This window comes from Microbacterium azadirachtae (genome assembly GCF_000956545.1).
GTDB classification, from domain to species: Bacteria; Actinomycetota; Actinomycetes; order Actinomycetales; family Microbacteriaceae; genus Microbacterium; species Microbacterium azadirachtae.
Genome location: NZ_JYIT01000078.1, coordinates 1 through 55,708 on the forward strand (window position 1 = coordinate 1; position 55,708 = coordinate 55,708).

The window sequence follows — 55,708 nt, forward strand, 5'->3', positions numbered from 1 at the left end:
CGCTCATGCAGGGCATGGCCCGCAACCCCCTGGCCGACCCCGGTCTGCTCGGCGTGAACGCCGGAGCATCGCTGTTCGTCGGGGCGGGGGCGAGGGTCATCAGGCCTTGGCTGCGGCCTCGCCGAGCATCTTGGCGTAGGTCGGCAGGGCCCACGGGATGGAGAGCACGGTCGGTGCCGACACCGCCATCAGCAGGGCTTCATCGTTCATGAGCGCGACGGCGCCCTTCTTCACGGCCGGGATGCGGCTCAGCAGCGGGTCGTTCTGCAGGGTGGACAGGTCACCGCCCTGCACGTAGATCACGGCGACGTCGGCGTCGAGCTTGTCGGCCTGCTCGGCCGAGATGGTGCCGACGAAGCCCTTCTCGTTCTTCGCCAGCTCGGTGATCGAGGCCGGCGTCGCGAATCCGAGGTCGTTCAGGTACTGCACGCGGGTGTCGCTGGGCACGTAGTACTGCACCTTGCCGAGATCCTTCGCGTCGACCCACATCACCATGCCGGTTTTGCCCTTCGCGGCAGGGTACTTCGCCATCTCGTCCGACATCGCCTTCTCGGTGTCGGCGATGAGCGTCTTGGCCTCGGTCGCCTTGCCGAGTGCGGCGCCGATCATCGTCGTCGACTCGCGCCACGAGGTGCCCCACGGTGCGCCCGGGTAGGCGACGGTGGGGGCGATCTTGGTGAGCGTGTCGTACTCCTGCTTCGTGAGGCCGGAGTTCGTGCCGAGGATCAGATCCGGTGACGTGTCCGCGATCTTCTCGTAGGGGATCCCGTCGGTCTCGTCGTGCAGCGGCGGCAGCTTCGCCTTGTCGGCGGTGATCGCATCCTTCGTCCACTCCAGGTAGCCGTCGCCGTCGGGGTCGCCGAAGGTCGCCTTCGGGATCGTGACGGGGACCGTGCCCAGTGCGATCGCGGCGTCGAAGCTGCCCCAGCCGATCGTGGCGACGTTCTTGGGGGCCGACTCGATGACGGTCTTGCCGTAGACGTGCGTGACGGTCGCCGGGAACGTGCCGCCGGATGCGCCGCTGTCTGCTGCGGGGGCGTTTCCGGTGGAGCACGCGCTCAGGGCGAGGGCGCCGGCGGTGAGAAGGGCGACGACGGCTGCGCTGCGGCGCAGGCGGAGGGCAGGCATGGATCTCCTCAGATCGGAACGACGGGTATGTAGGTAAGCCTAACCTACGCTCCGGAATCTTCCCGAAGAGGCGATGGTCGCCGTTGCGGTGCGAGGGGGTGAGCAGGCACGCCGAAGCGGAGGGCCGCCCGGACGGACGACCCTCCGCTTTGAGGGATCAGCGACGCTCGATCGCCTTCGTCACGGCGCCTGCGGCGAGCAGGATCAGGCCGGCGAAGAGCAGGAACGGGTCGTAGAACCCGGTCTGCGCGAGAGAGCCGTTCCTCGTGGTCGCGGCGTGCAGGATGCGCGCCCCGTTGGCCAGCCCATGGGCCACCGAGGACACGACCTGGACCCCGCCGTCGGCGACGCCGGGAACGGTTCCTCCGACGCCCGTGCCGGGCGTGCCCGGGGTACCCGGAGTTCCCGGGGTTCCCGGGGTTCCGGGCACCGTGGGCAGGCCGGGGAGGGACCCGATGATCCCGCCGATCACGGGCAGGGATCCGGTGACCCCGCCGATCACGCCGGGCAGGGAGCCCGTGACCCCTCCGACGACGCCGCTGAGCACCGTCGGGACGGATCCGGTGACGCCGCCGACGATGCCGCCGAGGTCACCGATGGGCAGAGACGGCAGGCCGCCGAGGGGGCCGCCGTTGCCCGGGGTGCCCCCGGTGCCGGGGAGGCCCGGAACCGAAGGCAGACCGGGGACGGAGGGCAGCCTGGGGAGGCTGCCGGTGATCCCGCTGAGGATGCTGCCGAGGTTCGGCAGGCCCGTGCCCGGGTGCGGCTCACCGGGGAGGATCCCCGTGAGTGCACCCGTCAGGCCGCCGAGGTTCGGCGCTCCCGGAAGCCCCGGGACGCCTGGGGTTCCGCCGTTGCCGGGCAGGGCGGGAACGGTGGGCAGTCCCGGGAGGGATCCGGTCAGACCGCCCAGGACCGTGCCGAGGTTCGGCAGGCCGGGGAGGCCCGGGGTTCCGCCGTTGCCCGGCAGGCCAGGGACGGTGGGGAGGCCGGGCAGGGATCCGGTCAGACCGCCCAGGACCGTGCCGAGGTTCGGCAGGCCCGGGAGGCCCGGGGTTCCGCCGTTGCCCGGCAGGCCAGGGACGGTGGGGAGGCCGGGCAGGGATCCGGTCAGACCGCCCAGGACCGTGCCGAGGTTCGGCAGGCCCGGGAGGCCCGGGGTTCCGCCGTTGCCCGGCAGGCCAGGGACGGTGGGCAAGCCCGGGAGGGATCCGGTCAGACTGCCGAGGACTCCGCCGAGGTTCGGCAGGCCCGGGAGGCCCGGGGTTCCGCCGTTGCCGGGCAGGGCGGGAACGGAGGGCAGTCCCGGGAGGGATCCGGTCAGGCTTCCGAGGACTCCGCCGAGGTTCGGCAGGCCCGGAAGCCCCGGGAGGCCCGGGGTGCCGCCCGTGCCCGGCAGGCCGGGGACGGTGGGCAGGCCCGGAAGGGATCCGGGCAGGCTGCCGAGGACTCCGCCGAGGTTCGGCAGGCCGGGAAGGCCCGGGGTGCCGCCCGTGCCCGGGAGGCCGGGGACGGTGGGCAGGCCCGGAAGGGATCCGGTCAGACCGCTGAGGACTCCGCCGAGGTTCGGCAGGCCGGGAAGCCCCGGGAGGCCCGGGGTTCCGCCGTTGCCGGGCAGGCCCGGGACGGTGGGGAGCCCGCCGGTCAGGTTGCCGAGGACCGGCAGCGTGACCGAGGCGTGCGGTGCAGTGGTTCCCGTGGTGGGGACGGCTGCATCGACGTAGACGTTCGTGGCGTCGGTGCCGATGCGGTCGGTGGTGGAGACGCCCTTGGGGCCGGCGGTCAGGTCCCAGACGTCCTTGACTCCGAGGACGTTCAGGTTCTTGCCGACGTTGAGCCCGTCGGGGGTGGTGCCGGCGTGGACCGAACCGACACCCGGGATGGGAACCGTGATGACACCCGTGCCCGGGGTGCCACCCGTGCCCGGGAGACCCGGAACGGTGGGCAAGCCCGGGAGGGATCCGGTCAGACCGCCGAGGACTCCGCCGAGGTTCGGCAGGCCCGGAAGCCCCGGGAGGCCCGGGGTTCCGCCGTTGCCCGGCAGGCCGGGAACGGTGGGGAGGCCCGGAAGGGATCCGGTCACGCCGCCGAGGACTCCGCCGAGGTTCGGCAGGCCCGGAAGCCCCGGGAGGCCCGGGGTTCCGCCGTTGCCGGGCAGGCCGGGGACGGTGGGGAGGCCGCCGGTCAGGTTGCCGAGGTTCGGCAGCGTGACGGAGGCGTGTCCCGGCGTGGTGCCCGTGGTGGGCAGGGCCGCGTCGACGTAGACGTTGGTGCTGTCCGTGCCGATGCGGTCGGTGGTGGAGACGCCCTTGGGACCGGCGGTCAGGTCCCAGACGTCCTTGACTCCGAGGACGTTCAGGTTCTTGCCGACGTTGAGCCCGTCAGGCGTGGTGCCGGCGTGGACCGACCCGACACCCGGGAGGGGAACCGTGACCACACCCGGCGTCCCGCTGTTGCCCGGCAGGCCGGGAACGGAAGGCAGGCCCGGGAGGGATCCGGTCAGGCCGCCGAGGACTCCGCCGAGGTTCGGCAGGCCCGGAAGCCCCGGGAGGCCCGGGGTTCCGCCGTTGCCGGGCAGGCCGGGGACGGTGGGGAGGCCGCCGGTCAGGTTGCCGAGGTTCGGCAGCGTGACGGAGGCGTGTCCCGGCGTGGTGCCCGTGGTGGGCAGGGCCGCGTCGACGTAGACGTTGGTGCTGTCCGTGCCGATGCGGTCGGTGGTGGAGACGCCCTTGGGGCCGGCGGTCAGGTCCCAGACGTCCTTGACTCCGAGGACGTTCAGGTTCTTGCCGACGTTCAGACCATCAGGCGTGGTGCCGGCGTGGACCGAACCGACACCGGGGAGGGGGACCGTGATCACGCCCGGCGTCCCGCCGGTACCCGGAAGACCCGGAACCGAGGGCAGGCCCGGAACCGAGGGCAGCGCCGGAAGGGATCCGGTCACGCCGCTCACGACTCCGCCGAGGTCGGGCAGGCCCGGGATGGTCGGCAGCCCCGGAATGGTTCCTCCTCCATTACCTCCGGGAGTGCCGCCGGTGCCGGGAAGCCCGGGCAGGGATCCGCCGCCGGGAAGTCCCGGGACGGTGGGGAGGCCGCCGGTCAGGTTGCCGAGGACCGGCAGCGTGACGGAGGCGTGTCCCGGCGTGGTGCCCGTGGTGGGCAGGGCCGCGTCGACGTAGACGTTCGTGGCGTCGGTGCCGATGCGGTCGGTCGTGCTCACTCCGTGCGGGCCCGCGGTGAGGTCCCAGACGTCCTTGACTCCGAGGACGTTCAGGTTCTTGCCGACGTTGAGCCCGTTCGGCGTGGTGCCGGCGTGGACCGAACCGACCCCCGGGATGGGGACCGTGATCACGCCCGGAGCCCCGCCGCTCCCGGGAAGGCCCGGAACGCCGGGCAGCGAACCACCCGGAAGCCCCGGGAGATCCGGAAGCCCGGGCAGGCCGGGGAGACCCGGAAGCCCGGGGAGACCCGGCGTTCCGCCGTTGCCCGGGAGACCCGGAACGGAGGGCACGCCCGGAACGGAGGGCAGGTGCGCGGTGAGACCGTCGAGGGTCTCGCCGAGACCGGATGACGCGGCGTGGGCGACGCCGTCGACGGTTCCGTCGACACCGTTCCCCGCTGCCGTGACGACCGAGCCGACGGTGTCCGCAGCGCCGCTCGCGGCCGCATGCGTGACGTCGTCGACCGTGTTCGTCACTCCGGTCGTGGCTGCGTCGGTGACGTCGCTGACGGTGTCCACGGCCCCGTCGGTCGCCGACGTGGCGGCCTGGACGACGGAGCTCGTGACGTCGGGGACGGCCGGCACCGGGGGCAGGCCGGGATCCGTGCCACCTCCGGACGGATCCGTTCCCGTGACCGTGCCGAGCGTGTCGCCGACGAGGTTCGAGACGTCCTGCGTGACGGCGGGAAGGCCGCCGGTCCCTCCGCCGCCCTGCGACGGATCGCAGGCACCGGCGACGAGGTTCGTGACTGCCGTGAGAGTGCTGTTGACGACGTTGCAGCCGCAGTCGGCGCCATTGGGTGGCGTCTCTGCGGCATTCGCCGCCGTCGCGCCGGCGAGAGTGATCCCGCCCGCGATGAGCGTGCCCCAGAGAGCACGCTTGACGATGCGATTCATGTTCTCTTTCCTTCTGATCTGGGGCGTGCGCGAATGCGCGATGACACGTGCCGTCCTCGAGGACGGCCATGCCCCGATCAGTCGGGAGAGGAGTCGTGGTCCGCGACCGGAGATGCCGGCAGGCGGTCGTCGCCTGCGGATCCGGTGCGGACGGTCAGCAGGCGGTCGCCTGCTGAAAGCGAAGAGACCGTGCCGAGCAGTCGCACGTCGACCGCGCCGCCGCCGGCTGCGGATCCGGTGCCGGGGATGCCCAGCTCGGAGGCCGGAGATCCGCCGGGGTGGTGCGCCGGGCTCAGCGGCGACGTCGATCCGGAAGAGGCGGACTGCTGCGCCGTCTCCGAGACCTCGTCGGGAGCGGCCGCGACACGCGTCGTCGCCTCGGTGGCAGAGACCACCATCCCCGCCGCGGCCACGAGCGCCGGAGCGCCGGGCGGCGTGGATGGACCGGAGCTCGGCCCGCCGCCGGGGAGCGAAGGGATCACGGGGCCGGATGGAACGGTGATCACGACCGGAATGAGCCCGGTCGCGTCGCGCACGGTGCCGCCGACGGTGCCCACGGTGTCGTCGAGCGACACCGCCAGTGCAGGGAGGGCGGAGGTCACCGTGTCGAGCGTCGCCGGCACGCGGTGCAGCACCGCGTCGACAGGCGAGAGCGCCGGGGTCAGCGCCGGGGCGACGGCGCCCACAGTGCCGGTCACGGTGCCGACCGCGGCTTCGGCCGTCTGGTCGACGCTGCGCAGGAGCGGGACCGTCGCCTCGACGACCGGCGCCACCACCGAAGTGCGGGGCGCCGCGACATCCGCGGGCGCCGCGTCGGCGACGGGCGCCGGCTCGGGCGCCACGGCCGGGACCGGCTCAGGAAGCGTCTCCGCGACCGTCTGCGGCACGGCGGTCACGGTGCTCTGCACGGTGACGGGGGCGGCGGCGATGGTGTCCTGCACGGCTCCGACCGTGCTCTGCAGCGTGCCGAGGAGACTCGGAGGCGGGGGCGGCACGGTCTCCGCAGCCTGCGCGGAGCCGGATCCGAAAGCGATCGACAGTGCGACCCAGCCGACGGCGAGGAGTCCGCCCGCGATCGCAGCGGGGACGAATCCCCGTAGCGACCACGTGCGACCCTGCATGGTTTACCCCCCGATATACCGCTGTACCGCACAAGGTATTCCTGCGGGAGGGGATCTGTCCAGAGCCGCGATCGGTTGTTTCACACGGCGTCACCGGATCGAGACCGAGAGCTCCAGACGGATCCCAGGGGGCCGGCACTGACGTAGCGTTGATACGTGAGTTCTCCCCACCTCGATGTGGCCGCCGTCCGCGCCGATTTCCCCCTGCTCGCCGAGTCCGTGAACGGGGCGCCGCTGGCGTACCTCGACTCGGCGGCGACGAGCCAGAAACCGCGCGTCGTGCTGGACGCCGAGCGCGACTTCCTGGAGCGCTCGAACGCGGCGGTGCACCGCGGCGCGCACACCCTCGCCGCCGAGGCGACCGAGCTCTACGAGGACGCGCGAGCCGCGGTCGCCGGCTTCGTCGGGGCGCGGGCCGACGACCTGGTCTGGACGCACGGGGCGACCGAGGGACTCAACCTCGTCGCGTACGCGATCGGCAACGCCACCGCCGGCCGCGGCGCGCCGGCGAGCGCCCGCTTCGCCCTGCAGCCGGGCGACGAGCTCGTCGTGACCGAGGCCGAGCACCACGCGAACATCGTGCCGTGGCAGGAGCTGGCGGCCCGCACCGGCGCCGTCCTGCGCGTGATCCGGATCCGCGACGACGGCACCCTCGACCTCGATCACGCCGCGGAGGTCATCGGATCCCGCACGCGGGTGGTCGCCTTCACGCACGTGTCCAACGTGCTCGGCATCGTCAACCCGGTCGCCGAGATCGTGGCCCTCGCGCAGGCCGTCGGAGCGCTCACCGTGCTCGACGCCTGCCAGTCTGCACCGCACCTGCCGCTCGACCTGCCCGCGCTCGGAGTCGACCTCGCCGTGTTCTCCGGCCACAAGATGCAGGGCCCCTACGGCATCGGCGGCCTGTACGGCCGGCGCGAGGTGCTCGCGGCACTGCCCCCGTTCCTCACCGGCGGGTCGATGATCACGCGCGTCACGTTCGAGCGCACCGAGTTCCTGCCGCCTCCGCAGCGGTTCGAGGCGGGCACGCAGCCCGTGTCGCAGGCGATCGCGCTCGCCGCGGCCGTGCGCTACCTCGACGGTCTCGGGATGGACGCGGTGCACGCGCACGAGAAGGAACTCGAGCGGCGTCTGCGCGAGGGGCTCGGCGCGATCGACGGCGTGCGGCTGCTCGGCGCCGCGGACGGGGCAGAACGCGTCGCGCTGCAGTCGTTCGTCGTCGACGGTGTGCACGCGCACGACGTCGGCCAGTTCCTGGACGCGCGCGGCGTCGCCGTGCGCGTGGGCCATCACTGCGCCGAGCCGGTCCACGCCCGCCTCGGCGTCACGGCCTCCGTGCGCGCGTCGGCGGCGCTCTACAACACGGCCGACGAGGTCGATCGGATGCTCGACGCCGTCTCCGGCGTGTGGGCGTTCTTCGGGGTCTCCGGATCCCCCGAGCAGGAGGTCGTGAGCAGATGAGCGGTCTCGAAGAGCTCTACCAGGAGCTGATCCTGGATCATTCCAAGCGCCCGCACGGCAAGGGCCTGCTCGGCGCCGAGGACGATCCGCACGCGGCCGAGTCGCATCAGCGCAACCCGATCTGCGGGGACGAGATCACGCTCCGGGCGCAGGTCTCCGACGACGGCGACCGCATCTCCGAGGTGAGCTGGGAGGGATCCGGCTGCTCGATCTCGCAGGCGTCGGCGTCGATGCTCACCGAGCTGATGGTGGGCAGGAGCCGCGCCGAGGCCGGCGAGCTCATCGACGGCTTCCGTGAGGCGCTGCGCTCCCGTGGCGCCGTCGAGCTGGACGAGGACGTGTACGGCGACGCAGCCGCCCTGACCGGCGTGAGCCGCTACGTCGCGCGGGTGAAGTGCGCGATGCTCGCGTGGGTCGCCCTGGAGGACGCGCTGCTGCGCGCCTGAGCCGTCCTCGCGCTGCGGAAGCCGGTGCGGGACCGGCGGATTCCGGATCCGGCGAGCGATCGGGTATGTTGACATCGTGGCCCTGACCTGTCGTTGTTGTCTCTGAGCGCGTTCCGCGCACCTTCGACGACCACAGACAGATCCGCGCCCTCTCGCGCGACGACCGTTCAGGACCCCTTCCCGTGCGCTACGCAAGCCACGTCGCCGATCTCGTCGGCGCGACGCCCCTCGTCCGTCTCACCTCCGTCACCGGCGCGACCGCCGATCGTCCCGCGATCCGGGCGACCGTGCTCGCCAAGCTCGAGTACTTCAACCCCGGCGGTTCCGCGAAGGACCGCATCGCACGATCGATCGTCGACGCCGCCGAACGCGACGGCCTGCTGCTCCCCGGCGGCACGATCGTCGAGGCGACGAGCGGCAACACGGGTGTCGGCCTCGCACTGATCGCCCTCCAGCGCGGCTACCGCATGGTGTTCGTCGTGCCCGACAAGTTCGACGGGCCGAAGGTCGCGACGCTGCGCGCCTTCGGCGCCGAAGTGGTCGTCACGCCCACCTCCGTGCCGCCCGAGCACCCCGAGTCGTACTATTCGGTCGCCGCGCGCCTCGCCCGCGAGATCCCCGGCGCCTTCAACCCCAACCAGTTCGCGAACCAGAACGGCCCGCTCGGCCACTACCGCTCGACGGGGCCCGAGATCTGGGACGACACGGACGGACGCGTCACCCACTTCGTCGCCGGCATCGGCACGGGCGGCACGATCAGCGGCACCGGGCGCTATCTCAAGGAGGTCAGCAAGGGACGCGTGCGCGTGATCGGCGCGGATCCGGAGGGGTCCCTCTACTCCGGCGGTCCGGTGCACTCCTACCTCGTCGAGGGCGTGGGGGAGGACTTTCTCCCGGACACGTTCGACGGAGCCGTGGTCGACGGCTACGAACGCGTCTCGGATGCCGAGTCGTTCGCGATGACCCGCCGGCTGGCGCGCGAGGAGGGTCTGCTCGTCGGCGGATCCAGCGGCATGGCCGTGGTGGCGGCCCTGCGGATCGCGGAGGGGCTCGGTGAGCACGACGTCGTGGTCGTGCTGCTGCCCGACCACGGCCGCGGCTACCTCGACAAGCTCTACGACGACGACTGGATGACCGGACACGGGTTCGCCGTGACGGCCGCCGAGACCGCGCACGCCCCCATCGACCCGCCCGGCGGCGCCATGCCCGCCGCCGACGCCCGCCAGACGAACGAACCGAACCACGCAGGAGGATCCGAGATGACCATCGAGACCGACAAGACCGCCACCGCCGCCATCCACGCCGGTCAGGCCGCCGATCCCTACACGGGCGCGGTGATCCCGCCGCTGCACCTGTCGACCACCTTCGTGCAGGACGGCATCGGCGGACTCCGCCAGGGCTACGAATACGGACGCAGCGGCAACCCGACGCGGGACGCCCTGCAGCAGCAGCTCGCGGCGCTCGAGGGCGGCACGCACGCGTACTCCTTCGCATCCGGGCTCGCCGCCGAGGACACCCTGCTGCGGGCGATCCTGCAGCCCGGAGACCACGTGCTGCTCGGCAACGACGTGTACGGCGGGACGTTCCGGCTCATCTCCCGGGTGCTCGGCACCTGGGGCGTCACCGTGCAGGTCGTCGACATGAGCGACACCGAGGCCGTGCGCGCCGCGGTCGCCGCCAAGGCGCCGCGCGTGCTGTGGGTCGAGACGCCCTCGAACCCGCTGCTGCGGATCTCCGACATCGCCGCGCTCGCCGAGATCGGCCACGCCGCCGAATCCGTGGTCGTCGTCGACAACACGTTCGCCACCCCGGCTCTGCAGCGCCCGCTCTCCCTCGGGGCCGATGTGGTCGTGCACTCCACCACGAAGTACCTCGGCGGCCACTCCGACGTCGTCGGCGGCGCGGTGGTGCTGAAGGACGCCGAGCTCGCCGAGAAGGTCGGCTTCCTGCAGTTCGCGGTGGGTGCGGTGTCCGGACCGTTCGACGCCTGGCTGACCACGCGCGGCATCAAGACGCTGCCGGTGCGGATGCGCCAGCACAACGCCAACGCCGAGGCGGTGGCGGAGTTCCTGGTGACCCACCCGCGCGTCGCCCACGTCTACTACCCCGGCCTTCCGGAGCACCCCGGCCACGAGCTCGCCGCCCGCCAGATGTCCGGCTTCGGAGGCATCGTCTCGGTCGCCCTGGAGTCCGGGGAGGCGGCCCGCCGCTTCGCCGAGTCGACCCGCGTGTTCCAGCTCGCCGAGTCGCTCGGCGGCGTGGAGTCGCTCGTGAACTACCCGGACGCGATGACGCACGCCTCCGTGCGCGGCACCGAGGCCGCGGTGCCGGTGGAGGTCGTGCGGCTGTCCGTCGGCCTCGAGGACATCGCCGACCTCCTCGCCGACCTGGAGCAGGCTCTCCGCGCCTGACTCCCCGGCTCCGGCCCCTTCGTCAGACACAGTGCAGGAGATCCGGCTCCGTCTCGGCCCGATCGGGCCGGAGGGGGCCGGATCTCCTGCACTGTGTACGGGCGAGCAGCGTGACCGGGCCGGGGCGACGCTTCCGGGGAGGCCGTAGCCTGGCGATATGACGGACATCGCCTGGTCGGACGGACGCTGGACCCACGCCCCCGCCGCGCTCGCCGAAGACGGCCGGGATCTCGTCGTCACGGCGGTCGAGGGGAGCGATGCCTGGCGCGTCACGGCGTACGGGTTCGTGCACGACAACGAGCACGCGCTCCTCGCGCCGTTCGCCGTGGGCACGGCCGTGGAGGTGGAGTTCACCGCGGCGTTCTCCGCCCAGTTCGACCAGGCCGGCGTGTTCGTGCGCGCGTCCGCCGAGCGCTGGGTCAAGGCGGGGGTGGAGTTCGCGGACGGCCGGCCTCAGGTGGGCGCCGTCGTCACCGACGTCATGTCGGACTGGTCGCTGTCGCCGGTGCCGGAGTGGATCGACCGGCGGGTCCTGGTGCGCGTGAGCCGCGGTGACGACGCCCTCACGGTGCGCGCGGGTCTGGCCGGCGCCCCGCTGCAGCTCGTGCGCGTCCTGCCCTTCCCCGCCGAGCTCGCGGCGGAGGCGGGACCGTTCGTGTGCGCTCCGACGCGGCCGGGGCTGGCAGTGCGGCTGCACGCGTGGCGCGTGGTCGAGGCCGACGGCGCGCTGCACTGACCGACGGCCTCACTCTGCAGGGCGACGCCATCCGCCCGGATCCTGAGGCATCCGATCCGGATCCTGACGGATGCGGGAATACCCCCTGGGGGTATATGGTTGTCGATATCGGATACCCGGACGGGGTATCGGACGGAGGAGACGACATGACCACCACCGAGTACCAGGTGACCGGAATGACCTGCGGCCACTGCGAGATGTCCGTGCGGCGCGAAGTCGGCAAGATCGCCGGCGTCGACGCCGTCCAGGTCAGTGCGGCCGACGGCTCGCTCGTCATCACCGCGAGCGCCCCGCTCGACGACGCCCGCGTCTTCGCGGCGGTCGACGAAGCCGGATACCGGGCGGTCCGGGCCTGATGAACGCTGCGGGACGACTGGGCCTGTACGGCGCAGCGCTCGCGGCGACCTTCGCCGTGGCGTTCGGCGCCGCGGGCCTGGTCGCCCCGCGCGGTGCCGCTCCGCAGGGCATCCAGCAGGAGGAGAAGGGCATGCAGGACCACGACATGCACGCACCGACCGCAGAGTCCTCACCCGGTCACGGCGGTCACACCGCGGCCGAGACGGCATCCGGGGTCGCGCTGGCGGCGGGCGGCTTCACCCTCGCCCCGGTCTCCGCGCCGGGCACGGTGGGGGAGAGCGGCGAGCTGAGCTTCTGCATCCTGGATCCGGCCGGGTCCCCGGTCACGGCTTATGAGCCCCAGCACGAGAAGGATCTGCACCTCATCGTCGTGCGCAGCGACGGTGCATGGTTCCGCCACGTGCATCCCGCTCTCGACCGCGCGAGCGGCACCTGGAGTCTGCCCTGGACGTGGGATGCCGCAGGGTCGTACCGGGTGTTCGCGGACTTCGCCGCCTCGGGCGCGGATCCGGTCACCCTCACCCGCACCGTCGACGTCGCCGGCTCCTTCGCGCCGACGCACCCCGAGACCACCGCCACTGCTCGCGTGGACGGGTTCGAGGCGCGCATCACAGGCGACCTGGTTCCGGGATCCGCGTCCGAGCTGACCGTCACGATCACGCGAGACGGCGCACCGGTCACCGCGCTGCAGCCCTATCTGGGCGCGTTCGGCCATCTGGTGGCGCTGCGTGAAGGCGACCTGGCCTACCTGCACGTGCACCCCGAGGGTGCGGAGCCGTCGCCCGGTGAGGTCTCCGGGCCCGACGTGCGCTTCGGCGCGCAGGTGCCCACGGCCGGCCGCTACCTGCTCTACTTCGACTTCCAGGTCGACGGCGTCGTGCACACGGCGGCCTTCGTACGGGACGCCGTCGCCCACGCCCACTGACCCATACGACGACATCGGAAGGAGACGCACCCATGGACGCGAAAAGCCTGGAGCTCGAGATCGGCGGGATGACCTGCGCCTCCTGCGCGAACCGCATCGAGAAGACCCTGAACCGGATCGACGGCGTGACGGCGACCGTGAACTACGCGACGGAGAAGGCGAAGGTGTCGCTGCCCGAGGGGTTGGATCCTTCGGTCCTCATCGCGCATGTCGAGGACATCGGCTACTCCGCTGTGCTCCCCGCGCCGCCGGCGGCGCCGGGGGCCGCGGACGGAGGCGAGTCCGCGGAGGACGCCGACGACCGGGAGCTCCGCGCGCTGCGCACGCGGCTGATCGTCAGCACGATCCTGACCGTCCCCGTCATCGCCCTGGCGATGATCCCCGCGCTGCAGTTCACGTTCTGGCAGTGGGCGTCCCTCGCGCTCGCCGCTCCCGTGATCGTGTGGGGCGCCTGGCCCTTCCACCGTGCCGCGTGGCTCAACCTGCGCCACGGCGCGGCGACGATGGACACGCTCATCTCGATGGGCACGCTCGCCGCGTTCGGCTGGTCGCTGTACGCGCTGTTCCTCGGCACGGCCGGCGAGCCGGGCATGCGTCATGCGTTCTCGTTCGCGCTGACGGCCGGTGACGGCGCGGGCAGCATCTATCTCGAGGTGGGCGCCGGGGTGACGGTGTTCATCCTCGCGGGGCGGTACTTCGAGAAGCGGTCCAAGCGCCGGGCCGGCGCCGCCCTGCGCGCACTGCTCGAGCTCGGCGCGAAGGATGTCGCGGTGCTCCGGCCCGCGAGCTCCGAGGGCGGATCGACCTCGGAGGAGGTGCGGATCCCGATCGCGCAGCTGACGGTCGGCGACGAGTTCGTCGTGCGCCCCGGCGAGAAGATCGCCACGGACGGGGTCGTCGTCGCGGGTGCCGGCGCGGTCGACGCATCCCTGCTGACCGGCGAGTCGGTGCCCGTCGAGGTGACGGCGGGAGACGTCGTCGCCGGCGCCACGGTCAATGCGGGAGGGCGGCTCGTGGTGCGCGCCACCCGGGTCGGCGCCGACACGCAGCTCGCGCAGATGGCGCGACTCGTCGAGGACGCGCAGACCGGCAAGGCCGAGGTGCAGCGCCTCGCCGACCGCATCTCCGGTGTGTTCGTGCCCATCGTGATCGCGGTCGCCGTCGCGACGCTCGGGGCGTGGCTCGGCGCCGGGTTCGGCGCGACGGCCGCCTTCACGGCCGCGGTCGCGGTGCTCGTGATCGCGTGCCCGTGCGCCCTGGGTCTCGCCACCCCGACCGCGCTGCTGGTCGGGACCGGCCGCGGCGCCCAGCTCGGGATCCTCATCAAGGGGCCCGAGGTGCTGGAGTCCACCCGTCGCGTCGACACGATCGTGCTCGACAAGACGGGCACGGTCACGAGCGGTCGGATGACCCTCGTCGACGTCGTGACCGAGGACGGGACGGATCCGGCGGAGCTGCTGCGCCTGGCTGGAGCGGTCGAGAACGCGTCGGAGCACCCGATCGCCCAGGCGGTCGCCCGCGCGGCGGCTGCGGCGGGGGAGCTCGGCGGCGTCGAGTCCTTCCAGAACATCGAGGGCCGAGGCGTCCAGGGCGTCGTCGAGGGGCATGCCGTGCTCGTGGGCCGCGAGGCCCTGCTCGCCGACTGGTCGCAGCACCTCAGCCCGCAGGTCGCCGCGGCGAAGGCCGACGCGGAGGCCGGCGGCAAGACCGTGGTCGCCGTCGGCTGGGACGGCGTCGCGCGCGGGATCCTCGTCGTCGCCGACACCGTGAAGCCGACGAGCGCCGACGCGGTCGCCGCGCTGAAGCGCCTCGGCCTCACGCCGATCCTGCTCACCGGCGACAACGCGGCGGTCGCGCGGCGCATCGCGGACGAGGTCGGGATCGACGAGGTCGTCGCGGAGGTGCTGCCCGAGGGCAAGGTCGACGTCGTCGCGCGGCTGCAGCGGGAGGGGCGGACCGTGGCGATGGTGGGCGACGGCGTGAACGACGCCCCGGCGCTCGCCACCGCCGACTTGGGGATGGCCATGGGCACCGGCACCGACGTCGCGATCGAGGCGAGCGACATCACGCTGGTGCGCGGCGATCTGCGCACCGCCGCCGACGCCATCCGGCTCTCCCGGCGCACGCTCGGCACGATCAAGGCGAACCTGTTCTGGGCCTTCGCCTACAACGTGGCGGCGATCCCGGTGGCGGCGCTGGGGCTGCTGAACCCGATGCTCGCCGGTGCGGCGATGGCGTTCTCGAGCGTGTTCGTGGTGGGCAACAGCCTGCGTCTGCGACGCTTCCGCTGAGCCCGGATCCCTGACGCCCGCCGATCGCGGCGGGCGTCAGGCCCCGTGCCAGAAGATCGCGATGCCGGCGTTCAGCAGCGCGAGTGCGCCGATCGTCCAGAAGGCGACAGCGGTGGGCCGTCCGGCCTTCTCCCGGGTGATGACGACGCCGAAGGCCCCGCCGATCGCGAGGGCGACCGCGAGCTTCACCCCGAGCTTGAGGTAGTCCAGATGGACGCCCGCCGGGAACGGGATCGCGAGCAGCAGGCCGGATCCGATCATCACGCCGAGGCCGGTGCGGAACAGCGTCGTGGTCGCATAGCGGTGCCGTACGGCCTGCGCCGCCCAGCCGCCGAGCAGCAGCGCGAAGCCGACGAGGTGCACGAGCACGAGCAGCTCGCGCAGCACGGTGAGAAGGTTCATCCTGGTCTCCTGTCCGGATCAGGCCGCGGCGGTCTTGCCGCCGTCGACGGGAAGCACGACGCCGGTCACGAACGACGCGGCGGGGGAGGCGAGCCAGGCGATCGCCTCGGCGACCTCCTCGGGGCGGCCCATGCGCTGCAGCGGCACGACGCGGCCGATCCGCTCGCGCACCTCCTGCGGCTGACCGAGCACGTTCCCCGACGCGATCGGCCCCGGTGCGACGGCGTTGACGCGCACGCCGCGGGCGGCTTCGTCGAGGGCCGTGGTGCGGGTGAGGCCGACGACGCCGTGCTTGGCCGCCGCGTAGGCGGACATGCCCGGCGCCCCGCCGATGCCCGCGGTGGAGGACACGTTCACCACGGCGCCCCCCTCGGAGATCGCGGCGAGCTCCGCGCGGAGGCATCGCGCGAGACCGAGGAGGTCCACGGCGAGCACCTGCATCAGCTCGGTGTCGCCGATCGCCGTCAGGGGTCGCGGCAGGTGCGCGACGCCGAGGTTGTTCACGGCGACCTGGATGCCGTCCCGCGCCTCGAGGTGCAGGAAGCGTGCGAGGGCGTCGTGCTCGGCGGCGTCGAACGCGCCCGTGGCGACATCGGTCCCGCCGTCCCGCAGTCCGGAGGCGAGCGCGTCGAGCGGTTCCCTGCGGCGCGCCACGAGAAGCAGGCGATGGCCTTCCGCGGCGAGCCTGCGTGCGGTCGCCGAGCCGATGGCGCCGTTCGCGCCCACGATGAGGGCGGTGCTCATGACCGCTCCCCGCCGGCGAGACGGGGATCCCGGCGCGGCCGGTCCCGGGGCAGCAGGAACGCGGCCGCGATGAGCCACAGACCGCCTCCGAAGCGGACCAGCGGCAGCAGCACCTGCAGCGGGTCGAGCACGAGCGAGAGGAACGACAGCTCGCCGCACGCCGCGATGACGAGGCCGGCCAGGGCGAACCAGCGCGGCATGAGCCGCAGGATGAAGGCGGGCACGGCGACTCCCGCGATGAGCAGCCCGAGGCCGACCGCGTAGCCGACACCGCCGAGGGCGAAGGCGAGCACGCCGAGCGTCGAGGCGACGCCGCCGGGGGCGGGCGCGGACGCCAGCGCCCAGGTGACCAGGGCCGAGACCGCCAGCAGGATCGAGGCGGTGATTCCGCCGTAGAGGCCGATCACCGGCCCGGGCACGCGCACGCCGAGACGCAGCTGGCGGGCGTAGACCGACGCGGTGAGGATCCCGAGCGGCACGGCGGCTCCGAGCTGCAGGGTCGCCGCGATGCGGATCGGCAGGGCGTGGTTCGCGTACCAGGCCGCGACGTCGGCGGCGGGTGCGAACGGTGCGGGGACGGATCCGGTGCCCGCGAGCAAGGTGCCGACCCCGGCGAGGGTGAGCGCGAACGTCACGATGGCGAGCGGTCCCAGTGGCGGCCCGCCGGGGCGACGGGAGCGGGGCGAATAATCGGTCATGAGTGAAATGATGCACACTATGAATCATTCTGTCAAGAGACTAAGCTGAGGGCATGAACAGTCCTGGGGGACCGGAACGCACCGGCTTCCTGCTCTCGCAGCTCGGATCCTTCGCGGCGGCGCGCTTCGCCGAGCTCGTCAAGCCGCTGGGCCTCACGCCGGCGATGGCCGGCGCGCTGCGGATCCTGGCGCGCAGCCCCGGGCTCAGTCAGCGTGCGCTCGCCGATCGGCTCGGCGCCGTGCCCAGCCGCGTCGTCGTGCTCGTGGACGCGCTCGAGGCCGCCGGGTTCGTGTCCCGCACCCGCGACCCCGAGGATCGCCGCCACCACCGGCTCGACCTGACCGATGCCGGTCGCGCCGCGATGGGCCGGCTCCGCGGTGCGGCGGAGCAGCAGAACGCCGACCTGCTGGCTCCGCTCGACGCGGAGGAGCGGGCGGCGCTCGGCACCCTCGTCTCCCGCCTCGCCGTCGCCCACGGGATCGATCCCGACGTGCACCGCGGGTTCGCCGACCACCCGGAATCGCGGTAGATCCGCCGGAGATCCGTCAGGATCCGGAGAGAAAACCGCTCGACCCCCTTTCGGTCCTCCGAATCGATTCGATACCATGGGAGACGGCCTGCCGTGACCGATCACGGCGGGCCTTGCTTCGTCGCCGCCCGATCCCTCGCCTGAAGAGTCTCCGCATGGCCGTCTCCCTCACCACTGGCCGCCCCTGGCGCGTCATCCTCTCGTTCGCCGTCCCTCTGCTGATCGGCAACGTGGTGCAGCAGCTGTACCAGTTCGCCGATGCGATCGTGGTCGGCAGGCACCTCGGCGTCGACTCGCTCGCCGCCGTCGGCGCCACGGGCAGCCTGATCTTCCTGCTCATCGGCTTCGCCTGGGGTCTCTCCAGCGGGTTCGCGATTCCGACCGCCCAGTCTTTCGGAGCCTCCGACCACGCCGCCGTGCGCCGCTCGGTCGCCACCGGCACGCTGCTGACGGCGGCGACGAGCATCGTGATCTCGATCGGCGCCCCCCTCATCACCGAGCCGCTGCTCCGACTGCTGCAGACGCCGCAGGTGCTGATGCCCGAGGCGACCGTGTTCACCCAGGTCACCTTCATCGGCGGCAGCACGGTGATGTTCTTCAACTACCTCTCGGCGGTGATCCGCGCGATCGGAGACTCCCGCACGCCCCTCGTCTTCCTCACCGTCTCGTGCGCGCTGAACATCGTGCTCGTCATCCTCATGGTGGGCACTTTCGACTGGGGCGTCGCCGGCGCCGCCTGGGCCACCGTCGTCGCCCAGGGCGTCTCGGTGGCGCTCTGCCTCCTGTACGTGTGGCGGCGCCTGCCCGTGCTTCATGTGCGCCGGGCCGACTGGCGGATCACCCGCTCCGACATCGTCGAGCACCTGCGCCTCGGCCTGCCGATGGGATTCCAGGCCTCGATCATCGCGATCGGCACGATCACCGTGCAGGTCGCCCTGAACATGCTCGGCCCCGACGCCGTGGCCGCCTACACCACGGCTTCGCGCGTGGACAGCATCGCGGTCGCGTTCCTCTCGTCGATCGGGCTCGCCGCGTCGATGTACGCGGCGCAGAACCTCGGCGGTCGCCGCCCCGACCGCATCCGCCGCGGCGTCGCGCAGGCGATCTGGATGGCGGTGATCACGGCGGTCGCGCTCGGCGCACTTCTGGTGCTGTTCGGCTCCTCGATGGTGCGCGTGTTCATCGGCGACGGATCCGACGAGGTCGTGCGGCTCGCCGCGCTCATGCTGCTGATCAACGGGCTCAGCTACAGCGCCCTGGGCGTGCTCTTCGTGCTGCGCGGCGTGCTGCAGGGCCTCGGGCACACGCTGATCCCCACCATCACCGGCGTGATCGAGCTCATCATGCGCGTGGGCGCCGCCGTCGTGCTGGGGGCCCTCATCGGCTACCCCGGCGTCGCGCTCAGCAATCCGCTGGCGTGGTTCGGGGCGGCTGCGCTGCTCATCCCGGCGTACGTGAAGGCGCACCGCGAGCTCGCGACGATGCCTGTGGACCCGGTGGAGGTCACCCCGACCACGGCGATCCCCGTGGTCGGCCCGACCGATGGATCCATGGTGGTCGACGGGGTGTTCACCGCGCCCGTTCCGGTGGTGAAGAAGAGGCCGCGGCTCAAGGTCGGGCGCCGCTGAGGCGGCGCCGCGGAGATGCGTGCGACCCGGTGCCGCGCGCACCGATCTCGGCCAGGTGCTTGCGATGCGCGGGTCCGCGCGCGCAGTCTGGAGTCCCGGGGGGACGACCGGCGTGCGAGGAGCTCCCCCCATGACCCAGCGGATCATCCCCAACATCTGGTGCGCCGGCGACGCGGAGGAGGCGGGCGCCTTCTACGCCTCGGTGTTCGAGCGCGCGTCGGCGCAGGTCGTCGCGCGCTATCCGGAGGAGGGGCTGTCCGCGCGGCAGAGCGCGTTCGCGGGGCAGGCGCTCACCGTCGACGTCTCGATCGGCGGCTACCGGCTCACCCTCATCAACGCGGGGGACGAGTTCTCGCCGACCTCGGCGATCTCGTTCGTCGTGTGCGTGGATCCGAGGGACTTCGGCGGTGACGAGGGCGCCGCTCGCGCGTGGATCAACCGCGCCTGGACCGCCCTCGGCGAGGACGGGCGCGTGCTGATGGACATCGGCGAGTACTTCTTCAGCGGACTGTACGGGTGGGTCGAGGATCGCTACGGCGTGAGCTGGCAGCTGAAGCTGATGGACCCCGGTGCCGCCCCCGAACCCGCGATCATCCCCATGCTGGTGTTCGGCGGCCCCCTCCAGCGCAAGGCGGAGGAGGCGGTCGCCCTCTACGGCGAGCTGCTGCCTCCGTCGGGGATCGTGCGACAGGTGACGTACCCGGTGACGGAGCCGCCGCATGTGGATGTGCCCATCACCTACACCGAGTTCCTGCTCGCGGGACAGCTCTTCGCGTCGTTCGACTCGCCGATCGACCGGGATCATCCGTTCACGCCGGGGGTGTCCCTGCAGATCGACTGTTCAGGGCAGGAGGAGATCGACCGGATCTGGAGCGCCCTGAGCGCCGTCCCCGAGGCCGAGCAGTGCGGCTGGCTCGTCGACCGGTTCGGGGTGAGCTGGCAGGTGGTCCCGGCGGAGCTGGGCGAGCTGATGCAGCGCCCGGACGCCTATGCGCACCTGATGCGGATGAAGAAGATCGTCATCGCCGATCTCTGACCGGATCCGGCCGCTCTCCCCTCACGGGGGGCACCAGGTCAGCGCACGGCGAGGAAGCCGAGCACTGCGCTCGCGACGGCCAGCACCGCCAGCACGATCGCCGGCGTCGCCGGCTCCTTGCGGCGCAGGTGCACGACGACGGCGCCGATCATGATGATCGCGATGCCGGTGCCGGCCAGCGGCGTGAGGATCGGGGCGATGCCGGTCGCGAGCGGCAGGATCAGTCCGATCGCGCCGACGACCTCCAGGGCCGCGATCGCCTTGATCGTCCCGGCCGAGAAGTCATCGGTCCAGGCCATCCCGCGCTCCGCGAGCACGGGCTTGGGCGTGAGCAGCTTCATGCCGCCCCCGCCGAGCATGGCGAGGGTGAGCAGCGCGTTGACGATCCACAGGGCGATGAGCATCGGGTTCCTTCTTGTTATCGATCGTTACCTCGTTACGATCAGTAAGTAAAGGATGGAGCATCGTGGAGACGCGTACAAAAGGCACATCCGTGTCACCGGCGCACAGTGCGGGAACTGACACGGCGACCGCCGGCACGGAGCGCGGTCCGGCGGCGCCCGCGGGCCTCGCCGAGTACGAGAACTCGTGCGAGGGCCGCCCCGGGGGTCCCGAGGCGGGGCGGATGATCCGCGACGTGCTCGACCGGGTGGGGGACAAATGGTCGCTGCTCGTCGTCGCGACGCTCGGCGCCGACGTGATGCGGTTCAGCGATCTGCTGCGCCACATCCCCGGGATCTCGCAGCGCATGCTCACTCTGACCCTGCGTCAGCTGGAACGCGACGGCCTCGTGATCCGCACGGCCTACGCCGAGGTCCCGCCGCGGGTGGAGTACCGGCTCACGGCGCTCGGCGCCACCTTCGTCGAGATCGCGCACACGATCGCGCAGTGGGCGATCGCGAACCACTCCACGATCGAGCAGTCCCGCGCCGATTACGACGCGCGCTGACCGTCCTGGCTTTCGAAGCGCGCACTTCGCCGGATCCTGGCGCGATTCACCGCACAGTGCGCGCTTCGAAACGGCCGGGGGCCGGCGTCAGCGGTGGTCGCGGTCGCGGTGCTGGCCCGACTCGTCGCCGGTCGCGACGCGCTCGGCCTCGCGGGCCCGCAGATCCACCCGGCGGATCTTGCCGGAGATCGTCTTCGGCAGCTCCGGCACGAACTCGATGATGCGCACCCACTGGTGCGGCGAGAGCTGACCGCGCGCGTGCGCGAAGATCGAGCCCGCGGTCGCCGCGAGGTCGTCGTGCGCGGACGCGGTCAGCAGCACGTACGCCTTCGGCACGGCGAGGCGCGTCGGATCCGGGCTCGGCACCACGGCCGCCTCCACGACGTCCGGGTGCTCGAGCAGCACCGACTCGAGCTCGAACGGCGAGATCTTGTAGTCGGACGCCTTGAACACGTCGTCGGCGCGCCCCACGTACGTGAGGTATCCCTCGGCGTCGCGGGTCGCGATGTCGCCGGTGTGGTGGAAGCCTCCCTCGCGGGAACGCGCCGTGGCCTCCGGATCCGCGTAGTACCCCGCCATGAGGCCCAGCGGGCGCTCCGCCAGGTCGAGGCAGATCTCGCCCTCGGCCGCCCCGTCGGCGTCGCCGTCCACGCGGGCGCCGGTGACCGGATCCACCAGCACCACCGGGTATCCGGGCAGAGGGCGCCCCATGGACCCGTCCTTCACGACCTGCCCGGGGGAGTTGCCGACGCAGGCGGTCATCTCGGTCTGGCCGAAACCGTCGCGGATCGTGCCTCCCCAGGCGTCGCGCACGCGGCCGATCACCTCCGGGTTGAGCGGCTCCCCGGCGCCGACGAGCTCGCGGGGCGGATGCGCGAGCCGGCCGAGATCCGCCTGGATCAGCATCCGCCACACCGTGGGCGGCGCGCAGAACGTGGTGACGCGGTGCTTCTCCATGACCTCCATGAGCGTGTTCGCGTCAAACCGGTCGTAGTTGTAGACGAACACGGTGGCCTCGGCGAGGAACGGCGCGTAGAAGCTCGACCAGGCGTGCTTCGCCCAGCCCGGCGACGAGATGTTGAGGTGCACGTCGCCCTCGCGCACTCCCAGCCACCACATGGTCGACAGATGCCCGACCGGGTAGGACACGTGGGTGTGCTGCACGAGCTTCGGGCGGCTCGTGGTGCCCGACGTGAAGTACAGCAGGCTCGTGTCGGTCGCCGGCGTCGGTGCATCGGGCTCGAAGGCGTCGGAGGCGCTCTCGGATGAGGAGAAGTCGTGCCAGCCGTCGGGGGCAGGGATCCCGGCGGCGTCGGACACGGCGATGCGCACGATCTCGGAGGGAAGGGCGGCGACCCGGTCCGCGAGGGATCCGAGGGTCACGATGCCGCGCGCCTCGCCCTTCTCCGCACGGTAGGCCAGATCCGCGGGCGAGAGCAGGGTCGAGGTCGGGATCGCGACCGCGCCGATCTTGGTGAGTCCGAGCATCGTCTCCCACAGGTCGATCGTGTTGCCGAGCATCACGATGACGTGGTCGCCGCGGCGGATCCCGAGCTGCTGCAGCCAGTTCGCCACCTGATCGGAGCGGCGCGCCAGTTCGCCGTACGTCCAGCTCCGGCTGCTGAGATCGGCCGCGACGATCTGCACCGCGGGGCGGTTCGGAGTCTCGCCGGCCACGACGTCGAACCACTCCAGGGCGAAGTTGAACTCGCGCAGCTCCGGCCAGCGGAACGTGGCGCGGGCGCCCGCGTAGTCGGTGGCGTGCGCGAGCAGAAGGTCGCGGGCGGAGCGGATCGCGGACGTCGCCGCGGTGGCGGAACGGGGCTGGCTCATGGAGCCATCTTGGTCCGGATGCGCCGCGGACGACAGCTTCGGAGCGCGATGTCCGCGGTGTCGGGGGCGGTTCCGCGGCAGACATCGCCCTCCGCAAGGAGAGGCGGTCATCCTCGCTACGCTGGCAGGATGACCGCCTCCTCCGAGCCCCTGTTCGTCGAGATCGCCAACGTCCCCCGCGACTACGCCTGGGGACGGATCGACGGCGTCGCCGGGGTGATGGGGGCCGCCGGCACCGGCGGCCCCGAGGCGGAGCTGTGGCTCGGGGCGCATCCCGGATCCCCGGCCCGTGCGGTCGACCCTGCGCCGTGGGCGACGCTCCTGGACTGGGAGCGCGAGAACGGCGAGCGGCTGCCGTTCCTGCTGAAGATCCTGGTGGCCGGCGGCCCGCTCTCGCTGCAGGCGCACCCCACCACCGCCCAGGCGCAGGCCGGATTCGCCGACGAGGACGCCCGCGGCATCCCCCTCGAGGCCGCGCACCGCAATTACAAGGACCCCTACGCCAAGCCCGAGCTCATCGTGGCGCTCGAGGACGGCTTCGAGGCGCTGTGCGGCTTCCGCCCCCTCGACGAGATCCTCGCCGACGTCGACGCGCTCGCGGCGCGGTCCGGATCCGACGCGCTCGCCCCCTGGCGGGAGGTGCTGACCGGAGCCGACGGCCTGCGCGCGGGCTTCGCGTGGCTGCTGGGCGGAGGAGCGGGGGTGGATCTCGCGGTCGCGGCGCTCGTGGCCGCGGCCTCCGGCGATGGGAGCTTCGAGCTCGTCACCCGGCTCGCCGAGGCGTACCCGGGCGACCCCGGCATCGCGATCGCTCTGATGATGCGCCATGTGACGCTCGCCGCGGGCGAGTCGCTCTGGCTGCCCGCGGGCAACATCCACGCCTATCTGCGCGGTGCGGGCGTGGAGCTCATGGGGCCGAGCGACAACGTGCTGCGCGGAGGACTCACGCCCAAGCACGTCGACGTCGCCGAGTTGGAGCGGGTGCTGACGTTCTCCGCGTCGGACGACGACCACCTCGTGCCCGTCGAGCTCGCCGCTGACGTGCGCAGCTACCGGCCGCGGATCCACGCCTCGGGCGCGGATGTGCCGTTCGAGCTGCTCGCGGTCACCGGAGACGCGCGGCTGGAGCTCGCCGGCCCCTCGATCGCGGTCGCGACCGACGGCGCGTTCACGCTCTCCGCCGAGGATGCCGCCGAACCGGGCGCCGGAATCGAGGTGCGCCGCGGCGTCGCGCTCTTCGTGTCCCGCGCCGCGCGCGTGCAAGTGACCGGATCCGGGCGGCTCTGGGTCGCGACCGCCGGCTGAGGCGCATCCCGCACGAGACGGAGGTGCACCCCGCAGGAAGCGGGAGCGGGGCGCGATCGCGACCGTCCGAGCCCCGGTAGCGTGGGAACGTGAAACCCTCCGTCTCCCGTCGCGTGCTCGGGCTGTCCGTCCCGGAATGGGCGCTCGTCGGGATCACGATGATCTGGGGCGGCACGTTCCTGGTCGTGCACACCGCCATGCAGCACTCGGGGCCGTGGTTCTTCGTGGGCTTCCGCTTCCTCGCCGCCGGCCTGTTCGCCGTGGCCGTCTTCTGGCGGTCGCTGCGCGGCATGACCTGGCGCGAGCTGGGCGCGGGCGCCGCGATCGGCGCCGCCATCTACGGCGGCTACGGACTGCAGACCGCGGGGCTGCAGACCATCGACTCGTCGACCAGCGCGTTCATGACCGCGTTCTACGTGCCGCTCGTGCCGCTGCTGCAGTGGCTCGTGCTGCGCAAGCCGCCCCGCGCGCTCACGCTGCTCGGCGCCGGACTCGCCTTCGTCGGGCTGCTTCTCGTCGCCGGCATCGGATCCCGCGGGGTCCAGCTCGGCACCGGCGAGATCCTCACGCTCATCAGCACGCTCCCGATCGCCGGCGAGATCATCCTGATCAGCCTCTTCGGCGGCAGGTTCGACGTGAGCCGGCTCACCGTCGTGCAGCTGCTGACCGCGTCGGTCCTGGGGTTCGCGACCATGCCCGTCGCCGGCGAACGGATCCCGGCCTTCGATCCCGTCTGGCTGTTCGCCGGGCTCGGCATGGGGCTGGCGAGCGGGCTCATCCAGCTCACGATGAACTGGGCGCAGCGCTCGGTGTCGGCCACTCGCGCCACCATCATCTACACGGGCGAACCCGTGTGGGCGGGCGTGGTCGGGCGCATCGCCGGAGAGCGGATCCCGCCGCTCGCAATCCTGGGCGCCGGGCTCATCATCGCCGGCACGCTGCTCAGCGAGCTGCAGCCGCGACGCCGCGACGGCGGCACGGCCGAGGATCCGGATCCGGGCGGGATCGAGACCGCGGCGACGGAGGCGGGGGAGTCGGCACCCCGAGCAGGCGCCTAGGATCCCCCGCGTAGACTGGACGGGTCCGCCCGCATGTCGAGGCGGCGAGCCCGTCGATGCTGTTGCCCGGGCTCTCGAAGCCCAGGACCCGAGGATCCGTCATGTCAGCCACCCGCACGCTCACGCTGCGTCACGTGCAGCTCGCGCGCGCAGCGTTCGCGGCGGTCGCGGCGCTCATGATCACGTTCTCCGCCGATCACTCGGCCATCGTCGGCCTCTCGGTGTTCAGCGGCTTCGCGCTCGTGACGGCGCTCATCCACATGCTCGCGGCCTGGCAGGTCGCGCCGGCGGGGTGGCGCTGGCCGTCGATCCTGCTCGCGGCGGTCTCCATCCTCACCGGCATGGCCGGGGGAGTGCCCGCCTGGCGCTCGACCCCGCTGTTCTTCGTGGTCGTCATCGCCTGGGGCGCGCTGACGGGCCTCATCGAGCTGATCGCGGGCCTGCGCGCCCGGCGCCTCGCGCGAACCGGATCCGCTCCGGTCGTCGTCGCCGACGGCGCCCGTGACGCGATCCTGGTCGGCTCGCTGGGCCTGGCGCTCGCGGTCGGCCTGCTGTGCGTGCCGACGACCTACGCGCTGCGCTATTCGATCGCCGAAGCCGGGTCGTTCACCCTGACCGGCATCACCCTCGCCGTGGGGATCTTCGGCGCCTACGCCGCGATCGTCGCGGTGTTCCTGGGCATCGCGGGCCTCAGCCCGCGCTCCCGCGCCTTCAAGGACGAGGGTGCAGACACCGCCGCCGCCGGGACGGCGCCGGCCGACAACGAAGGATCCGCATGACCGAGAAGACCAGGCGCCGGGATTTGTTCCGGCCGGTGCAGCTGATCGGGCTGTCGCTGCTGTGCGGCGTCTTCGCCGGAGCCGTCACCCTGATCGCGACCGGCGCCTTCACCGACAAGGTGATGCGCATGGTCGACAAGGGCACCTACGCGGGCATCCCGCCGTGGAACCTGGCCTTCATCGTCACCGGGGGCATCTTCATCGCCGCCCTGCTGATCCTGTCGATCCTGATCCTCGCGGTCGACCCGGCCGACTTCTCGAAGCCGCACGACCGCCCGGTGCTCTACGACGCGGTCGACGACACGACCGAGGCCGCGGCGACCGGCACGGGCGAGGCGTCCGCGTCCGAGGCCTCCGGGACGGCGGAGGGCGACGCGCCGAAGGCGTGACCCGGGGAATAGCCGGCACCCGTCCTGCCTTGACCCCAGGGTGAGCATGACGATCGACCGCGCCTCCGTGGGGTTCCGTTCCGAACGCGGGCCCGTGCTGCTCTCGCTGATGCTGGCCACCGGCCTCATCGCGATGGATGCCACGATCCTGGCCACCGCGGTGCCGAGCGTCGTGCACGATCTGGGCAGCTACCAGCAGTTCCCCTGGCTCTTCTCGGTCTACCTCCTCGCGCAGGCGGTGAGCGTCCCCATCTACTCGAAGCTCGCGGACACCGTGGGCCGCAAGCCCATCCTCCTGATCGGCATCGCCCTGTTCCTGATCGGCTCGATCCTCTGCGGCGTGGCGTGGAGCATGCCCTCGCTCATCCTGTTCCGGCTCGTGCAGGGGCTCGGAGCGGGAGCGGTCGGCCCGATGGCGATGACCATCGTGGGCGACATCTACACGGTGTCCGAGCGGGCGGTCGTGCAGGGCTACATCGCGAGCGTGTGGGCCATCTCTTCCGTCGTCGGCCCCGCCCTGGGCGGCGTGTTCTCTCAGCTGGACATGTGGCGGCTGATCTTCTTCATCAACGTGCCGCTCTGCCTCATCGCGGGCTGGATGCTGCTGCGGCACTTCCACGAGCAGGCGGAGCGCCGCCGGCACCGCATCGACTACCTCGGAGCGGTGTTGCTCACGATCGGCCTCACCGGCCTCATCCTCGGCGTGCTGGAGGGCGGCAACGCCTGGGCGTGGCTGTCGGTCCAGAGCCTGCTCTGCTTCATCGGCGGCGCCGTCGCGCTCGTCCTGTTCGCGCTCGTGGAGCGCCGGGCGCCGGAGCCGATCATCGACCTGCGCCTGATCTCGAGCCGGCTGATCCTCACCACCACCCTCGCGTCGTTCGCGATCGGCGCGCTGCTGACGGGCGTGACCAGCTTCGCGCCCGCGTACCTGGAGGGGTCGATCGGCGTCGTTCCCCTGCTCTCCGGCCTCGCCGTGGCCGCGATGACGCTGGGCTGGCCCCTGTCGGCGGCCAATGCCGGGCGGCTCTACCTGCGCCGGGGCTTCCGGTTCACCGCGCTGATCGGATCGGGGATCGCCACGGTCGGCGCTCTCGGGCTGGCGCTGATCGGGCCGTATCCCAACGCCTTCTCGCTCGCCGCGGTCGCGTTCGTGATCGGGTTCGGCCTGGGCTGGACCGCCGCGCCGACGCTCATCGTCGCGCAGGCCTCGGTCGGCTGGGGCGAGCGCGGCGCGGTCACCGGCATGAACACGTTCGCACGCTCGGCGGGCGCCGCGGTGGGCGTCGCCGTCTACGGTGCGATCTCGAACGCCGTGATGGCCCGCGGCGGCGGATCCGACGATCCGGCGACCGTCGTGAACGCGTCGACCTGGGTGTTCGTCGCGGCCGCGGTGACCGCCGCGCTCATGCTCCTGGCCATCCTCGCGATGCCGAAGGACCGCGCCGGCGAGTACTCCGGCGCCCCGGCCGCGGTGCCCGCCGAGGCCTGAGCCGCGTTACTTCGCCAGGGGCTCCGCGAGGCCGACGTAGGTCGCCGAGCTCAGCGCTCCGCGTGCGGGCGTGCTCCCGGGCCCGGTGCGTTCCCGGTTCCGGGGTGCGGCGCGCGCCGGAAACGGCACAGGATGGAAAACGTCGCTGTCAGGCGTGATTGAGCGACGTCTTCCATCTCGACCGGATCCTCCGCCCCGTCAGGAGATGGAAAACGCTGCTATCAGGCGTGATTGAGCGACGTTTTCCATCTCGCGGGATCCCGTGCAGTCACCGGCTCCGTGCGCGGGCGGAGTACCCCGGCAGCGGCGCGGCGCTCCGCGTGCCGGGGTGCTCCGTAGGACGCCTACTTCGCCAGGGTCTCCGCGAGGCCGACGTAGGTCGCCGGGGTGAGCGCGAGGAGGCGCTGCTTCGCGGCGTCGCCGATCTCGAGGCCCTGCACGAACTCCGCGAGCTCTGCGGCGCCCACCCGGTGGCCGCGGGTCAGCTCCTTGAGCAGCGCGTAAGGATCCTGGATCGTGGAGCGGCCGGCGACGACCTCGGCGCGGATCACGGTCTGGATCGCCTCGCCGAGGACCTCCCAGTTGTGGTCGAGGTCTTCGAGCAGCACATCGCGCGACAGCGAGATCTCGTTCAGCCCGCGGCGCAGGTTGTCCAGGGCGAGCAGCGAGTGCCCGAACGCGACGCCGATGTTGCGCTGCGTCGTGGAGTCGGTGAGGTCGCGCTGCAGGCGGCTCGTCACGAGCGTCTGCGAGAGCGAGTTCAGCAGGGCGCCGGACAGCTCGAGGTTCGCCTCGGCGTTCTCGAAGCGGATCGGGTTGATCTTGTGCGGCATGGTCGAGGATCCGGTCGCGCCCGCCACCGGGATCTGCGCGAAGTAGCCGAGCGAGATGTACGTCCAGATGTCGGTCGCGAGGTTGTGCAGGATCCCGCCCGCGTGACGCACGTGGTCGTACAGCTCGACCTGCCAGTCGTGCGACTCGATCTGGGTCGTGAGGATGTTGAAGCCGATCCCGAGGCCTTCGATGTACTCGCGGGCGATCATCGGCCAGTCGACGTCCGGCTCGGCGGCGAGGTGCGCCGACCAGGTGCCGGTCGCGCCGGAGAACTTCGCGAGGTACTCGGATCCCTCGATGCGCGCGACGACCCGCTCCAGGCGCCACGCGAACACCGCGAGCTCCTTGCCCATGGTCGACGGGGTGGCCGGCTGACCGTGCGTGCGGGACAGCATCGCGGCGTCGGCGTGCTCGACGGCCAGTTCGCGCAACGTGGCGATCACGTCCTGCACGGCCGGCAGCCAGACGCGCTCCACCGCGCGCTTGACCGTGAGGGCGTAGGAGGCGGAGTTGATGTCCTCGCTCGTGCAGGCGAAGTGGGTGAGCTCGGCGATCGAGTCCAGACCCAGGGCCGAGAGACGGTCGCGCACCAGATACTCGACGGCCTTCACGTCGTGGCGGGTGACCGCCTCCTTCTCGGCGAGCCAGTCGATCTCGGCCTGGCCGAAGTCGCGGTACAGGCCGCGCAGGCGCTCCTTGTCGTCCTCGGCGAGCGGGGCGGTGCCGAAGAGCGAACGGTCGGTGAGGGCGATCAGCCACTCCACCTCGACCTCCACCCTGGCGCGGTTGAGGCCGGCCTCGGACAGGTAGTCGGCGAGCGGGGCGACCGCGGCGCGGTACCGTCCGTCGAGCGGGCTGAGGGGCTGGACGGGGAGCGAGGCGGTCACGGGGTGTCCTCCGGAAGAGTCGTGGATCAGGCCGTCGATCCGAGACTCCGCGGTGCCGTCACGGGCGAGGAGACGTCACGGACGCGGCGGTCGGATGGCGGGTTCGAGCTGGCGGAAGAGGCCGTGGCTCGCGCTCTCGATCATACCGAGCACCTCGTCGAACACCGGGGCGTCGGCGTAGTAGGGGTCAGGCACGTCCAGCACGCCCTGGTGCTCGAGCGCGGTGTCGGGGTGCTCGAACGAGAGCAGCAGAGTGACCTTGCCCTCCTCGGACTCGTCGCGCGCCCACTGCCGGAGGATCCGCTCATGCGTGCGGTCGAGCGCGACGACCAGGTCGTTGCGCGCGAAGTCGTCGTAGGTGAACTGGCGGGCGCGGTGAGCGGATCCGTCGTATCCGCGACGGGCGAGCGCTTCGAGCGTGCGACGGTCGGCCTGTTCGCCGACGTGCCAGTCGCCGGTGCCGGCGCTCGTGGAGACGATGCGGTCGCCGAGGCCCTGCAGCGCGGCGATGTCGCGGAACACGACCTCCGCCATGGGTGACCGGCAGATGTTGCCCGTGCACACGAAGATCACGCGGAACGGGTCCGACTCGGTCATGGATCCATTGTGCCGCACCGGCTCGATCGCCCGGATGCTGGGATGCGCCCGCGCGCGCCGGACGTTCCCCACATCCGCGCTGCCGGACCGGGTTCGCACGGGTTGCGCCGCGACCGTCGGCACGGGCCGACGCGCACCGCAGGGTGGATGTCATGCTGACGATCGCACCCGCCACCGCTGAAGGATCCTGGGCGCTCGCCGAGGCGCTGCGGCGCTGCGACAGCGCGCGCGAGCGGCTCGAGGTCGCGCGCGCCGGCCTGCGAGCGCTCGACGACGACATGCCGTGGCGGTCCCGGGCCATCACGGTGCTGCGCGCGCAGTTCGCCGATCGCGAGCACGAGCTGCGCGAGGTGCTCTCGGGCCTCTGCGACGTCGAGGCGGTGCTGCTGCGGTGACGGGCGCAGGCGACGCGGTCGACATCGCGCACGGCGGGTACATCGCCGTCGACCCGGACGATCTGAGGGCGGTGGCGGGCCGGGTGCGCGGCCACTCCGTGCAGGCGACCCTCGCACGGGAGGATCTCCTGGCGATCCCCACGGCGATCGACGGGCTCGGCGTCGGGGGCGTTCCCGCGCTGTGGGCGGCGGTCGGCCGGCTCGCGCAGATCGAGTCGGCGCTGGACGGGCTTGCGAGCGGCATCGGGACGATGGCCGACGTGTTCGAGCTCGCCGACGTGCGCGCGCAGCAGGCGCTGCTCGGCCCCGGCGACGCCGACGCGGCGCACGGGCGGGAGCTGCGGCAGCGAGCCGACCTGCTCCTGTCCCGCAACGTGCTCCTGAACGAGACGGAGCGGCGGCTGCGCGAGGACTGGTTCCGGCATGCCGTCGACGGCTTCGCGCCGCCGGGCGCCGGGGATCCGGACCCGGCCGTCCTGCTCCCGCCGCTGGTGCTCCCGCCTCCGGGGACGCTGCCCGACCTGGGGACCGTCGTGCGGCAGGCTCCCCTCCTGGCGCAGGCCATCCTGCAGGTCGTCGCCGCGGGCGCCGGAGTCCTGCCTCCCGGTATGAGGGTGCGGCCGACGCCGGGGAGGGCCGTGGTCGTGGGGGCCGACGGCACCGCTCTCGCGCCACGGAGCGCATCGCCGGCCTCGCCGCCCGTGCCGGATCCGCACGAGCCCGCGGTGCGACCGGGCGACGTCCGCGTGACGCGCTCGGAGCCCGTCCGCAGCACGGCGGCCGTTCCGCCGCAGACCTTGAGCGACGCCGTCGCCCGCGTGCCGTACGGCAGCCAGCCGCAGGTGCGGGTGGAGACCTACGAGTTCGAGGACGGGTCGCGGCGCGTCGTCGCCTACGTGGACGGCACCCGTCCGGGGAAGGGGCCCGAGGAGCCGTGGGACATGGCGTCGAACGTGGAGCTGTACCTGAATCGCGAGGAGTCCGACTCGCTCAAGGCCGTCGTCGCGGCGCTGCGCGACGCGGGGGCCGACGACGGCACCCCGGTCGATCTGGTCGGATACTCGCAGGGCGGGATGCTCGTGGATGAGGTCGCACAGACGGGCGAGTTCGCCGTGCAGGGCGTGTTCACGATCGGGGCGCCGGTCGAGGCGGCACTGCCCAGGGACGTGCTGAGCGTCGCCGTGCGGCACACGGACGATCCGGTCGCCGGCCTCGCGGGTGGGGGCAGTCCGTACGGCACGGGATCACCCGACAGCCTCGTCATCACGCGCGCGGCCTTCCCGGGGCACGGCCTCGATCCCGGCATGCCGGCGCACCAGCTCGACGCCTATCGGGACACCGTGCGATCGGCCGAGCAGTCCGGCGATCCGCGCATGGCCGCGATCCGCGAGCATCTCGCGCGGCTGGGGAAGGCGCAGTCGGTCACGACGGTGGACTACACCGCCGAGCGGGTCGGGTCGTGAGAATGGGACGCCGGGTCGCGGGTTCAGCGGTCGCGGTCGCGGCGGCGCTGCGGGCGCAGGATCGCGTTGAAGATCGCGTTGATGACGGCGATGAGGAACGCGGCGACGATCGTCCAGCCGAAGCCGCCGAGCGCCAGTCCCCATCCCCAGAAACCCGTGATCCAGGCGGTCAGCCAGAGCAGGAACCCGTTGATCACGAGGGAGATCAGCCCGAGCGTCAGGATGTACAGGGGGATCGCGACGACCTTCACCACGGTGCCGACGATCGTGTTCACCACGGCGAACACGGCGCCGATCGCGAGCAGGGTGACGAGCAGCGGGACCATGCCGCCCGGCGGGTAAGGGGTGACCGTGACCTCGAGGACGGTGATCAGGCTCACGACCCAGATGGCGAAGGCGTTCACGACGACGCGGATGAGGAACCTCATGAGGCCGATTGTCCCACCCGAAACCGGGATCCGCCGGGGAGTCCCGCGAAGTCCGTCGTGTCGATGCCGTCGGACGGCGCAGAGGGCCGCGGATCTAGACTCGACGCGTGAGCGAAGAGATCCTGCCCCGCATCCGTGAAGAGATCGCAGCCCTGCCCCCGTACCGGCAGGGCAAGCAGGCCGGCGCGGACGCGTTCAAGCTCTCGAGCAACGAGAACCCGTTCGAGCCGCTGCCGTCCGTCGTCGCGGCGCTGACGGCGGGGGCGCCGATCAACCGCTACCCGGACGCCACGGCGGGGGCGCTGCGCGCACGCCTGGGCGAGCGGTACGGTGTCGCGCCCGACGCGGTGCACGTCGCCTCGGGCAGCGTCGCGATCCTGTATCAGCTGGTGGCGGCGGCCGCGACGGTCGGCGACGAGGTCGTGTACGCCTGGCGCTCCTTCGAGGCCTACCCCGGCCTGCCCCTCGTGGCCGGGGCGACCGGCGTGCAGGTGCCGCTCACCGCCGACTCCCGCCACGACCTCGATGCGATGGCTGCGGCGATCACCGAGCGCACCCGCGTGGTGATCGTGTGCACCCCGAACAACCCGACCGGTCCGATCGTCACGAGCGCCGAGTTCGCGGCGTTCGTCGCCCAGGTGCCGCGCGACGTGCTGATCGTCCTCGACGAGGCCTACGCCGAGTTCGTCACCGCCCCCGACGCGGTCGACGGCCTGGCCGAGCGCGTCTTCGAGACGCACCCCAACGTCGTCGTGCTGCGCACGTTCTCCAAGGCCTACGGTCTCGCCGGGCTCCGGATCGGCTACGCGATCGGCCACCCCCGCGTCCTGGACGCGGCCCGCACGACGGCGATCCCGCTGTCCGTGACGGCCGCCGCCGAGGGCGCCGCGATCGCGAGCCTCGACGCCGAGGACGAGCTGCGCGCCCGCGTCGCGGTCATCGTCGAGCGCCGCGCCGAGCTCGTCGCGGGCCTGCGCGCCCAAGGATGGGACGTGCCCGACGCGCAGGGCAACTTCGTCTGGCTCCCCACGGGCGATGCGACCGCCGACGTCGCTGCGGCGTTCGAGGACGCCGGGCTCATCGTGCGCGCCTTCCCCGGAGACGGGATCCGGATCTCTGTCGGCGAGGCGGAGTCGCTGCCCCGCGTGCTGGCCGTCGCCGCCGCCCAGCGCTGAGGGGCGCCCTCGACGCGGCACCCTCCGCCGCGACGGGCGGACCCGCGCGCGTCCCGCACGAGGCGGTCGGCGCGGGCGGGATCCGATGCAAGGCGTCCCATGCAAAAAGCTAGGGGGACCTGGCATAAATACCTGGGACACCTGGATATCCGCGAGGCTGCATACGTCCGTGGGGATCGTGACAGGACCCTTCGGATCGTTTGTGCGCACCCTCCACTGCGAAGCCGGAAACCTCGGTTAGCGTAGACAAGGTGACTGACGCCGATATCCCCGTCGTCCGCGTCCTCGACGCCGACGGCAGCTACGCCCCGAACGCCGCGGCCGAGCAGTATCTGCCCCTCATCGACGCGCTCCCGGACAGCGAGCTCGAGCAGCTCTACCGGGACATGGTCGCGATCCGCGCGATCGACACCCAGGCCACGAACCTGCAGCGCCAGGGCCAGCTCGCGCTGTGGCCGCCGAGCCGCGGGCAGGAGGCCGCGCAGGTCGGATCCGCTCGTGCCGCGCGCCCGCAGGACACGATCTTCCCGTCCTACCGCGAGCACGCCGTCACCCGCATCAGGGGCGTGGACCCGGTCGACATCATCAAGCTCATGCGCGGCACCTCGAACGGCGGCTGGGATCCCACAGATCCGCGCAACGGCAACACGCGCATCTACACGCTCGTGCTCGGCTCGCAGACCCTGCACGCCACGGGTCTGGCGATGGGGCTCGTGTTCGACGGCAAGTGCGGCACCGGAGACCCGGATCGCGATGAGGCCGTCATGGTCTACTACGGCGACGGCGCCTCGAGCCAAGGCGACGTGCACGAGGCGATGGTGTTCGCCGCGAGCTACCGCACCCCCGAGGTCTTCTTCCTGCAGAACAACCACTGGGCGATCTCGGTGCCGGTGAGCACCCAGTCGCGCGTGCCGCTCGTGCAGCGCGGCATCGGGTATGGCATCCCCTCGGTGCGGGTCGACGGCAATGACGTGCTCGCCAGCTACGCCGTCACCCGGCGGGCGCTCGACGAGGCGCGTGCCGGCGACGGCCCGCGGGCGATCGAGGCCGTGACCTACCGCATGGGCGCGCACACCACGAGCGACGACCCGACCAAGTACCGCGGCAGCGCCGAGGAGCAGGAGTGGGCGCAGCGCGACCCGATCGCCCGCATGCGCGCGTACCTCGAGAACCGCGGCGCGGGGGAGTCCTTCTTCGCCGACGCCGAGGCGGAGGCGGCCGACGCGGCCGAGGATCTGCGGGTGCGCACCCTCGAGCTCGTCGCGCCCGGTCACGACGCGATCTTCGACAACGTGTACAGCGATCCGCACCCGCTCCTGGCCGAGCAGAAGGCGTGGCACCAGCAGTACGAGGCCTCGTTCAGCTCGGGCGCGGCGGCCGGACGGCAGGAGGAGATCCGATGACCACCGTCGACACCACCACCGGTACCCGCATCGAGACGATGCCGTTCAGCAAGGCGCTGAACGCGGGCCTGCGCAAGGCGATGGAGGACGACCCGCGCGTCCTCCTCATGGGCGAGGACATCGGCGCCCTCGGCGGCGTGTTCCGCGTCACCGAGCACCTGCAGCGCGACTTCGGGCCGCAGCGCGTGCTCGACACCCCCCTCGCGGAGTCGGGCATCGTCGGCACCGCGATCGGCCTCGCGATGGGCGGATTCCGCCCCGTCGTCGAGATCCAGTTCGACGGCTTCGTCTTCCCGGCGTTCGACCAGATCACCACACAGCTCGCCAAGATCACGGCCCGGCACGAGGGTGCGCTCTCGATGCCGATCGTGATCCGCATCCCGTACGGCGGGCACATCGGCGCGGTCGAGCACCACCAGGAGAGCCCGGAGACCTACTTCGCGCACACTCCCGGCCTGCGCGTGGTGTCGCCGTCGACGCCGAACGACGCGTACTGGATGATCCAGGAGGCGATCGCCTCGAACGACCCGGTGATCTTCCTCGAGCCGAAGAGCCGGTACTGGCCCAAGGGCGAGGTCGACCTCGCCGCCCCCGCCCTGCCGTTGCATGCGTCGCGCGTGGTGCGTCGCGGATCCGACGTCACTCTCGTCGGGCACGGCGCCATGGTCTCGACCCTGCTGCAGGCCGCCGCTCTCGCCGAGGCCGAGGGCACCAGCTGCGAGGTCGTCGACCTGCGCTCGCTGTCGCCGGTCGACTACGGGCCGATCCTCGACTCGGTGCGATCGACGGGCCGGATGGTCTACGCGCAGGAGGCGCCGGGCTTCGTGAGCCTCGGCAGCGAGATCGCAGCGACCGTCATGGAGCGGGCGTTCTACGCGCTCGAGGCGCCGGTGCTGCGGGTGTCGGGCTACGACACCCCGTTCCCGCCCGCGAAGCTCGAGGGCGCCTACCTGCCGGATCCGGACCGGATCCTCGAGGCCGTCGACCGGTCCCTCGCGTACTGACGGCCCCGTCTCCTCCCCTTCCTGAACACAACGCAGGAGAATCGTCACACTCAGCCTCCATCCGCCCGCTGACCTGCAGGATCTCCTGCGTCAGGTTCAGGCAGGGGGGCTGAGCGGAAAGGATCCCGACCATGAGCACCCAGACCTTCACCCTCCCGGACGTCGGCGAGGGCCTGACCGAGGCCGAGATCGTCACCTGGCGGGTCGCCCCGGGCGACGCCGTCGCGGTCAACGACGTGATCTGCGAGATCGAGACGGCCAAGTCGCTCGTCGAGCTGCCCTCGCCGCACGCCGGCACGGTCGGCGAGCTGCTCGTGCCGGAGGGGAAGACGGTCGACGTCGGCACCCCGATCATCACGTTCCTGAGCGGCGCTCCGGAGGCGGCCGCCCCGGCGCCGGCGGCTCCGGCGGCGGAGGGATCCGGATCCGTGCTCGTCGGCTACGGATCCGGTACCGAGGCGACCTCGCGCCGCCGTCGCCCTGCCGAGCGGCCGGTGCGCTCCACCGTCGGCGTCATCGCCAAGCCCCCGATCCGCAAGCTCGCGCGCGACCTCGACGTCGACCTCACCCAGGTCACCCCGACGGGCGCCGACGGCGAGGTCACCCGCGACGACGTGATGAAGCACGCCGAGCAGGCGAGCGTGTTCCGCAACATCCAGACCCCCGAATGGGGCGCCGTGCGCGAGGAGACCGTGCCTGCGCCGCAGCCCGCGCCGGTCGGACTCGCGCGCGGGATCGCGCCCTCGCGCGCTTCGATCGGCGCGGACGAGAGCCGCACCGAGTCGATCCCGGTCAAGGGCGTGCGCAAGGCCACGTCGTCGGCCATGGTGCAGAGCGCCTACTCCGCCCCGCACGTGACGGTGTGGAAGGAGGTCGACGCGACCCGCACCATGGAGCTCGTGAAGCGCCTGAAGGCGTCGCCCGACTTCGCCGACATCAAGGTGTCGCCGCTTCTGATCGTCGCGCGCGCCGTGATCTGGGCCGTGCGCCGCACCCCGATGGTCAACGCGGCCTGGATCGACACGGCCGACGGCGCCGAGATCGCGGTGCGCCACTACGTCAACCTCGGCATCGCCGCCGCCACTCCGCGGGGCCTGCTCGTGCCGAACATCAAGGACGCGCAGGATCTGGGCATGAAGGATCTGGCCCGCGCGCTCAACCGGCTCACCACGACCGCCCGCGAGGGCAAGTCGACGCCGGCCGACCAGCAGGGCGGAACCATCACGATCACCAACATCGGCGTGTTCGGGATGGATGCGGGCACCCCGATCATCAACCCCGGAGAGGCCGGCATCGTGGCGATGGGCACCATCAGCCAGAAGCCGTGGGTCGTGGACGGCGAGGTGCGTCCGCGCTGGGTGACGACGGTGGCCGGATCCTTCGACCACCGTGTGGTGGACGGCGACGGCATGAGCCGCTTCATCGCCGACGTCGCCGCCGTGCTCGAGGAGCCCGCGCTGCTGGTGGACTGAGACCGGATCCCGATCCCGGACTCCGGATCCCGGATCCGGCCGGGTCGGCTCTCAGCCCTGCAGCCGGCGTGCCACGAGCTGCGGCAGGCCGACCGTCCGTGCGGCGGCCAGGGCCGTCGAGACCGCGCCGGCGAGCACGATGTCGGCGCCGAGCTTCGAGCGCAGGATCGCGGGCGCCGGCAGGTCGAGCAGCGGGCGCAGCACGTCGCGCGCCGCGTCGAGCACCGGCTGGATGCTCTCGGCGATCGCGCCGCAGACGATCACGCGCTCCGGGTCGTAGGTGCTGCCGAGCACGGCCACCACGCGAGCGAGGAAGGCGCCGGTGTCGCGCACGACGCGGGCCGCGTCGGCGTCCCCGGTCTCCGCCAGGGCGAGCACCCGGTCCGCGGTGAGGCCTTCCGTGGCGAGCCGGGCCAGCGCTCCGTCGGCGGCCGCGTCTCCCGAGGCGAGCAGTTCGCCGGCGATGCGGGTGATCGTGGGGCCGAGCCCGTCGGCCGAGTCCACCCCGCGCACGTGGTCGAAGAGCACCATCTCGCCGACGCCGCCGTGGGCGCCGTGCAGGATGTGCCCGTCCACGACCGCTCCGGCGCCGAACCGCTCCCCGGCGACGAGAGCGATGTAGTCGCGGCAGCCCACGGCCTCGCCGAGATCCCCCTCCGCGGCGGCCGCGAGCACGGCGTCGTTCTTGATCTCGACGACGGGGGCCCATCCCGCCAGGAGCTCGGCGAGGCCGGGATTGGTGCGCTCCCAGAACCCGTCGGGGTGCGGCGGCGATGAGCCGTTCCGTGCGACCGGGGCCGCGACGCCCGCGCACAGGGCGAGGACGCGGTCGCGGGGGACGCCGCTGGATGCCAGCGCCGCGTCGAGGTGCTGCAGGATGACCGCCCGGCGCTGACCGACGGTGTGGTGCCGATCCAGGTCGGTGCGCCGGTGCGCGAGCGGCATGCGGGCGAGGTCGGTCACGGTCACGCCGAGGTGGGTGTCGCCGGCGTCGATCGCGATCACGGCGCCGACATCGGAGGGCAGCTCGAACCGTCGTGCCGGCCGCCCGGCCGAGTACTGGCCCGCGTCGCGGGCGTTGGGCAGCTCGCGCACGACGCCCGCCTCCACCAGCGTGTCGATCGCGTCGATCGTCGTCGACCGGGTGAGCGAGGCGCCGGCCATCGCCTCGGTGGCGGTGAAGGGGCCGCGGCCCCAGGCGAAGTCCAGCACCTGCCCGAGGCTCGGTCGGCTGCCGCCGGGAGCGCCGGGAGCGCCGGGAGCGCCGGGAGCGCCGGGAGCCCCGGGAGCCCCGGCCGCGCCGGGGGCGGCGGGGGGCGCGTCGGACGCGGCGGATCTCGGCATCGGTGCTTGACCTCTCGGGTGGGCTTCTGTCAGAGTATCCCTTGCCCGAGTTGATTCGGGCACAAAATCTAATCTCCGGAACAAGATCCGATCCGATGGCGCGGACGGATCCCGGAAGGGATGAGGACGATGGTGTCTGGGAAGAGAACGCGGATCGCGAGGATGGTCGCGGTCGCCGCGGCCCTCGCGATCGGGGCGACGACCCTGGCCGGATGCGCGCCCGCCGACGGTCGCGAGACGGTGCGGTTCACATTCAGCAAGCGCGAGGCGATCGACTTCATGACGAAGGTCGTGAACGACTACAACGCGTCGCAGGACAAGGTGCGGGTGGAGATCGACACCTCCGGCGTGGACGTGGTCTCGGCGAGCTTCGTGCGCGGCAACCCGCCGGATCTGATGCTCGCGAACTACAACTTCGAGGTCGCCCGGTTCGTGCAGCGCTGCGCGCTGACCGACCTCTCCGACACGGCGGAGGCGGGACGGATCCGTGAGGACCTGAAGCCCCTGCTCGATCAGTACGGGGTGTGCCCGGGCAGGACCACCGTGCTGCCGTACTCCGTGATGGCGGCCTCGGTGATCTACAACAAGGAGATCTTCGCGAAGCACGGCATCGAGATCCCGAAGACCTGGGACGAGCTGATCGCCGCGTGCGACAGGCTCAAGGCCGCCGGGGTTGCGCCGTTCTACGGCACGTTCAAGGACAACTGGACGATCGGGCAGGGCTGGTACGACTACGCGGTCGGGGGAGAGGTGCCGGTCGTGGACTTCTTCAAGAAACTGAACGAGGAGGGGACCGCGGTCGGACCGAAGGCGCAGACCTCCTTCTCGAAGGACTTCGCGAAGCCGGTCGAGAAGATGACCCGGCTCATCAAGGACTACACGCAGCCCAACGCCGCGAGCCAGGCGTATGTCGACGGCAACCTCGCGTTCGCCCAGGGCAAGGGCGCGATGTACCTCCAGGGCCCGTGGGCGTTCGGCGAGATCGCCAAGACGTCGCCCGACCTGCAGCTCGGCAGCTTCCCGCTGCCGATGACGAACGATCCGAAGGATCTCAAGGTCCGCGTGAACATGGATCTCGCGGCGATGATCCCGACGGGGTCGCAGCACCAGAAGGCCGCGCGCGACTTCCTCGCCTACCTCTACCGGCCCGAGGTGATCGACGCCTACAACGCGTCCCAGCTCGGCTTCGCGCCGACGACCGATGCGACTCTGCCGACGGATCCGCGCATCGCGGGCATGATCCCGTACTACACCGACGGCGCGGTCTATCAGGGCGCGTCGGTGCTGGTGCCCAAGACCATCCCCGTCTTCAACTACGTCCAGGCGATCGCCCTCGGGGGTAGCGTCGACGGCACCCTGCGCACGATGGACGCGGACTGGGCGCGCGCCGCCTTCCTCGCCCCGAAGCTCCCGAGCGACACGAAGGGCACGACGAAATGACCGCGACAACCACCATCGTCACCGGCGGCGACCGCACGGTCCGTCGCAGCAGCAAGCGCGTCGAGCCGATCTACTACCTGTTCCTGCTGCCGACGCTCGTGCTGTTCACGCTGGCGATCACGGTGCCCGCGGTGATGGGCATCTTCTTCAGCTTCACCGACTCGATCGGGATCGGCACCTGGAGCTTCAACGGGCTCACCAACTACATCGCGGCGTTCAGCGACCCGGCGATCCTGCAGAGCTACCTGTTCACCTTCGGGTTCTCGGTCGTGACCGTGATCGTGGTGAACGTGCTCGCCTTCCTGCTGGCCGTCGGGCTCGTCTCGCGGATCCGTTTCAAGACGGGCCTGCGCGCGATCTTCGTGATCCCGATGGTCATCTCCGGCATCATCATCGCCTACGTCTTCAACTTCCTGTTCTCGAACTCGATCCCGGCGCTCGGGACGGCGACCGGCATCCCGTGGCTGTCGACGAGCATCCTCGCCAACCCCGACCTCGCGTGGGTGGGCATCGTGATCGTGACGGCCTGGCAGGCGATCCCGGGCACCCTGCTCATCTACATCGCGGGCCTGCTCTCGATCCCCGGGGACGTGTACGAGGCGGCGGACCTCGACGGCGCGAGTAAGCTCCAGCAGCTCACCCGGATCACGGTCCCGCTCGTCGCCGGCTACTTCGTGATCAACATCGTGCTCGGGTTCAAGGGCTTCCTGAACGCGTACGACATCATCAAGGGCCTCACCGACGGCGGTCCCGGCACCTCGACGCGGAGCGTGGCGATGACGATCATCGCCGGGTTCAACGGCGGCGACTACGCCTATCAGATGGCGAACGCGACGATCTTCTTCCTCGTCGCGATCCTGATCTCCCTGCTGCAGCTGTCCGTGACCCGCGGAAGGAACGCACTCTGATGTCGACGCAGACCCTCCTCACCATCGAGGCCCTCACCACCACGGGCCGCAAGCCCCGGATCCGCAGGGAGCGGGTGAACTGGTCGGGCACGATCATCCTGATCCTGTGCACCGCCACCGTCCTGATCCCGCTGTACGTCACGATCGCGATGTCGTTCAAGACGTCGAAGCAGTCGGTCGACGGCAATGCGTTCTCGTTCCCGGCTCCGTTCACGCTCGACGGATTCGTGCAGGCGTGGAACCTCACGAAGTTCCCCGTCGGGGCGGGAGTCTCGCTGCTCGTGACCGCGGGCACCGTGTTCCTGACCGTGGTGCTGGCCGCGTTCGCCTCCTACGCGATCGTGCGCAACTGGGACCACCGGCTCTTCCGGTACTCGTTCTTCTACCTGCTCGCCGCGATGTTCATCCCGTTCCCGGTGGTGGCGCTGCCGCAGATCCAACTGACCGGTCTCGCGCACCTGGACAATCCGTTCGGGGTGATCCTGCTCGCGACGATGTTCCAGCTCAGCTTCAGCGTGCTGCTGTTCACGGCGTTCCTGCGCTCCCTGCCGCTCGAGCTCGAGGAGAGCGCGCGGATCGACGGGGCCAGCACCTGGCAGACCTTCTGGCGGATCATCTTCCCGCTGCTCGGGCCGATGAGCGCGACCGTCGGCATCTTCGCCTTCCTCTACGCGTGGAACGACTTCATGATGCCGTCGCTGATCATCTCGGATCCGTCGCTGCAGACCCTGCCGGTGCGGCAGAACCTGTTCCAGAATCAGTTCAGCAGCAACTACAACGTCGCCTTCGCCTCGTACCTGATGGCCATGGCCCCCGCGATCGTCGCCTACCTGTTCACCCAGCGCTGGGTGATGGAGGGCGTGACCCAGGGCGCCGTGAAGGGCTGACCGCCCGTCCGGTTCTCATCCGTCGGGCGCACCCGCCCGCACAAGACCGCAACACCGAAGGAGCTCTCTTCCATGACCGATGCAGTCCTCGCCGCCGGAGTCCCCGTGCTCGGATCCGACGACGCCGCCTGGTGGCGCCAGGCCGTCGTCTACCAGGTCTATCCGCGCAGCTTCGCCGACTCGAACGGGGACGGACTGGGCGATATCCGGGGCGTCACCGACAAGGCCGACTACCTCGCCGGGCTCGGCGTCGACGCGGTGTGGCTGAGCCCGTTCTACCCGTCCGCGCTCGCCGACGGCGGCTACGACGTCGACGACTACCGGAACGTGGATCCGCGCCTGGGCACGCTCGACGACTTCGACGACATGGTCGCCGCGCTGCACGAGCGCGGGATCAAGGTGATCGTCGACATCGTGCCCAACCACTCGTCCGACCGCCACGAGATGTTCCGCGCGGCGCTCGCCGCAGGCAAGGGGTCGCCCGAGCGCGACCGTTACATCTTCCGCGACGGACTCGGCGAGAACGGCGAACTGCCGCCCGCCGACTGGGCGAGCATCTTCGGCGGTCCGGCGTGGGAGCCCGTGGGCGACGGGCAGTGGTACTTCCACCACTTCGCGACCGAGCAGCCCGACTTCAACTGGGACAACCCCGACGTGCACGCCGAGTTCCTGCACACCCTGCGGTTCTGGTCGGACCGCGGCGTCGACGGGTTCCGCATCGACGTCGCGCACGGGCTCAGCAAGGACCTGCCTGCCGTTCTGCCCAGCCAGGCCGAGCTCGACGCGATGGACACCACCGACGGTCAGCACCCGCTGTGGGACCGCGACGCCGTGCACGAGATCTACCGCGAGTGGCGTCAGGTGTTCGACGAGTACGACCCGCCGCGCATCGCCGTGGCCGAGGCGTGGGTGGCGACGCCGGAGCGCCGCGCCAAGTACGCGACCCCCGAGGGGCTCGGCCAGGCGTTCAACTTCGACCTGCTCGAGGCCGACTTCGACGCCGCGCAGTTCCGGCACATCGTGACCGACAACCTCGCCCAGAGCGCGGCGACCGGATCCAGCTCGACCTGGGTGCTCTCGAACCACGACGTGGTGCGGCACGCGACCCGCTACGGCCTCGCCCCGCGGCGCGGCAGCCTCGCCAAGCAGGGCTCGGCCTGGATCCTCGCCGGCGCCCCGGCCGACCAGATCGACCTCGCGCGCGGCAGCCGGCAGGCGCTCGCGGCCTCCCTGTTCCTGCTGGGCCTGCCCGGCAGCGCCTACCTGTACCAGGGCGAGGAGCTGGGCCTGCACGAGGTGGGCGACATCAAGGCCGAGGATCGGCAGGACCCGGCGTTCTTCCGGGGCGCGGATCCGGAGCGCGACGGCCTCGGCCGCGACGGATGCCGCGTGCCGCTGCCGTGGACCGGAACCGGATCCTCCTTCGGTTTCGGCGCCGCGGGCGCGCACATCCCGCAGCCCGATTGGTTCGCGGACTACGCGGTGGACGTGGAGGACGCCGACCCCGCCTCGTCGCTGAACACCTATCGTCGTGCGCTCGCGCTGCGGCACGAGCTGCAGACCGGCGAGAGCCTGGAGTGGATGGAGACCGGCCGTGACGACGTGCTGCGCTTCGTCCGGCCGAACGGATGGCAGGTCGTCACGAACTTCGGTACGGAGCCCTTCGCGCTCGCCGAGGGCGAGGCGCCGGTGCTCGGCGAGCTCGTCGACGGCGCGGTGCCCGCCGAGACCACGGTCTGGCTGCGCGGCTGAGCCGAGTTCGGCGGTCGGCGTCGGCGAGCGAGCCCTGACGCCGCGGGCGGGAGACGAGACGCGGTGCCCTTACGGGGGTGCCGCGTCTCGTCTTGCTGCGCCCGCTCAACGACCTGGTCCGATTCGCCTGAGATCCGTTTTGATAATGATTCTCATTTAACGTAGTGTCGAGGACATGCAGAAGCCCCTCGCCGCCCTCACGCTCGCCGCCGCCACGATCCTCGCCCTCGCGGGCTGCTCCGCGACGGCGGATCCCGGATCGTCCTCCGGCGGCGGGACCATCGCGGTGACGGCGTCGACCAACGTCTGGGGCGACATCGCGAAGGAGATCGGCGGCGAGCACGTCGAGGTCACCTCCGTCATCGCGTCGCTGTCGCAGGATCCGCACGAGTACGAGGTCACCGCCGCCGATCAGCTGAAGGTGCGCGGGGCGAAGCTGATCCTGCAGAACGGGGGCGGCTACGACGCGTTCTTCGGCGACCTGGTCTCGAAGTCGGGAAGCAAGGCACCGGTGGTCACCGCGGTGACGTTCGCGCCGAGCTGGCCGAAGGGCGAGGACGGGATGAAGACCGCCGAGGGCTTCAACGAGCACGTCTGGTACGACACGGCGGTCGTCGAGGACGTCGCGAAGAAGGTCGCCGACGAGCTGAGCGGGATCGACCCGGCGCACAAGGCGGACTTCGAGAAGAACCTGGCGACGTTCGAGACGGGGATCTCGGGGCTGAACTCCTCGCTCGCGACCATCAAGAGCGCGCACCAGGGTGAGAAGATCTTCGTCACCGAGCCGGTTCCGCTGTACCTCACGGACGCGGCGGGCCTGGTGAACGTCACTCCCGAGGCGTTCAGCCACGCGGTCGAAGAGGGGCAGGACGTCCCGCCCGCCACGCTGCTCGAGGCGACGAACCTCGTCGAGTCGGGCGACGTCAAGGCGCTGTTCGCCAACGCCCAGGCGGGAGGTGCCGAGACCACGAAGATCATCGGCGTCGCGAAGGAAAAGGGCGTGCCCGTCCAGGAGGTCACCGAGCTGGTGCCGGACGGCAAGACGTACCTGACCTGGATGAAGGACAACATCGACACGCTCTCGCGTAATCTCGACAAGTGACCTCTCCCGCCGCTTCTCCGGCCGCTCCGCTGCTGCGGATCCGCGGCGCAGGCATCCGCCGGGACGACCGGGAGCTGTGGAGCGGACTCGACCTCGACGTGGCCCCCGGCGAGCTCGTCGCGGTGCTCGGCCCCAGCGGGACGGGCAAGACCACCCTGCTGCGCGCGATCCTCGGCCTTCAGGGGCTCTCCGAGGGAACCATCGAGGCGGTGGGCCAGCCGGTGCGCCGGCGCGGGAACCGCCGCATCGGCTATCTCCCGCAGGCGCGACCACTGCCCGCCGAGACGTCGCTGCGAGGCCGCGACCTCGTCGCGCTCGGCGTCGACGGGCACCGGTTCGGCTTCCCGATCCCGCGGCGCGGCGACCGCGCCAGGGTCGATGCGCTGGTCGCGGCGGTGGGCGCCCGGTCCTTCGCCGACCGCCCGGCAGGCACCCTCTCCGGCGGCGAGCAGCAGCGGCTGCGCGTGGGGCAGGCTCTTGCCGACGACCCCCGGCTGCTGCTCTGCGACGAGCCGCTGACGAGCCTCGATCTGGCCAACCAGCAGGCCGTCGTGGAGCTGATCGACCGGCATCGCCGCACCGGCGCCGGCGTGCTGCTCGTCACCCACGACATCAACCCCGTGCTCGACATCGTCGACCGGATCCTGTACCTCGCGAACGGCCGCTTCACGCTCGGCACCCCGCGGGAGGTGCTGACCACCCGCGTGCTCTCCGACCTCTACGGGGTTCCGGTGTTCGTGTCCCAAGTCGGCGGCCGGCTCGTCGTCGTCGGCGCGCCGGATGCGGAGAGCGCCGCGCACCACCACGACGGACCCGACGAGGAGCTGCACGCATGAACCTCCCGGACATCGTCCAGGCCATGTTCGGCGGCCTGTCGCAGTACGGCGAGATCCTCGCCCTGGTCTCGAACTCGGTCTGGGCGGGAGCCGTGCTCGGTCTCGTCGGCGGCCTCATCGGCGTGTTCGTGATGCAGCGCGACATGGCCTTCGCCGTGCACGGCATCAGCGAGCTCTCCTTCGCCGGCGCCGCGGTCGCGCTGCTGGTGGGCGTCGATGTCGTCACCGGCTCGATCGTCGGATCCCTCATTGCCGCGGCGATCATCGGCTGGCTGGGCGCCCGCGCGCGCGACCGCAACTCGATCATCGGCGTGCTCATGCCGTTCGGGCTGGGTGTCGGGATCCTCGCCCTATCGCTCTACAACGGGCGTGCGGCAGGCCGGTTCAGCCTGCTGACCGGGCAGATCGTGTCGGTGCAGTCGGAGCAGCTGGGCTGGCTGACCGGGATCTGCGCGCTCGTGCTGCTGGGCCTGCTGATCATCTGGCGCCCGCTGCGCTTCGACTCCCTCGATCCGCAGTCCGCGGCCGCCCGCGGCGTTCCCACGGTCGGCGTCTCGTTCGCCTTCATGCTGCTGCTCGGCCTCGTGGTCGCGGTCGCCGTGCACATCATCGGCGCGCTGCTGGTGATGGCGCTCGTGGTGACCCCGGCCGCCGCGGCGATGCGGGTGCGCTCAGGCCCTCTGGCCGTGCCGGTGCTGGCGGCCGTCTTCGGCGTGGTCTCCGCGGTCGGCGGCATCCTCCTGGCGGTGATGGGCACGCTGCCGGTGAGCCCGTACATCACGACGGTCTCGTTCGCGATCTACCTCGTCTGCCGCGCGATCGGATCCCGGCGGGATCGTGTCGTGCGCGCGGCCCCGGCCCCGGCGCGCACCGAATGAGCGCACACGGGCACGGGCATGACTCCGCGGCGCTCCGGCACGTCGAGGTGGCTCGGACGCCGAAACGCATCCTGCTCGCGGTGCTGATCGTCGTCGGCGTGGCGACGATCGCCGGGCTGCTGCTACTCTGGCCGTCCGCGGAGCGTCCCGGAGGGACCCCGACGTCCGGCTCCTCGGTCGCGAAGACCACGTACCCGACCGGCGAGATCCTGCGGATGTCCGACTGCGCGACACCCGGGCCGCCGGCACCCTCGGGCGGCGGGACGGGCTCCGGCGCGACCGGCGGATCCGGTGCGGGAGGAGCATCTCCCGCGGCCTGCGCGATCGCGCAGGTCAGGATCGAGGACGGCGCCCGTGCGGGCGAGACGGTCAGGATCATGCTGAACGGTCCGTTCGCCCGCGCCGGCCTGCACCCCGGCGACCGGCTCGAGCTGATGGTGATCGCCCTGCCCACGCATTCGAGCATCGTGCAGCCGGGCGGCGTGGATCCGGGGATCTCGGCGTTCGGCGTGGTCAGGACCGTCCCGCTGGCCGTGTGGGTCGGGCTGTTCGCCCTGGTCGTGATCGTCGTCGGGCTCCTGCGCGGACTGCTCGCCCTCGTCGGGCTGGTGTTCAGCGGCGCGATGATCGTGATGTTCCTGCTGCCCGCCCTGCTGCACGCGGAGCCCGCCATGGCGGTCGCCCTCGTCGGCGCGTCCGCGATCCTCTACGTCGTGCTCTATCTCGCGCACGGGCTGTCCCTGCGCACCAGCGCGGCTCTCGCGGGCACGCTCGCGGGAGTCGCGATCACCGCGATCCTGGCGCAGCTGGCGGTCGGCACCACCCGGCTCAGCGGCATCGACGAGAGCGCCGGCTTCCTGGCCCCGATGGTGCCGCAGGTCGACTTCCAGGGCCTGCTCACGTGCGCGATCATCATCGCGGGCCTGGGCGTGCTCAACGACGTGACCATCACGCAGAGCTCGGCCGTGTGGGAGCTGCGCGCCGTCGCCCCGGAGCTCTCCCGGCGGCAGCTGTTCGGCCGCGCGATGCGCATCGGACGCGATCACATCGCCTCCACGATCTACACGATCGTGTTCGCCTACGTCGGGGCGTCGCTGAGCGTCGTGCTGCTCCTCTACGTCTACGACCAGCCGATGATGAACATGCTCGGGCTCGAGGACATCGCGACGGAGATCGTCCGCACCCTCTGCAGCGGCATCGGGCTCGTGCTCGCGGTGCCTCTCACCACGGCCATCGCGGTCGCGCTCCTGCCTCCCCGCTCGGCCGTGACGGGGGAGTCCCTCCCCGCGCCGCTCGGCGAGGACGACGCCGACACCGTGGAGTGGCTGCGCACGCTGCGCACCGTCGAGGCGCCGACGATCGTGGCGCCGGATCCGCGTACGGGCGGCTAGGCGACAGGCTCTCCGTAGAGCGCTGCGACGTCCTGCGAGCTGACCCAGCGCGAGTACGTCGGATCCTGCGGCCAGCCGTCCGGCACGTCCTGCCACTCCTCCTGGCGGCCGTAGGGCAGCACGTCGGAGATCGCGAACGCGACGCTGAAGCGCTCGGCGCCGCGGCCGTCGGTGTGCCACGTGCGGTAGACGTCGTCCCCGTCGCGCAGGAACACGTTGAAGCCGAAGCCCTCTCCCGGGCCCGCGTCCACGTCGGCGCCGAAGGACGACTCCGCCGACGAGTACCAGGTCATCCGGTTCCCGACGCGCTTCTTGTAGGCGAGGATCTCGTCCATCGGTCCGTTCGTGACGATCACGAAGCGGGCGTCCTGCGCCTCGATGTGCCCCGTGCGGGTCCACTGGGAGGTGAGGCCGGTGCAGCCCTGGCACTGCCAGGTCGCGCCGTCCGTCCACATGTGGTGGTAGGTGACCAGCTGGCTCTTGCCCTCGAACACGTCGGCCAGGCTCACCCGGCTGCCGTCCTCGGCGATGAGCGTGTACGGCGGCAGCTTGACGGCGGGCAGCCGCCGCCGGGCGGCCGCGATCGCGTCCTGCTCCCGGGTCGCGGCCTTCTCGCGGATCCGCAGCTGCGCGAGCTCTTCGCGCCAGGTCTGCTCGTCGACGACAGGGGGCAGAGCGGTCATGACATCCTCCGATGGTCGGTTCCGGTCGCTCGGGCGCCGATGTTCACGGCGTCCACATCTGCTATGTTCACACCGTACACATCGCCCCGGCGACGACTCAAGAGGGGGAGGGGATCCGATGGCCTACCATCACGGGGATCTCGCCACCGCCCTCGTCGAGGCGGCCGTCGCGCTCGGCCGCGAAGGCGGGCCGGCGGCGATCACGATCCGCGAGGCCACGCGGCGCACCGGGGTCTCGCCGAACGCCGCGTACCGGCACTTCCCGAACCGGGCGGCCCTCCTGGACGCGGCCGCGACGGCGATCCAGCAGGGGCTCGCCGCGGCGATGACCGACGCCCCCGAGCGATCGCCCGCCGAGCGCCTGCACCGGATCGGCGCCGCCTACATCGAGTTCGCCCTCGACGAGCCGGGCTGGTTCGGCGTGGTCTTCTTCGGGATCCGCCCGCCGGAGCCGGCGACCACGGCGCAGGCGCCGGCGTTCCGGGCGCTGACGGCGGCCCTCGACGATCTGGTCGCCGACGGTGCGCTGCCCGAGGCGCAGCGCGACGACGCGGCCTGGGCATGCTGGGCCACGGTGCACGGGTTCGCCGAGCTGTGCCTGCGCGGCCCGCTGGCGGGGCTGGACCGCGCGGAGCAGAGCCGGCGCGGCGATGCCGCGATCCGCGCGGTGATCGCGGGGATCCAGGTCGGCGCCGGGTGACGGGGCGCTGCAGGGCTCGTCTCCCGCATGCGCATCGCCGGACATCCGCCGATCGTTCCGCGCCCGCGTCGCGCCGGCCCTGTCGACACAAGGGAAGCCCGGGTTAGGATCGTCAGGACTCGCGCGGACCACGGCCCTGCACCCAAGGACGCCGGACGACGCGAATCCCCCTCCGCATCCATCCTCCCCGGCACTCCCCCTGCCAGGGCGTGGGAGGGGTGAGCAGAAAGGCGCTGCCCGTGGCCGAGGCGACCGAGAACCGTGCATCCCAGGAGCAGCCGCCGCAGGGCGACTTCTTCGATCAGCTCCTCGATTCGCCGTCGAGCCAGCAGGCCTTCACGATCGGCTTCCGCGGATACGACAAGGCGGAGGTCGACGCGCACCTCACCGCCCTCAAGGAGGAGCTGCGCCGCGCGACCGACTCGAGCGCCCAGACCGACGCCCACCTGCGCGGTGAGCTGGACAAGGCGTCCGAGAAGCACCGCCGCGAGCTCGAGAAGGCCACCGCCGCCCATGAGGAGCGGGCCGCGAAGCTCGAGGCCGATCTGGCTGCCGCGAACGCGAAGATCGCCGAGTCCGCCCAGCAGATCCAGTCGCTGAGCACGGCGCTCGCCGGATCCCAGGAGGACATCGACGAGGCCACGTCGCGGTCGCAGTTCGAGACCGTGCTGCGCGTCGCCGAGGAGCAGGCCAGCGTGCTCATCCAGAACGCCGCGGTGCAGGCGGAGCGCCTGCTCGAGGCCGCGCGGGACGAGGCGGCCGCCAAGCGCGCCGAGCTCGACGCCGACGTCGCACGCATCACGGCGCAGGCCGAGCGCGACGCCGACCAGGTGCGCCTCAAGATGGAGACCGAGTTCACCGCGCACACCGCTCAGGTCGAGCGCGAGGCCGCGCACGCGGCGGAGAAGGTGAACCACGCCGAGCAGGAGGCGCACTCGATCCGCACCGAGGCCGAGAAGGGCGCTGCGGCCCTGCGGGCGATGGTCACCCGCGAGACCACGGACCTGCGCGTCGCCGCCGAGCGCGAGGTGCGGGAGATGAACGCGCGCGTGCTGGAGATGGAGGAGTCGCTCACCCGCCGCCAGGACGACGCGCAGCAGGAGTTCCTCGTGCTGCACAACCAGGCCGTCGCGCACGCGGAGCGCATCACCGTCGACGCGAACGAGCAGGTCGCCGCGGCCCTGGCCCACGCCGAGCGGATCTCGGCGAAGGCCGACGACTACGAGCGGCTGATGCGCTCGCAGGCCCAGGCGATCGAGGCCGAGGCGCAGGTGCGCGCTCGCGAGACGCTCGACCGTGCCCGCACCAAGTCGCAGAAGATCGTCGACATGGTCACCGCGCACACCGCGAACGTCGTGCGCGATGCAGACGACCGGGCCCGCCAGCTGCGCTGGCAGCAGCAGCAGCTCACGAGCTTCATGGCCGAGGTGCGCGAGCTGATCCGCCCCGACGGCGCGCTCGGCAGCGAGGCATCCGGATCCGCCCCCGCGGCCGAGGACGACAAGGCGTCCGAGGCGCCCGCGGCGTCCGAGGCCGAGTCGCCCGCGGAGGACGCCGAGGCCTGATCCGGGCGCGAGCGCGCCGGGATGGAAAACGCCGCTGCCGGGTGCCCCGGGGCGGCGTTTTCCATCTTCTGGCGCGGTTCCGCATCCCGGCGAGATGGTTTTCGCAGGTTCCGCGAGGCTGGCGGCGGGGTTTTCCATCCCGTGACGACGACGCTCGGGGCGGAACCGGCACGCGGCCTCCCGGGCAGTATCCCCCCGGGGCGCTCGGAGGTTGCGGATATCCCGCTCCCAGCCGCACGCCAGCGGGTCGCTCTAGACTCGAGGCATGGCCCAGCGGAACACGTGGCAGCGCGAACGCGTGCGCGAGGAGCTCTCGGACGCCCCCGGCTTCGTGAGCGCTCAGACGCTGCACGCGACCCTGCGCGAGGCCAACACCGGCATCGGCCTCGCCACCGTGTACCGCGCTCTCGCGGGCCTGGCCGCGTCCGGCGAGGCGGACTCGCTGCAGAGCCCCGAGGGGGAGGCGCTGTACCGCGCGTGCCGCAGCGCGGGGCACCACCATCATCTGATCTGCCGATCCTGCGGCCGGACGGTCGAGATCGAGGCCACCGACGTCGAGCAGTGGGCGCAGCGCACCGCCGCCCAGCACGGCTTCCGCGACGCGGAGCACGTGGTCGACATCTTCGGACTGTGCGCGAGCTGCGCCGACGCCGCTCAGGAGTGATCCCCGCGTGACCCTGACCACCCCCGGCCGCCGTGCGACCGCCGCGCGAGACGGGGCGGCGACGCCGCACGCCCTGCGCACGCCGCCGCCGCGGCTGACGGGGCGCACGGCCCTCATCGGCGCCGTGATCGGCGTCGTCGTGGTCGGCGCCCTGATCGCGATCGACGCGCTGGCGCCGCACCTCTTCTCCGCCCGCCTGCCCAACCGCCTGCAGGACGGCCTGACGCTGTCGCTCAGCGTGCTGTTCGAGGCGCTGCCGTTCGTGATCCTCGGCGTGGTGCTCTCGATCGCCGTGCAGGTGTGGCTGCCCGCCGGCGTCATCGAGCGCGTGCTGCCGAAGCGCGGATGGGCTCGCCGCGCGGTGCTGTCGCTGCTGGGCATGCTCATCCCGGTCTGCGAGTGCGGCAACGTGCCGTTCGCGCGTGGACTCATGATGCGCGGCCTCGGGCCCGCCGAGGCCCTGACGTTCCTCATCGCGGCGCCGATCGTGAACCCGATCGTCATCCTCACCACCCACGCGGCGTTCGGCTTCGACGGCGGCATCCTCGTCGCGCGCCTCGTCGGCGGCTACCTCGTCGCGAACCTCATCGGCTGGGTGTACAGCCGGCACCCGGATCCGGACGCGCTGCTGACCGCGCGGTTCCGCGACACGTGCGACGTCGTCGTGCACGAGCAGGGATCGGGCATCCGGCGCAGTCTCGCCCAGTTCCTCATCGAGCTGCGCGCGGTGATGCCGGCCCTGATCGTCGGATCCGCGCTCGCCGGCGCCGTGCAGGTGCTGGTGCCGCGCGACGTGCTGCTCGCGATCGGATCCAATCCGCTGCTGTCGGTGGTCGCGATGATCGCCCTCGCGATCTCGGTCGCGATCTGCTCGAACGTCGACTCGTTCTTCGCGCTGTCGTTCGCGTCGACGTTCTCGCCGGGCGCGATCGTCGCCTTCCTCCTGGTCGGCCCGCTCGTGGACATCAAGATGATGGCGCTGCTGCGCACCACGTTCACCGCGCGCACGCTCGCCGGGATCGTCGGCATCGTGATCCTGTTCGGCTTCGCCCTGGGGATCGGGGTGAACGTCTTTGCGTGACACGACCGTCCGACCCGCCTCCGAGACGCACGAGGGGCAGGAGCCGTCGCGCCTGCAGGCCCTCGGCACCCGCTGGCTGGGCGCCGGGCTCGCGGCGGCGCTGGCCGTGGCCACGCTCGCGCTCGCGGCGACCGGACGGCTCACCCTCTACATCAGCCCCGAGACGGTGTGGTTCGCCGTGGCCGCGGCGATCGCCACGCTCATCGGCGTCGTGTGGTCGTGCGCGCTGCCCTTCGGCGCCGAGCAGGAGCACGGCCACGACCACGGCGACGCGGGCGCCGGCCACGATCACGCGGATGAGCACGCGCACCCCCGCCCGGCGCGTCGCGTCGTCGGCGTGGTCGCCGGCGCCACCGGCGGGGTGATCGCCACCGGGGTGGTCGCCGGGGCGCTGCTGCTGCCGCCGGCCTCGCTGTCCGTGGACATGGCGATGCAGCGCGCGCCGATGGGCAATGTGCTCTTCGCGGGCGCCGACAACGTGGCCCTCGGCGCCAACACCGATACCAGCACCTTCGGGATCGGCGGCTGGGCCAGCGTCTTCGCCACCGGATCCCGGCCGGAGAAGTACGACGGATCCTCCGTCACGCTCACCGGCTTCCTCACGCCCAGCGGCTCCGCGAAGGATCAGGCGCACCTGACGCGCATGGTGATCTCGCACTGCGTGCTCGACGCGCAGCCCGCGTCGGTGCCGGTGCAGATCACCGGCTGGCAGGGCCAGTACGCTGTGGGCGACTGGATCCAGGTGAAGGGGACCGTCCGCGCGAGTGCGGACGGCAAGCTCTCGATCGTGCCGGCCAGCGTGTCGAAGATCCCGGAGCCGAAGGACCCCTATGAGCACTGACGACGCGGATCGTCCCCTCACCCGCGCCGAACTGCGCGCTCGTCGTGCCGCCGAGGAGGAGGCCGCGGCGCCCTCGGGTGAGCCGGCCGGTTCGACCGCCCCGGAGGCGCCCGAGCTGCCCGCCTCGCTCGAACCGGTGCCCGCGGCCTCGGTCACCCCGGACGACGCGCCGGTCATCGACCCGCGCGACCTGCCCGCCTCGCCGGCGCCTGCCCCTGAGCCTGAGCCTGCCCCGGAGGTGCCGCCCGTTCCCGTGCCTCCCGCCCCGGTCGACGTCTCCGCCGGTCCCGGTCCGCGACGCTCGGCATCCGGCGCCGCAGACGGGGCCGGATCCGATCCGCGCCTCGCGCCGCCGGCATGGGAGCCGCACCCCACCCCCGAGCCGGTCAAGCCCCGCCGCCGGTTCCCGCTGATCCTCGGCGCCGTGCTCGGCATCCTCGTGCTCGTGGTCGCGGGGTTCGGGGTGATCACGCTGCTGCAGGGGCCGCGGATCAGCAGCGTGAAGGTCGACGCCCAGGCCGCGATCGACGCGTCGGGCACGCGCATGATCATCACCGCCAGCCAGGCGCTGGCGAAGGTGGAGCCGTCTCAGGTGTCGGTGAGTCCCGCGACGCCGTTCACGGTCGACACGTCGGGGCGCAACCTCGGCGTGCGTTTCACCGTTCCGCTCGACGACGACACGAACTACACGGTGACCGTGAAGGATGTGACGGGCACCGACAAGCAGCGGCGCAGCACCCTCCAGGCGACGTTCCAGACGCCGAAGTCGTCGATGTTCCTGCTGCAGCGCAACGCCGACGGCGACGACACGATCTTCCACACCGACCTCGGCGGGAAGAACGCCGTCCCGATCGTGCAGCACGAGAAGATCGACGACTTCCGCGCGACGGCCGACCACCTGGTCGTGGCCACCGAGAAGGACGGTGTCTCTGCGCTGCTCGTGATGGACCGCGAAGGCAAGAACGAGCGCACGCTGAAGCTCCCCGGGCCGGGGTTCCTCTCGTCGCTGCAGGTGTCGGAGCGCGGCAACCTCGTCGGCTACACGTTCACCGACAAGGGGGTCAGCGCGACCAGCGGGCGCGCGAGCGTCCTCGTGACGCAGTCGCTCACGGGCGACGGCGACCCGCAGATCGTGTCGCTGGCCGGCAAGCAGCCGAGCGTGGGGCAGTGGGCGTTCGTGCCCGACTCGTCCTCCGCGCTCTTCATCGACTTCACCGGGGCGCTGTACGTCGAGGACCGCACCGACGCCAAGGCGAAGCCGACCGCCCTCGGCGCGGCCCAGACCATCGAGGGGATCACGCGCGGCACCTACACCGCGATCGTCAGCCGCGGGCCCGACCTCATCGAGCTGAACCTCGCCGACGGATCCGAGAAGCCGCTCGCGGCCTCGACGCCCGACTTCGGCGTGCCGGGCACGATCGCGCCCTTCCCCGGAGGAACGCTGCGACAGGTCGCCACCCGCGACGCCACCGGGCTGCCGACCGGCCAGATCGTCACGCGGGTCGCCGACGACGGCAAGGCCGTGAAGCTGTTCAGCGTGACCGGATCCGACGCGATCATGCAGGCCTGCCCGTCACCGAGCGGGCAGTACAGCGCGATCGTGGTGGCGCCCAAGCTCGTCAACAACCCGTACGACCAGTCGCTCCTGCCGCTGCCGACCACGATGCAGACCCACATCCTCGACACCAAGAGCGGCAAGGAGCTCGTCGTGCTCGCGGGATTCGATCCGTCGTGGTGCGCGCAGGCGCCGCACCGGTGATGAACGGGGCGGAGAGCTGATGGGCGCGCCCGCGGACGGGGAGCTCCGGCGGGTCCGTCGCGAGGATCTGCTGCCGCTCCCGCTCGAGGTCGCGCCCCGGCTCCTCGGCGCCCGGCTGCGCACGATCGTCGACGGGGCGGAGGTGGTCCTGCGGATCACCGAGGTCGAGGCCTATCACGGCAAGGGCGTGGGCGATCGGCACGATCCCGGGTCGCACGCGCGCATGGGCCGCACCGCCCGGAACGCGACGATGTGGGGCGAGCCGGGCCACCTGTACGTCTACCTCAGCCACGGCATCCACTCCTGCGTGAACGTCGTGTGCGGGCCGGACGGGGTCGCCGGCGGAATCCTGCTGCGCGCCGGCGAGGTCGTCTCCGGCATCGACGTGG

The 55,708-nt window shown here is 71.8% G+C and carries 50 protein-coding genes and 2 pseudogenes (1 of these 52 cut by a window edge); 39 read left to right on the forward strand and 13 right to left on the reverse strand.

Annotated features, from left to right (window positions below; genetic code table 11):
• Positions 1–89: pseudogene (locus tag RL72_RS19540) on the forward strand (iron chelate uptake ABC transporter family permease subunit); the annotation flags it as partial.
• Between the two features lie 10 nt (positions 90–99).
• Here RL72_RS19540 and RL72_RS10565 read toward each other — a convergent pair.
• From RL72_RS10565 to RL72_RS10575, 3 genes are all read right to left on the reverse strand, one after another.
• Entirely contained in the window at positions 100–1,128 is a 1,029-nt protein-coding gene (locus RL72_RS10565; RefSeq protein WP_045250809.1) for an iron-siderophore ABC transporter substrate-binding protein, read from the reverse strand.
• A 157-nt stretch (positions 1,129–1,285) separates the two neighbouring features.
• On the reverse strand, positions 1,286–5,242 hold the full coding sequence (locus RL72_RS20560) for a beta strand repeat-containing protein (RefSeq protein WP_045250810.1): 3,957 nt from the start codon (positions 5,240–5,242) through the stop codon (positions 1,286–1,288).
• Between the two features lie 77 nt (positions 5,243–5,319).
• Entirely contained in the window at positions 5,320–6,363 is a 1,044-nt protein-coding gene (locus tag RL72_RS10575) for a hypothetical protein (RefSeq protein WP_045250811.1), read from the reverse strand.
• 156 nt (positions 6,364–6,519) lie between these two features.
• On the opposite strand from RL72_RS10575, the gene RL72_RS10580 reads away from it, so the two are divergent.
• The 8 genes and pseudogenes from RL72_RS10580 to RL72_RS10610 all read left to right on the forward strand — a co-directional run bounded on the left by RL72_RS10580 (position 6,520) and on the right by RL72_RS10610 (position 14,990).
• Positions 6,520–7,824, forward strand: a complete 1,305-nt coding sequence (locus tag RL72_RS10580; protein WP_045250812.1) for an aminotransferase class V-fold PLP-dependent enzyme — start codon at positions 6,520–6,522, stop codon at positions 7,822–7,824.
• Positions 7,821–8,270 (forward strand): Fe-S cluster assembly sulfur transfer protein SufU, encoded by a 450-nt coding sequence (gene sufU, locus RL72_RS10585; protein WP_045250813.1) that lies wholly within the window; start codon positions 7,821–7,823, stop codon positions 8,268–8,270. Before RL72_RS10580 ends, sufU begins: the two co-directional genes overlap by 4 nt.
• Positions 8,271–8,452: 182 nt before the next feature.
• Positions 8,453–9,346, forward strand: a pseudogene (locus tag RL72_RS20235) (PLP-dependent cysteine synthase family protein); the annotation flags it as partial.
• Between the two features lie 183 nt (positions 9,347–9,529).
• On the forward strand, positions 9,530–10,681 hold the full coding sequence (locus tag RL72_RS20240; RefSeq protein ID WP_045250889.1) for a cystathionine gamma-synthase: 1,152 nt from the start codon (positions 9,530–9,532) through the stop codon (positions 10,679–10,681).
• A 157-nt stretch (positions 10,682–10,838) separates the two neighbouring features.
• A complete protein-coding gene (locus RL72_RS10595; RefSeq protein WP_045250814.1) occupies positions 10,839–11,417 on the forward strand; it encodes a DUF1349 domain-containing protein in 579 nt (192 codons plus the stop codon).
• A 146-nt stretch (positions 11,418–11,563) separates the two neighbouring features.
• The gene (locus RL72_RS10600; RefSeq protein WP_045250815.1) at positions 11,564–11,773 is read left to right on the forward strand and encodes a heavy-metal-associated domain-containing protein; all 210 of its coding nucleotides are present in this window, start codon (positions 11,564–11,566) and stop codon (positions 11,771–11,773) included.
• The gene (locus tag RL72_RS10605) at positions 11,773–12,699 is read left to right on the forward strand and encodes a hypothetical protein (protein WP_045250816.1); all 927 of its coding nucleotides are present in this window, start codon (positions 11,773–11,775) and stop codon (positions 12,697–12,699) included. Before RL72_RS10600 ends, RL72_RS10605 begins: the two co-directional genes overlap by 1 nt.
• A gap of 32 nt (positions 12,700–12,731) precedes the next feature.
• Positions 12,732–14,990, forward strand: coding sequence for a heavy metal translocating P-type ATPase (locus RL72_RS10610; protein WP_045250817.1), 2,259 nt, complete (start codon positions 12,732–12,734; stop codon positions 14,988–14,990).
• Positions 14,991–15,026: 36 nt separating this feature from the next.
• Here RL72_RS10610 and RL72_RS10615 read toward each other — a convergent pair whose 3' ends face one another.
• From RL72_RS10615 to RL72_RS10625, 3 genes are read right to left on the reverse strand one after another with little or no spacing between them, the layout of a single operon-like run.
• The gene (locus RL72_RS10615) at positions 15,027–15,392 is read right to left on the reverse strand and encodes a hypothetical protein (protein WP_045250818.1); all 366 of its coding nucleotides are present in this window, start codon (positions 15,390–15,392) and stop codon (positions 15,027–15,029) included.
• Between the two features lie 18 nt (positions 15,393–15,410).
• Positions 15,411–16,136: an SDR family NAD(P)-dependent oxidoreductase gene (locus tag RL72_RS10620; protein WP_045250819.1), complete on the reverse strand. Its 726-nt coding sequence runs from the start codon at positions 16,134–16,136 to the stop codon at positions 15,411–15,413.
• Positions 16,133–16,834: a hypothetical protein gene (locus RL72_RS10625; RefSeq protein ID WP_045250820.1), complete on the reverse strand. Its 702-nt coding sequence runs from the start codon at positions 16,832–16,834 to the stop codon at positions 16,133–16,135. The genes RL72_RS10620 and RL72_RS10625 overlap by 4 nt, the downstream gene beginning before the upstream one ends.
• A 53-nt stretch (positions 16,835–16,887) precedes the next feature.
• Here RL72_RS10625 and RL72_RS10630 point away from each other — a divergent pair, with 53 nt between their 5' ends.
• The 3 genes from RL72_RS10630 to RL72_RS10640 all read left to right on the forward strand — a co-directional run bounded on the left by RL72_RS10630 (position 16,888) and on the right by RL72_RS10640 (position 20,028).
• Positions 16,888–17,364 carry a MarR family winged helix-turn-helix transcriptional regulator gene (locus RL72_RS10630; protein ID WP_045250821.1) on the forward strand — a complete coding sequence of 159 codons (477 nt, stop codon included), beginning with the start codon at positions 16,888–16,890 and terminating at the stop codon, positions 17,362–17,364.
• 155 nt (positions 17,365–17,519) lie between these two features.
• Positions 17,520–18,992, forward strand: coding sequence for an MATE family efflux transporter (locus tag RL72_RS10635; protein WP_045250822.1), 1,473 nt, complete (start codon positions 17,520–17,522; stop codon positions 18,990–18,992).
• A gap of 130 nt (positions 18,993–19,122) precedes the next feature.
• Positions 19,123–20,028, forward strand: a complete 906-nt coding sequence (locus RL72_RS10640) for a VOC family protein (RefSeq protein WP_045250823.1) — start codon at positions 19,123–19,125, stop codon at positions 20,026–20,028.
• Positions 20,029–20,066: 38 nt separating this feature from the next.
• Here the strand turns inward: RL72_RS10640 and RL72_RS10645 are convergent, their stop codons facing one another.
• Complete coding sequence (locus RL72_RS10645) at positions 20,067–20,432, reverse strand: DoxX family protein (RefSeq protein ID WP_045250824.1); 366 nt, start codon at positions 20,430–20,432, stop codon at positions 20,067–20,069.
• A gap of 89 nt (positions 20,433–20,521) precedes the next feature.
• Here RL72_RS10645 and RL72_RS10650 point away from each other — a divergent pair, with 89 nt between their 5' ends.
• Positions 20,522–20,977 (forward strand): winged helix-turn-helix transcriptional regulator, encoded by a 456-nt coding sequence (locus tag RL72_RS10650; RefSeq protein ID WP_309599102.1) that lies wholly within the window; start codon positions 20,522–20,524, stop codon positions 20,975–20,977.
• Positions 20,978–21,064: 87 nt separating this feature from the next.
• Here the strand turns inward: RL72_RS10650 and RL72_RS10655 are convergent, their stop codons facing one another.
• Complete coding sequence (locus tag RL72_RS10655; protein WP_045250825.1) at positions 21,065–22,810, reverse strand: AMP-binding protein; 1,746 nt, start codon at positions 22,808–22,810, stop codon at positions 21,065–21,067.
• Between the two features lie 129 nt (positions 22,811–22,939).
• Here RL72_RS10655 and manA point away from each other — a divergent pair, with 129 nt between their 5' ends.
• From manA to RL72_RS10680, 5 genes are all read left to right on the forward strand, one after another.
• On the forward strand, positions 22,940–24,115 hold the full coding sequence (manA, locus tag RL72_RS10660; RefSeq protein ID WP_052674321.1) for a mannose-6-phosphate isomerase, class I: 1,176 nt from the start codon (positions 22,940–22,942) through the stop codon (positions 24,113–24,115).
• Between the two features lie 89 nt (positions 24,116–24,204).
• Positions 24,205–25,173: a DMT family transporter gene (locus RL72_RS10665; protein ID WP_248700448.1), complete on the forward strand. Its 969-nt coding sequence runs from the start codon at positions 24,205–24,207 to the stop codon at positions 25,171–25,173.
• Between the two features lie 101 nt (positions 25,174–25,274).
• Positions 25,275–25,952: a hypothetical protein gene (locus tag RL72_RS10670; protein WP_045250826.1), complete on the forward strand. Its 678-nt coding sequence runs from the start codon at positions 25,275–25,277 to the stop codon at positions 25,950–25,952.
• Positions 25,949–26,341, forward strand: coding sequence for a hypothetical protein (locus tag RL72_RS10675; RefSeq protein ID WP_045250827.1), 393 nt, complete (start codon positions 25,949–25,951; stop codon positions 26,339–26,341). Before RL72_RS10670 ends, RL72_RS10675 begins: the two co-directional genes overlap by 4 nt.
• Before the next feature lie 46 nt (positions 26,342–26,387).
• Complete coding sequence (locus RL72_RS10680; protein WP_045250893.1) at positions 26,388–27,830, forward strand: MFS transporter; 1,443 nt, start codon at positions 26,388–26,390, stop codon at positions 27,828–27,830.
• Between the two features lie 344 nt (positions 27,831–28,174).
• On the opposite strand, the gene purB is transcribed toward RL72_RS10680, so the two are convergent.
• Both purB and RL72_RS10690 read right to left on the reverse strand, forming a co-directional pair.
• Entirely contained in the window at positions 28,175–29,551 is a 1,377-nt protein-coding gene (gene purB, locus RL72_RS10685; protein WP_045250828.1) for an adenylosuccinate lyase, read from the reverse strand.
• 75 nt (positions 29,552–29,626) lie between these two features.
• A complete protein-coding gene (locus RL72_RS10690) occupies positions 29,627–30,148 on the reverse strand; it encodes a low molecular weight protein-tyrosine-phosphatase (RefSeq protein WP_169748231.1) in 522 nt (173 codons plus the stop codon).
• A 152-nt stretch (positions 30,149–30,300) separates the two neighbouring features.
• On the opposite strand from RL72_RS10690, the gene RL72_RS10695 reads away from it, so the two are divergent.
• Together RL72_RS10695 and RL72_RS19205 are read left to right on the forward strand one after the other, a co-directional pair.
• Entirely contained in the window at positions 30,301–30,543 is a 243-nt protein-coding gene (locus RL72_RS10695; RefSeq protein ID WP_045250829.1) for a hypothetical protein, read from the forward strand.
• Positions 30,540–32,006 (forward strand): hypothetical protein, encoded by a 1,467-nt coding sequence (locus tag RL72_RS19205; RefSeq protein ID WP_052674322.1) that lies wholly within the window; start codon positions 30,540–30,542, stop codon positions 32,004–32,006. Before RL72_RS10695 ends, RL72_RS19205 begins: the two co-directional genes overlap by 4 nt.
• A 23-nt stretch (positions 32,007–32,029) precedes the next feature.
• On the opposite strand, the gene RL72_RS10705 is transcribed toward RL72_RS19205, so the two are convergent.
• Positions 32,030–32,434, reverse strand: a complete 405-nt coding sequence (locus RL72_RS10705; RefSeq protein ID WP_045250830.1) for a phage holin family protein — start codon at positions 32,432–32,434, stop codon at positions 32,030–32,032.
• A 107-nt stretch (positions 32,435–32,541) separates the two neighbouring features.
• Here RL72_RS10705 and RL72_RS10710 point away from each other — a divergent pair, with 107 nt between their 5' ends.
• The 4 genes from RL72_RS10710 to RL72_RS10725 all read left to right on the forward strand — a co-directional run bounded on the left by RL72_RS10710 (position 32,542) and on the right by RL72_RS10725 (position 37,488).
• Entirely contained in the window at positions 32,542–33,609 is a 1,068-nt protein-coding gene (locus RL72_RS10710) for a histidinol-phosphate transaminase (RefSeq protein ID WP_082072321.1), read from the forward strand.
• A 251-nt stretch (positions 33,610–33,860) separates the two neighbouring features.
• Positions 33,861–35,012 (forward strand): pyruvate dehydrogenase (acetyl-transferring) E1 component subunit alpha, encoded by a 1,152-nt coding sequence (gene pdhA, locus RL72_RS10715; protein ID WP_045250831.1) that lies wholly within the window; start codon positions 33,861–33,863, stop codon positions 35,010–35,012.
• Positions 35,009–36,016, forward strand: a complete 1,008-nt coding sequence (locus tag RL72_RS10720; RefSeq protein WP_045250832.1) for an alpha-ketoacid dehydrogenase subunit beta — start codon at positions 35,009–35,011, stop codon at positions 36,014–36,016. The genes pdhA and RL72_RS10720 overlap by 4 nt, the downstream gene beginning before the upstream one ends.
• 131 nt (positions 36,017–36,147) lie before the next feature.
• On the forward strand, positions 36,148–37,488 hold the full coding sequence (locus tag RL72_RS10725; protein WP_045250833.1) for a dihydrolipoamide acetyltransferase family protein: 1,341 nt from the start codon (positions 36,148–36,150) through the stop codon (positions 37,486–37,488).
• Positions 37,489–37,539: 51 nt separating this feature from the next.
• Here the strand turns inward: RL72_RS10725 and RL72_RS10730 are convergent, their stop codons facing one another.
• Positions 37,540–38,832 carry an ROK family protein gene (locus RL72_RS10730; protein ID WP_082072322.1) on the reverse strand — a complete coding sequence of 431 codons (1,293 nt, stop codon included), beginning with the start codon at positions 38,830–38,832 and terminating at the stop codon, positions 37,540–37,542.
• Positions 38,833–38,994: 162 nt separating this feature from the next.
• Here RL72_RS10730 and RL72_RS10740 point away from each other — a divergent pair, with 162 nt between their 5' ends.
• From RL72_RS10740 to RL72_RS10775, 8 genes are all read left to right on the forward strand, one after another.
• On the forward strand, positions 38,995–40,272 hold the full coding sequence (locus RL72_RS10740) for an ABC transporter substrate-binding protein (protein WP_091477990.1): 1,278 nt from the start codon (positions 38,995–38,997) through the stop codon (positions 40,270–40,272).
• The gene (locus RL72_RS10745) at positions 40,269–41,180 is read left to right on the forward strand and encodes a carbohydrate ABC transporter permease (RefSeq protein WP_045250834.1); all 912 of its coding nucleotides are present in this window, start codon (positions 40,269–40,271) and stop codon (positions 41,178–41,180) included. The genes RL72_RS10740 and RL72_RS10745 overlap by 4 nt, the downstream gene beginning before the upstream one ends.
• Complete coding sequence (locus tag RL72_RS10750) at positions 41,180–42,067, forward strand: carbohydrate ABC transporter permease (RefSeq protein WP_045250835.1); 888 nt, start codon at positions 41,180–41,182, stop codon at positions 42,065–42,067. Before RL72_RS10745 ends, RL72_RS10750 begins: the two co-directional genes overlap by 1 nt.
• A gap of 72 nt (positions 42,068–42,139) precedes the next feature.
• Complete coding sequence (locus tag RL72_RS10755; protein ID WP_045250836.1) at positions 42,140–43,819, forward strand: glycoside hydrolase family 13 protein; 1,680 nt, start codon at positions 42,140–42,142, stop codon at positions 43,817–43,819.
• Between the two features lie 175 nt (positions 43,820–43,994).
• The gene (locus RL72_RS10760; RefSeq protein WP_045250837.1) at positions 43,995–44,921 is read left to right on the forward strand and encodes a metal ABC transporter solute-binding protein, Zn/Mn family; all 927 of its coding nucleotides are present in this window, start codon (positions 43,995–43,997) and stop codon (positions 44,919–44,921) included.
• Positions 44,918–45,757, forward strand: a complete 840-nt coding sequence (locus RL72_RS10765) for a metal ABC transporter ATP-binding protein (RefSeq protein WP_045250838.1) — start codon at positions 44,918–44,920, stop codon at positions 45,755–45,757. Before RL72_RS10760 ends, RL72_RS10765 begins: the two co-directional genes overlap by 4 nt.
• A complete protein-coding gene (locus tag RL72_RS10770; protein ID WP_045250839.1) occupies positions 45,754–46,635 on the forward strand; it encodes a metal ABC transporter permease in 882 nt (293 codons plus the stop codon). Before RL72_RS10765 ends, RL72_RS10770 begins: the two co-directional genes overlap by 4 nt.
• Complete coding sequence (locus RL72_RS10775) at positions 46,632–48,026, forward strand: YibE/F family protein (protein ID WP_052674323.1); 1,395 nt, start codon at positions 46,632–46,634, stop codon at positions 48,024–48,026. Before RL72_RS10770 ends, RL72_RS10775 begins: the two co-directional genes overlap by 4 nt.
• Here the strand turns inward: RL72_RS10775 and RL72_RS10780 are convergent.
• Complete coding sequence (locus RL72_RS10780; protein WP_045250840.1) at positions 48,023–48,709, reverse strand: DUF899 family protein; 687 nt, start codon at positions 48,707–48,709, stop codon at positions 48,023–48,025. The two genes, RL72_RS10775 and RL72_RS10780, sit on opposite strands and share 4 nt — an antisense overlap.
• Positions 48,710–48,827: 118 nt before the next feature.
• Here RL72_RS10780 and RL72_RS10785 point away from each other — a divergent pair, with 118 nt between their 5' ends.
• The 7 genes from RL72_RS10785 to RL72_RS10820 all read left to right on the forward strand — a co-directional run.
• Positions 48,828–49,409 (forward strand): TetR/AcrR family transcriptional regulator, encoded by a 582-nt coding sequence (locus tag RL72_RS10785; protein WP_045250841.1) that lies wholly within the window; start codon positions 48,828–48,830, stop codon positions 49,407–49,409.
• Between the two features lie 218 nt (positions 49,410–49,627).
• Positions 49,628–50,974, forward strand: coding sequence for a coiled-coil domain-containing protein (locus RL72_RS10790; RefSeq protein ID WP_156156775.1), 1,347 nt, complete (start codon positions 49,628–49,630; stop codon positions 50,972–50,974).
• A gap of 265 nt (positions 50,975–51,239) precedes the next feature.
• A complete protein-coding gene (locus tag RL72_RS10795; protein WP_045250842.1) occupies positions 51,240–51,638 on the forward strand; it encodes a Fur family transcriptional regulator in 399 nt (132 codons plus the stop codon).
• A gap of 13 nt (positions 51,639–51,651) precedes the next feature.
• Entirely contained in the window at positions 51,652–52,719 is a 1,068-nt protein-coding gene (locus tag RL72_RS10800) for a permease (protein WP_374700549.1), read from the forward strand.
• Positions 52,712–53,560, forward strand: a complete 849-nt coding sequence (locus RL72_RS10805; protein ID WP_248700449.1) for a TIGR03943 family putative permease subunit — start codon at positions 52,712–52,714, stop codon at positions 53,558–53,560. The genes RL72_RS10800 and RL72_RS10805 overlap by 8 nt, the downstream gene beginning before the upstream one ends.
• Positions 53,550–55,319 (forward strand): TolB-like translocation protein, encoded by a 1,770-nt coding sequence (locus RL72_RS10815; protein WP_248700450.1) that lies wholly within the window; start codon positions 53,550–53,552, stop codon positions 55,317–55,319. Before RL72_RS10805 ends, RL72_RS10815 begins: the two co-directional genes overlap by 11 nt.
• 19 nt (positions 55,320–55,338) lie before the next feature.
• Positions 55,339–55,708 carry the 5' portion of a DNA-3-methyladenine glycosylase gene (locus RL72_RS10820; protein ID WP_045250844.1) on the forward strand. Its footprint extends 419 nt past the window's final position, so only the first 370 of its 789 coding nucleotides appear in the window; its start codon is at positions 55,339–55,341; its stop codon lies beyond the right edge, outside the window.

Excerpts from the sequence above, each read along its gene's own strand:
- RL72_RS10630 (WP_045250821.1), top strand. The coding sequence starts at position 16,888 with ATGAACAGTCCTGGGGGACCGGAACGCACCGGCTTCCTGCTCTCGCAG.
- RL72_RS10720 (WP_045250832.1), top strand. The coding sequence starts at position 35,009 with ATGACCACCGTCGACACCACCACCGGTACCCGCATCGAGACGATGCCG.
- RL72_RS10695 (WP_045250829.1), top strand. The coding sequence starts at position 30,301 with ATGCTGACGATCGCACCCGCCACCGCTGAAGGATCCTGGGCGCTCGCC.
- RL72_RS10640 (WP_045250823.1), top strand. The coding sequence starts at position 19,123 with ATGACCCAGCGGATCATCCCCAACATCTGGTGCGCCGGCGACGCGGAG.
- RL72_RS20240 (WP_045250889.1), top strand. The coding sequence starts at position 9,530 with ATGACCATCGAGACCGACAAGACCGCCACCGCCGCCATCCACGCCGGT.
- RL72_RS10575 (WP_045250811.1), bottom strand. The coding sequence starts at position 6,363 with ATGCAGGGTCGCACGTGGTCGCTACGGGGATTCGTCCCCGCTGCGATC.
- RL72_RS10770 (WP_045250839.1), top strand. The coding sequence starts at position 45,754 with ATGAACCTCCCGGACATCGTCCAGGCCATGTTCGGCGGCCTGTCGCAG.
- RL72_RS10605 (WP_045250816.1), top strand. The coding sequence starts at position 11,773 with ATGAACGCTGCGGGACGACTGGGCCTGTACGGCGCAGCGCTCGCGGCG.
- RL72_RS10755 (WP_045250836.1), top strand. The coding sequence starts at position 42,140 with ATGACCGATGCAGTCCTCGCCGCCGGAGTCCCCGTGCTCGGATCCGAC.
- manA (WP_052674321.1), top strand. The coding sequence starts at position 22,940 with ATGACCGCCTCCTCCGAGCCCCTGTTCGTCGAGATCGCCAACGTCCCC.
- RL72_RS10705 (WP_045250830.1), bottom strand. The coding sequence starts at position 32,434 with ATGAGGTTCCTCATCCGCGTCGTCGTGAACGCCTTCGCCATCTGGGTC.
- RL72_RS10730 (WP_082072322.1), bottom strand. The coding sequence starts at position 38,832 with ATGCCGAGATCCGCCGCGTCCGACGCGCCCCCCGCCGCCCCCGGCGCG.
- RL72_RS10595 (WP_045250814.1), top strand. The coding sequence starts at position 10,839 with ATGACGGACATCGCCTGGTCGGACGGACGCTGGACCCACGCCCCCGCC.
- RL72_RS10780 (WP_045250840.1), bottom strand. The coding sequence starts at position 48,709 with ATGACCGCTCTGCCCCCTGTCGTCGACGAGCAGACCTGGCGCGAAGAG.
- RL72_RS10615 (WP_045250818.1), bottom strand. The coding sequence starts at position 15,392 with ATGAACCTTCTCACCGTGCTGCGCGAGCTGCTCGTGCTCGTGCACCTC.
- RL72_RS10620 (WP_045250819.1), bottom strand. The coding sequence starts at position 16,136 with ATGAGCACCGCCCTCATCGTGGGCGCGAACGGCGCCATCGGCTCGGCG.
- RL72_RS10645 (WP_045250824.1), bottom strand. The coding sequence starts at position 20,432 with ATGCTCATCGCCCTGTGGATCGTCAACGCGCTGCTCACCCTCGCCATG.
- RL72_RS10775 (WP_052674323.1), top strand. The coding sequence starts at position 46,632 with ATGAGCGCACACGGGCACGGGCATGACTCCGCGGCGCTCCGGCACGTC.
- RL72_RS10675 (WP_045250827.1), top strand. The coding sequence starts at position 25,949 with ATGACCGAGAAGACCAGGCGCCGGGATTTGTTCCGGCCGGTGCAGCTG.
- RL72_RS10750 (WP_045250835.1), top strand. The coding sequence starts at position 41,180 with ATGTCGACGCAGACCCTCCTCACCATCGAGGCCCTCACCACCACGGGC.
- RL72_RS10655 (WP_045250825.1), bottom strand. The coding sequence starts at position 22,810 with ATGAGCCAGCCCCGTTCCGCCACCGCGGCGACGTCCGCGATCCGCTCC.
- RL72_RS10795 (WP_045250842.1), top strand. The coding sequence starts at position 51,240 with ATGGCCCAGCGGAACACGTGGCAGCGCGAACGCGTGCGCGAGGAGCTC.
- RL72_RS10635 (WP_045250822.1), top strand. The coding sequence starts at position 17,520 with ATGGCCGTCTCCCTCACCACTGGCCGCCCCTGGCGCGTCATCCTCTCG.
- RL72_RS10600 (WP_045250815.1), top strand. The coding sequence starts at position 11,564 with ATGACCACCACCGAGTACCAGGTGACCGGAATGACCTGCGGCCACTGC.
- RL72_RS10760 (WP_045250837.1), top strand. The coding sequence starts at position 43,995 with ATGCAGAAGCCCCTCGCCGCCCTCACGCTCGCCGCCGCCACGATCCTC.
- sufU (WP_045250813.1), top strand. The coding sequence starts at position 7,821 with ATGAGCGGTCTCGAAGAGCTCTACCAGGAGCTGATCCTGGATCATTCC.
- RL72_RS20560 (WP_045250810.1), bottom strand. The coding sequence starts at position 5,242 with ATGAATCGCATCGTCAAGCGTGCTCTCTGGGGCACGCTCATCGCGGGC.
- RL72_RS10625 (WP_045250820.1), bottom strand. The coding sequence starts at position 16,834 with ATGACCGATTATTCGCCCCGCTCCCGTCGCCCCGGCGGGCCGCCACTG.
- RL72_RS10740 (WP_091477990.1), top strand. The coding sequence starts at position 38,995 with ATGGTCGCGGTCGCCGCGGCCCTCGCGATCGGGGCGACGACCCTGGCC.
- RL72_RS10815 (WP_248700450.1), top strand. The coding sequence starts at position 53,550 with ATGAGCACTGACGACGCGGATCGTCCCCTCACCCGCGCCGAACTGCGC.
- RL72_RS10610 (WP_045250817.1), top strand. The coding sequence starts at position 12,732 with ATGGACGCGAAAAGCCTGGAGCTCGAGATCGGCGGGATGACCTGCGCC.
- RL72_RS10680 (WP_045250893.1), top strand. The coding sequence starts at position 26,388 with ATGACGATCGACCGCGCCTCCGTGGGGTTCCGTTCCGAACGCGGGCCC.
- RL72_RS10745 (WP_045250834.1), top strand. The coding sequence starts at position 40,269 with ATGACCGCGACAACCACCATCGTCACCGGCGGCGACCGCACGGTCCGT.
- RL72_RS10670 (WP_045250826.1), top strand. The coding sequence starts at position 25,275 with ATGTCAGCCACCCGCACGCTCACGCTGCGTCACGTGCAGCTCGCGCGC.
- RL72_RS10565 (WP_045250809.1), bottom strand. The coding sequence starts at position 1,128 with ATGCCTGCCCTCCGCCTGCGCCGCAGCGCAGCCGTCGTCGCCCTTCTC.
- RL72_RS10690 (WP_169748231.1), bottom strand. The coding sequence starts at position 30,148 with ATGACCGAGTCGGACCCGTTCCGCGTGATCTTCGTGTGCACGGGCAAC.
- RL72_RS10785 (WP_045250841.1), top strand. The coding sequence starts at position 48,828 with ATGGCCTACCATCACGGGGATCTCGCCACCGCCCTCGTCGAGGCGGCC.
- RL72_RS10725 (WP_045250833.1), top strand. The coding sequence starts at position 36,148 with ATGAGCACCCAGACCTTCACCCTCCCGGACGTCGGCGAGGGCCTGACC.